The following is a 57,671-nucleotide window of genomic DNA, read 5'->3' as shown; positions in this document are numbered from 1 at the left end:
TACGTTTTATTAATCACGATGGCAATACAACTGAGCTTTTATTACATAGTGAAGCAGTGACTGTTTATAGCGCACTTGCATTGTGTTTAGCAGGCTCTCAATCGCGTTTATTTGCAATACAAATAGATGACTTAGATGAGCAGAAGTATCCGGTTAATATCCCCGGGACAGATAAAGAATATCCTAATTGGCGACGTGTATTAACGCATACCAGTGAAGAAATTTTTACCAAAAATGCCTCACTTTTAGCTGCTATCGATTCAATAAGGAAAGGTTAAATGAGCAGTACAACTAATGAAAATAGTTATGATGCACAAGTACACGCATTAAATATAGGGCGATTTAAAGACCCATTTAGCTTCTTAGGGGCACATAAAACGGATGCTGATGTTGAAATTCGTTTTTATCTACCTTGTGCAATAAGCGTAAGTGTTACATTAAATAATAAAAGTATTAAGGCGAAACGCTACCAGCAAAGTGACTTATTTATAGCCAAAGTTGATGCTTTGCCCACTGCGCCATATGAATGCATTGCTCAGTACACAGATAGCAGCGTTACCTTTTATGATGAATACAGCTTTGAAAGCACACTTGATGCAGAGGCAATGTATTTATTTAACGAAGGCAGTCTTGAACATGCTTACTCGCATTTTGGTGCACATTTTAGTACTCAACAAAACGTAGACGGTGTACGTTTTTGTGTATGGGCGCCTAATGCGGCAAGTGTCTCTATTATTGGTGAGTTTAACTTTTGGCAAGCGAATCGCCACTTTATGCGCTTTCATCCTGCAAGTGGTGTATGGGAGTTATTTGTACCAGGCCTTAAAGCTGACATGTGCTACAAATTTGCAATTACCGCGCAAAGTGGAGAGGTGCTCGAAAAAGCCGACCCTTTTGCATTTAAAATGCAACAAGCACCTGGCACTGCAAGTGTACTGCAGTATAAACCAGTACCTATAAAGCTTGGCGAGCAGGCTCTTCAAAACAGACAAAAGCGTAACCATATAGATGCACCAATTAGTATTTATGAAGTGCATTTAGGCTCATGGCAACGGGCTGAAAACAACCGCTATTTAAGTTACACAGAGCTTGCCGACAAACTCGTTAGCTATGCCCTTGAAATGAATTTTACTCACCTGCAACTTATGCCAATAAGTGAATACCCGTTTGATGGTTCGTGGGGGTATCAGCCTGTTGGATTATTTGCACCTACCAGCCGCTTTGGCGACTACAACAGCTTTAAATACTTTGTCGAGCAGTGCCACAAAGCTAATTTAGGTATTTTGCTTGATTGGGTACCAGGGCATTTTCCAAGCGATCCGCATGGCTTACATCGATTTGATGGCACCCATTTATATGAGCATGCTGATAAGCGCCAAGGGTTTCATCCTGATTGGAATACCTACATTTATAACTACGACCGTCCTGAAGTTAAAAGCTTTTTAATATCAAATGCTATGTATTGGCTACATCAATTTGGTTTAGATGGCCTGCGTGTAGATGCCGTAGCTTCTATGTTGTATTTAGATTACAGCCGAAAAGAAGGCGAGTGGGTTGCTAATTGTTACGGCGGGCGTGAAAACTTAGGTGCAATTGAGTGCCTAAAGCAAGTCAATATACGCAGCTATAAAAACAACCCAGGCATTATGATGGTGGCTGAGGAGTCGACAGCATGGCCGGGTGTCACCCAAAGTGTTGAGCACAACGGTTTAGGCTTTGGTTATAAGTGGAACATGGGTTGGATGAACGATAGTTTGCATTACATGCAACACGACCCACTTTATCGTCAGCATCATCATCACGAAATGACTTTTTCGATGGTATACGCGTTTAGCGAAAACTATATATTGCCATTAAGCCACGATGAGGTAGTACATGGTAAAGGCTCGTTAATTGAAAAAATGCCAGGCGATGATTGGCAAAAATTTGCAAATTTACGCGCTTATTACGCATTTATGTGGGCACACCCGGGTAAAAAACTCTTATTTATGGGCGGTGAAATCGCACAGCGAAAAGAGTGGGGGCACGATCATTCTATCGATTGGCATTTACTTGAGCACCAAAGCCACAGCGGTATAAAGCACACCGTAAAAGCGCTCAATACCGTTTATAAAACCCAACCCGCGTTGTATGAGCTTGATTCGAGCGCGGCTGGTTTTACCTGGATAGATAACAATAATAATCAGCAGAGCATTTTAAGCTTTGTTCGCTATGCTAAAAACGCAAAAAACTTTGTGGTTGTTATTGCTAATTTTACCCCTGCGTCCTATGAAAACTACGTTATTGGCGTACCGAGTAAAGGGCGTTACAAGGTCATTGTAAATACAGATGATACTCAGTTTTTTGGCTCTGGCGTTGAGGTAACTAAAGATTCAGCGCAGATAGTTCACGCTACAAATGAATCAAATCATGGCTTTAAACACAGTATTTCAATTGCCATTGGTGGCTTAACAACTATTTACTTACAAAAGGTTGATGATGAGTAACCGATTTGATGTAGCCCCCGGTAATGTAGAACCGCTAGGCTCTAGTGTTATCAATAATGGAGTTAACTTCGCGCTTTATGCGCCAGGTGCAAGCCAAGCTTATGTGTGTTTGTTTGATAAAAGTGGCCATTCAGAAATTCTAAAAATGGCGATGAATATTAACGAAGGTGGCATTTGGAGTATTCATATTTCGCCATTAAACGCCGGCGCACTTTATGGTTTTAGAGTCGAGGGTGAATATAACCCTAAAAATGGCCAACTGTTTAACGAAAATAAGCTACTTATAGATCCATATGCAAAGGACTTGTTTGGTGAGTTCACATGGAGCGAACGCCATTATGGGCAAATGCCAATTGGTACTAAAAGCACCGTAAATAATGCGATTGATATACCTAAATCAAAAGTAGCTGCTCCTACGTTGTACGCGCATAAAAAGCCAAACCACCTTTGGTCAAACACGGTTATTTACGAGTGCCATGTTAAGGGCACAACGTGTCGTCATCCTAAAATACCTAAATCTCTACAAGGGAAGTTTTTAGGGTTAAGCCACCCAAGCTTTATTGAGCACTTACAAAGCTTTGGAGTTACAGCCGTTGAGCTTTTACCTGTTCATTCTTTTATTAGTGAGCAATTTTTAACAGGAAAAGGGCTGCAAAACTATTGGGGTTATAACACGCTTAACTTTTTTACCCCCCATAAAGACTATTTGGTAAACGACGATATAAACGAGTTTAAGCAAATGGTGCGCGAGCTTCATGCTGCCGACATAGAAGTTATTTTAGACGTTGTTTATAACCATACAGCAGAGGCAGGGGCGGATGGCCCAATATTATCGCTAAGAGGCTTTGATAACTTAGCGTATTACCGCACAGTAGAGGGTCAGCCTAATGTATATATAAACGATACCGGCTGTGGAAATACTATAAATATTGATCACCCTAAAACACTGCAACTTGTACTTGATAGCCTTCGTTATTGGGTTGAAGTAATGGGAGTTGATGGTTTTAGGTTTGATTTAGCGACCATTTTAGGCCGCTCAAAAGCAGGCTTTAGCTCCGCACATACTTTTTTACAAGTAGTTGCCCAAGACCCTGTGCTTAACAAAGTTAAGTTAATAAGTGAGCCTTGGGATATAGGCCCAGGTGGTTATCAGCTTGGTGCATTTCCGCCGCCATGGCGAGAATGGAACGATCAATATCGCGATGTAATTAGACGTTTTTGGCAAAGTGAAACAGGCATTATTGCAAGCGTTGCAAAACGTTTGCACGGATCGTTTGATATTTTTGAGCACAGCCAACGTGGACCACTTAATAGCATTAACTTTATAACGAGTCATGATGGTTTTACCCTTGCTGATTTAGTGAGTTATGAGCATAAACATAACGAAGCTAATGGCGAGCAAAGCAGAGATGGACACAGCGCAAATCATTCGTTCAACTGTGGAGTAGAAGGCTTTACTAGTGACTCAAAAATAAACGCACTGCGTTTGCAACAACAAAAGAACTTTTTACTTACTTTAATACTCTCAAAAGGTGTTCCCATGATTGCCGCTGGCAGCGAAATGGCGCACTCTCAAGGGGGTAATAACAATGCTTATTGCCAAAATAATCGCACTAGCTGGCTTGCCTGGAAAGATTCTCAACTTAATCATTCGCTAACACGATTTATTGATGATGCTTTAAAAATTAGACGCGCGCACAGTGCGTTCAAACACAGTGTATTTTTAGATGATATAGACGAGCGTTTTACCGTTAAGTGGTTTACCGAACAAGGTAAAACCATGACCGACGCTCATTGGCATGAAGATACCAGACAGTTTTTAATGTATAGCTTACTTGATAAGCAAAACAATCATGCATTGCTGATGGTATTTAATGCCAGTAAAAAAACAGTTTTTTGCCAAATGCCGCCTTCGCCTATTAATGCGCCGTGGCAAATGGTTTTATCAAGTGTAAATAATGCATCTGTGAGTAGTAATGAAGATGCGATGGTTGAAATTTCAGCACAAAGTAGTTGGGTTTTTAGTGCTAATTTAGAGGATGTAAGTCATGGCTAAACAAAGTGAACAAGTGTGTGTAGTAAAGAGCTGGCAAGAAGGGCCCGTTATTGATGAAAGTACGCTTAAAGATGACTTAACACGGCATTTTTATTATACCCTAGGTCGCGATAAGGTCGGCGAATCAAGACTGTATTTATACCATGCTTTAGCGCTGACTATTCGCGACAGACTTGTTGCCCGCTGCAGAGAAACGAATCAACAAATTAAGCAAGAGAAACGCCGCAAAACGGCTTACCTTTCTCTTGAGTTTTTGATGGGACGTGCGCTGGGTAATGCAATACTAAACCTAGATTTAGACGACCAAGTTGCTGCTGCATTACAAGAATACTGCACAACAGTAGAAACGCTTGAAGATGCCGAGCACGACGCAGGCCTAGGAAATGGTGGGCTAGGGCGCCTTGCAGCCTGCTTTTTAGATAGCTGTGCTAGTTTAGCGTTGCCTGTTATTGGCTATGGCCTACGATACGAATACGGCATGTTTAATCAATCGATTAAAGATGGTAACCAAATTGAGCAACCAGATAACTGGCTACGTGAAGGACATCCATGGGAGCTAAGCGCACCAGAGCATGCAAAACGTGTGAAGTTTGGTGGCTATGTGCAAAGTTACACAGATAAATTTGGCAGAGAGCACCGTCAATGGATGAGTTCACAAGATGTATTAGCTGTACCTTACGATGTCCCTGTCCCTGGGTATAAAAACAATATCGTAAATACACTTCGTCTGTGGAAATCAGAGGCAACAGATGAATTTAATTTAACCGAATTTAATGCGGGCAGTTATTCAGAAGCCGTCGCACAAAAAAATCTAGCCGAACAGATCACCATGGTGCTGTATCCAAATGACAGCAGCGAAAATGGTAAGGAGCTTAGGTTACGCCAACAATACTTTTTATCATCGGCGAGTATTCAAGACGTAGTCGACCAATGGGTTTCCCAACATGGCGAGAGCTTTAGTGACTTTGCTGATTTTCATGTTTTTCAGTTAAATGACACGCATCCAAGTATTGCTGTTGCGGAGCTAATGCGTATTTTAATTGATGATTACGAATTAAATTGGAACGACGCTTGGGAAATTACAACTAAAACAATGGCTTACACAAATCATACGCTACTTCCTGAAGCGCTTGAAAAATGGTCTGTTTCGTTGTTTTCAAAATTATTGCCACGCATTTTAGAAATAGTTTACGAGATAAATGCACGCTTTTTAGCACAAGTTTCACAGCAATGGCCGGGAGATGTTGAAAAGCAACGTGCATTGTCACTGATTGAAGAGGGTGATGAGCCGCAAATTCGTATGGCTTATTTAGCTATTGTAGGTAGTTACTCTGTAAATGGCGTAGCAGCACTTCATACTGAACTGTTAAAAGCGGGATTATTTAAAGAATTTTATGCACTGTGGCCAGATAAGTTTAATAACAAAACAAATGGTGTAACGCCTCGTCGATGGCTTGCGCACTGTAATCCAGTATTAAGTGAATTAATTGGTGAAAAAATTGGCCATGATTGGGTTAAAAACTTTTCAAAAATTAGTGACCTACGTCGTTTTTATGACGACAAGGCATTTCATGAGCAGTGGCAAAATGCTAAACGTGAAAACAAACAACGTTTAGTTGATTTAGTTAAGGCGCGCTGCGATATCGATTTTGATGTATCAATGATGTTTGACGTACAAGTAAAACGTATCCACGAATACAAACGTCAGCTATTAAACATACTTCATGTGATTCATTTATATGACCGTATTCGCCGTGGGGATACCCAAGGGCTTGTTCCTCGTTGTGTTCTATTAGGTGGTAAAGCAGCGCCGGGTTATTACATGGCTAAAAAAATTATTAAGCTTATTAATAACGTGGCAGAGGTTATAAATAAAGACCCTCAAGCTGCGCCATATTTACGCGTCGCCTTTTTGCCTAATTACAACGTAACCGCAATGGAAGTTATTTGTCCTGCAACTGATCTCTCAGAGCAAGTATCTACCGCAGGCAAAGAAGCGTCTGGTACTGGCAACATGAAATTTATGATGAATGGTGCATTGACAATAGGCACGCTGGATGGCGCAAACATTGAAATTAGAGATGCTGTTGGTGCTGATAACTTCTTTTTGTTTGGCGCACAAGCGCACGAAATTGACGATATTAAATCACGTTATAATCCAGAGCATTTAATATCGCAAAATAGCGATTTAAAGAATGTGATGCAATTACTCGAGAGCGGGCATTTTAATTTATTTGAACCATGCTTATTTGACGACATAACAAATGCAATTAAGAGCCCGCACGATCCATGGCTTGTTGCTCACGATTTTGAAAGTTATGTAGCAGCTCAAAAAGAAGTTGATAAAGCTTACGCAGATCAGACCTACTGGACACAAATGAGTATTTTAAATACAGCAGCCAGTGGTATGTTTTCAAGTGACAGAACCATAAGCCAATACAGTGAAGATATTTGGCATTTAGAACCCCTCAATATTAGTGAAACAGACTTAACGACAACTAAAAGCCATGCCACTAACAGCCTAGACTAAATGGAGAGAGTATTATGCCTAATTATGCAAATCGCTACATAAGTAGCCTAACCAGAGAAACTTACGCGTTAATACTGGCAGGCGGTCGCGGTTCTCGCCTGCATGAGTTAACCGATTGGCGAGCAAAGCCAGCAGTTTACTTTGGTGGTAAACATCGAATTATCGATTTTCCACTATCAAACTGCATTAACTCGGGTGTGAGACGTGTTGGTATTGCTACACAATATAAATCACATTCATTAATACGCCATGTAAACCGCGCATGGGGGCACTTTAAAAAAGAGCTAGGAGAGTCGGTTGAAATACTACCTGCATCTCAGCGCCAAGGTGATGATTGGTATTGTGGAACCGCAGATGCTGTTTTTCAAAACATAGATATTATTCGTCACGAGCTTCCTAAATATGTGATGATTTTGTCTGGAGATCATGTGTACCGTATGGACTATGGTGCTTTATTAGCTGAACATGTGCAAAAAGGCGCAGATATGACTGTGTGTTGTATTGAAGTTCCAGTAGAGGAAGCCGCAGACACGTTTGGTGTAATGACCGTTGATGAAGAAAATAGAGTGTGTCGTTTTGATGAAAAACCAGCAATGCCGAGCTCCGTACCCGGCAAGCCAGGTACATGTTTAGCATCAATGGGGAACTACATCTTTAATACTGAATTTTTGTTTGAGCAACTTAAAAAAGATTCTGAGAATGAAGGCTCTGGACGCGATTTTGGTCACGATATTATTCCAGCGATTATAGAAGAGCATAATGTATTTGCCTTCCCATTTAGAGATCCAAACCAAGAAGGGCAACCTTATTGGCGAGATGTAGGTACGCTTGATTCGTTCTGGGAAGCTAATATGGAACTGGTAATGCCAGAACCACAACTTGATTTATACGATCCAACGTGGCCAATATGGACTTATCAAGAGCAACTACCACCTGCTAAGTTTATTTTTGATGATGAAGATAGACGTGGTATGGCTTTAGACTCAACAGTCTCGGGTGGGTGTATTATTTCGGGCTCTGCGGTTAGAAAATCCCTGTTGTTTTCTAACGTTCACGTTCGCTCATTTTGTACCATTGAGCAGTCGGTTATTTTACCCGGTGCGGTTATAAACCGAGGTTGTAAAATTAAACGCGCAATAATAGATAGAAGCTGTGAAATACCGGCAGGTCTTGAAATAGGTTTTGACAAAAAAACAGATGAAGAAAACGGCTTTAGGGTATCTAAAAAAGGTATCGTTCTTGTTACACGTGATATGCTCACTGAGCTTGCAAAAAAGTTAGAACGCCAAGCGCGAGAAAATAAAAAGCTAGCGTAACAACAAGTTAGATAAGCACGACAACATAGCTTGCTCATTTGTGAGCAAGCTCACACAGGTTTAAAGGAAATAATAAATTAATGCATGTATTAATGGTTGCAGCAGAAAATGACGCGTTACCAGGCGCAAAAGTAGGCGGTGTGGCAGATGTAGTACGCGATGCACCTAGGGCACTCGCAAAGCAAGGTATAACGGTTGATGTTGTTATTCCTGATTACGGGTTTGTGCCGCTTGAGCGTATTTATGTAGGTGAAGTAACCGTTGCATTTAATGCTCAACCTCATGTGTTAACCGTTTTTAATGTACAACAAGCCGAAAATAATGTAAGCCAAATTGTTATTAGCCACCCGCTATTTAGTGAATCAGGCAGTGTATATTGTAACGATGCACCCGGGAGGCCTTTTGCAACTGATGCGACTAAATTTGCTCTATTTAACGCAGCCGTCTGCGAAGCGTTATTACAAGGTGTATTAAAGCGCCCTACAGCGCTGCATTTACATGATTGGCACAGTGCCTGCGTTGCAGTTTTACTTAAGTTTGAGCCACGTTATAGCTCACTTAATACCTTACCTATTGCCTTCACTGTGCATAATATTGCACTGCAAGGTATTAGACCTTTCAAACATGATGATTCAAGCTTAGAGGCGTGGTTTCCATCACTTAGTTATAATGGCCAGCAATTATGCGACCCGCGTTACCCTCATTGTTTTAATCCTATGCGCAGTGCAATAAATCTATGCGATAAAATACATGTTGTATCGCCAACATATAGCCAAGAGGTTCTCGAACCTAGTAATTACGAACATGGTTTTTTTGGTGGCGAAGGGCTTGAGCAAGATCTGCAAAATGCAGCAAGCCAAGGCAAGCTTGTTGGTATTTTAAATGGCTGCGAATATCCAAGCAATGCACTTGAAGGAGCAACTCTCGCTGATTTTTATAGCCAAGCTGAGAGTACTTTATTTACTTGGATGGCAATTAGCGAGCAGTTACAAAGTGGCTACTATATTGCCCACCAACGACTACAGCAATTTAAAGCAACGGTTAATAACGGTCCATTAGTTACAAGCGTTGGCCGTCTTACTGAGCAAAAAGTGTTGTTATTGTGCCAGCAGGTTAATGGGGTTTTAGCTATTGATAAAGTGTGCCAATTAATTAATGAGCATAACGGCAGACTTATTATTCTCGGCTCGGGTGACAAAGAGCTCGAAAGTATATTTACCAAAGCAATGGCGCGTAATTCCAATCTTTTATTTTTAAAGGGGTATGGGCAAGGTGTTGGCGATTTAATGTATCAATTAGGTGACTTATTTTTAATGCCAAGCTCGTTTGAACCGTGTGGTATTAGCCAAATGCTAGCAATGCGAGCGGGGCAACCGTGTTTAGTACACAGTGTTGGCGGATTAAAAGATACTGTTAAACACCACGAAAATGGTTTTAGCTTTAATGGAGACACGTTGGCAACGCAAACGCGTAATTTAATTAGCTGTTTAGACGAAACTCTCTTAATTAAAAAGCAAAATCCTAAAAGATGGCATAAAATTAAGCACAGCGCAGAGCAAATGCGTTTTTCGTGGCCACAAGTGGCAACTGATTATATAACAACCTTATACCGGTAAATCGTTTCTGTACTTTAAAGTTTAGTGACAAATCTACCTGCTTAGGGTTTAATTACTTAGTATTATATAAAAGCTAAGAAGTAGGTAATGTGTCTGTATTTGTTGCAAGGCAAGCAATATTCAATCGAAGTAAAAAAGTAGTAGCCTATGAGCTACTTTTTCGTGATAGTCCAAAAAATTATTTTCCAGATATTGCAGAAGGCCAAGCAACAGCAAGGCTTATTATGGAAAATCAATTAAATTTAGGTACACGCCATATTACATCAGGCAAAAAAGCGCTTATTAATATAGGACCAGAATCACTAAAACTCGATTTATGTGCTTTCTTACCATGTCAAGACGTTGTGATTGAGCTGCTCGAAACCATAGAACCTACCGACGATAACTATGAGCTATGCCGAGGTTTATTTCATAGTAACTACAAACTCGCGCTCGATGATTTTGTATATAAACCACAATGGGATCGTTTTTTAAAGCTTGTGAAACTCATTAAATTTGATATTGCAATTACACCTCTTAGCGAAATACAGCCCATAGTTACTAAGTTACAAGCGCATAAAAAAATAAAAATACTAGCCGAAAAAATAGAAACACAAGAAGACTACAAGCTCGCCTTTGATATGGGGTTTGATTATTTTCAAGGCTATTTTTTTGCAAAGCCTACAATGATCAAGCAAAACGACATTGATTATAATTATGGTTTAGTCGTCGCTATTTACGCAGAAATAATGAAGCAAAGCCCTGATATTAAAACCATCGCAAGCCTGTTTGAGCTAGATGCTGCACTCGCATATAAGTTACTAAGATTAATAAACAGCGGTGTGTTTCCTATACAAAGCCAAATATCGTCATTAAAGCAAGCGCTTGTGTATTTAGGACACGAACGCCTGAAAAAGTTTGTGAGCCTTATTGTTACTGCTCATACAGCGGGTAAAAAGCCAGCAGAGCTAATGCAAGTATGTGTTGTACGTGCTCGCTTTTGTGAGCTTGTGGCAAAAAATGTTGATAAAAGTCAGTCAGGCGAAGCATTTTTAACAGGGTTATTCTCGTTACTGGATGCAATCCTTGATCAACCAATGAGCTTGCTTGTTGAAAAGCTACCTTTCCCTGATGAAATAAAAACGGCATTATTAGGGGACAAAAACACACTTTATTATATTTTAAACGTTGTTAAAGCATATGAAACAGGAAGCTGGTGGGCACTTGAACAAGCCGTACTTTTGCTAAATATAGACAGTGCTATACTACCTCCACTTTACCAACAGTCAGTCGATTGGGCTGACAGTTATAAGAATAATATTTAACGGATAATAGCTTTAATGCGCAATTATAATATGGACTTTGTTCGCGGCGTTGCCGTGCTTGGACTTGTTTACATGAATGCTTACGCCTTCGGCATTTTTGAATATGGGTATAGCTCCTTAACTAATCCTCCTGTTAGCGACTCAATTATTCACACCTTTAGCAGCGTGTTTGTAGACGGGCGTTTTAGAACACTGTTTAGTTTGCTTTTTGGTGCTGGGCTTTACATTCAGTGGCAACGTTACAAGTCTGAAGTGCAGATAAAAAGCAGGCTCTATTGGTTAATCCTCTTTGGTTTAGCGCATGGTTTTTTACTTTGGGCCGGTGATATTTTATTTGTTTACGGTGTATCTGGCTGGTTTGTTATTAAATATTTAGAAAGTGATAGCAACGTACTTTTAAAAAGAGGGTTTGCATTTACCTTGTTGTCGGCTGTGGTTACCTTACTTGTTATATCTAGCGTACCCGATGAAATAATTTACCGCGATACAGCACAGTTTATTGAATTATATAACCCACACTATATTGATTACTTTATTAGTAACCTTGCTATGAACACGTTAATGCTTGTTATGGTGCCAATAATGACAATGTGGATGTGCGTGGGCCTTATGCTCATTGGCATTTATTTATATAAACAAGACGTTTTTAGTAAAGGCTTAACGACTCAGCAATTAATAGTTTGCGGTGCAATGACCCTTGTTTTTTGTGGAATCAGGCTTTATGCATCACAGCTTAATGGCAGCTTAGGATATGGGGTGCAAGAATTTATAAATATTTTTGCGGCGTTAGGTATGGCTACGCTGTATATTCATTTAATTGTTAAATTTTGCAATAACAGCGCACACGTTGGCACGCTTATTCAACAAGCGGGGCGCTTAGCATTTACTTTATATATTAGCCAAACACTCATACAATTATTGTTATATAAAGTGCTATTTACGCACTGGGTGCTCAATTTTGATCGTATTGACTACTGGTTAGTTGCAACGGCATTAGTTGCACTGCAGCTCATATTTACCTTTATATACAGCCGTTATTTTAACCAAGGCCCGCTTGAATTTGTATGGCGTAAATTAACGAAAGCAAAAATTAATGCTTAAACACCTATAAATTTTAAATTAGGGGCGAAAAAATAGTGTGGGTGGTTTACACTACTCGCCTTAAAAATTACTACGCTATAAGTGCCATGACCGAATTAAAACGTTTAAATAAATTTATTAGTGAAACAGGGTTTTGTTCACGCCGCGAAGCCGATAAATATATTGAGCAAGGTCGTGTCAGCGTTAATGGCTACTCGCCTGAAATGGGCGTAAAAGTTGCTGCTACCGATGTTGTATTGGTTGATGGCAAGCCACTTAAAGCCACACCAAAGCGCGTTTATATCGCTTACAATAAACCCGTTGGTATTACGTGTACTACCGAAAGTAAAATTCAAAGTAATATTATTCGCGCGGTAAATTATCCTACGCGTATATTTCCAATAGGGCGTTTAGATAGACCTTCTGAAGGGCTTATATTTTTAACTAACGAAGGCGACATCGTTAATAAAATTTTGCGTGCGGGTAATAACCACGAAAAAGAATATGTTGTTACGGTTGATAAACCGCTTAATCGTCAGTTTGTTACAAAAATGGCCAATGGCGTGCCTATTTTAGATACCGTGACTAAAAAGTGTAAAGTGACACAAACTGCCCCTAAAGAATTTAAAATAGTACTTACACAAGGTTTAAACCGCCAAATACGCCGTATGTGTGAATATTTAGGTTACGAAGTGGTGACGTTAAAGCGCACTCGTATAATGAACGTAACACTAAAAGGTTTAAAGGTAGGGCAGTGGCGTCATTTATCTGATACTGAAATGGCGCAAATAAACGACTCGATTTCTGACTCAGGTAAAACTCAAGAACATTCGCTTGATGCTAATAAACAATCAGAAAATAATACGCCGTCGATTCCTAAAAAGCGTGATTTTCAGGGTGAAAATCCTCGCCGTTTTAATAAAGGCGAACAAAGTGGCGAGCGTAGTACTGAGCGAAATTCAAGTCGCAACTCTGATCGCAGTAATGCTAATGGCGAGCGCAAAAATGAGCGCAGTAAAGCACCTTATCAAAAGCGTTCTACCACGTATGTTGGTAAGCCAAAAAGTATTAAAGAGAACAAGTCGTCACAGTCAAAACCTAGCTCGGGGCGTACCCTTAGCTTAAAAAAATAATCTGCACCTAAGTGGTATTCTACTACCACTGTATTTCTTGTACTATATTGCCAAGTGGGCTTGTAACGCCCACTAAATTTATATTGTTATTTTGCAAAGTCACCAATTTATTCTTATCTAAATACCATCTAAAAGTGTATTTTCTGTAGTTCTGTAAACTAAGCACAGTTAGCGTTGCACAACTGTACTCATAATCAGTTGGGCAACTACCTACTTCAAGTAATTGATGCTCTTGCTGCCATATATTATTGCTGTGTTTATTGGCCCATAATTTCACAGAAATACAAACTGACGTCCATAACCATAAGTAAATTAAAATAGGCAAAAACAGTGGTATAAATGCGCTGCGGAACTTCCCATGCTCAGTAATATAATTTTTAACTGTATGTTTAAATTCAAAGTTATTATTGTATTTTTTATATAGGTGCCTTAATAAAACAACCGACAACACTATCGCCGTTATTGGAAATAACGTAAATGTTAAGGTGTTATATATACTGTTGGGGATAAAAGCGGGGTCGGCTTGTTCATCCCATGCAAGTAAAGCCAGCGGAGGTGCTGTTACTAAGAGTAATATGGCGCTGTTGAAGAGTTGTTTAAAGGTCAAAGGGTATTCACTTATAAAATGTTGCTTGTATAAAGCCCAAATTAGCGCTTAATGTTTCGCTATTAAATGCTAAAGCCAATATAAAATAAGAGTATACCTAAATAAACAGCAATCGCCGATAACGAGTTTTTAGAGCGCAGGCGATTAATTAGGGCGTGTTGACCTTTCGTGATTGATTTTGCAGCAGCGTGTTTGATTTTTAGGCAAGGCGGAGCCTATGTAGTGTGGTTATTCCCCATAAATTGGCGATAACGCAGCATAAAGACCAAACATGCGCTGCCCTTTGGGTTCTTTCTAGGGACGATTAACTCTTTGTTGCTCAGTTTTTACTTAGCCCACTAGGTTACAAACCTCGCGCCGCGATTAAATCGCCCCTAGATTGAACAAATTTCAATCCACAAAGATCAACACGCCCTAGATCGCGTGTGCCATCAAACATACCGGAAATAACCAGTAGTATGCCCCCTGTAAAACGGTAGTTGTTTAAGTTCACGTTACCATTCTCGTCAGTTATAAAGCGTAAATAACCAAAAAGTATAAAAACGCTGCCCGCTATTAGTATCGCGGTTTTAAAGTTTTCCAAGGCTTTTCCATAATATTGAGTTAGATATTAAAACGCCACTGAGTCTAGCTAGTATAATTTTACTATATTTCGAATTCAAATTTTGCCTAAATCCATTAAATGTCCTCATTATGTCGCTATATTAGGCGTATATACGCTAAAGCTTGATTTATATTGTGCATTAGCAAGTACACCTTAGTTATATGTTGGGTAAGCTGTTAAGATGCGCCGTCTTAATAATGTAGAAAGGTTATAGAAGTAACATGTCAAAATTTTTCTTTATGGGTAAGCCCGACATAATGGGTAAAAATAACAGTAATGGATTTGCGCCAAATCGTACCGCAAAGGTAGGCACAGAGTTACACCCGTTAACGCTAATTGTAAACTCAGCTGAACGACAATCAGAAATAGAAGCCATATTAGAAGAGCATTCGCTGTTTGCTTCAATTGAAGTTAAAGCAGACGTACCAGAAGATATTCGCGAACTAGACTTTGCGCTTAGTAAATCAACACCACAAGTATTTGATAAAGTACCAGAGCGTAACGCACCTTGTGTATGTGGTAGTGGCAAAAAATATAAAAAGTGTTGCGGTTAGTTTCTTAACAACTAAATATGTAGCCTTTCTTTTTTTATCGGTATTAAATAAAAATGCCACAGGATTTTGAGCCTGTGGCATTTTTTAATGTTAACCAATTATATGTTTAACTACTTACGTGGCTCGTAATCAATTCTAAATATCACGGTGTACAGTACCGGCACTACAATTAGAGTCAAAATTGTAGCAAAGCCCAAACCAAACATAATTGTTACCGCCATTGATTGAAAAAACACGTCAAATAACAGCGGGATCATACCCAAAATAGTAGTTATAGCTGCCATTGCAACTGGTCGTACACGGCTCACACCAGAGTCAAACACGGCTTCATAGGGCGATTTACCTTCCCTTAATTCAAGGTTTATTTGATCAACTAATACAATACCGTTTTTAATTAGCATACCGCTTAAGCTTAACAAACCAAGTAGCCCCATAAAGCTAAACGGAGCATTCATCGCTAACAATCCCGCACTTACACCAATAATAGCCAAAGGCACAGTTGCCCAAATAACAAGTGGCTGTTTGAGCGAGTTGAAAAGTAGTACGGTTACTGCAAACATAGCTAAATAGCCCAGTGGTAATGAGCCAAATATTGCTTTTTGCGCTTTGCTTGATGACTCAAACTCACCGCCCCATTCTAGTTGGTAACCACGTGGTAGTTCCATGTTCTCTATTGGGCCGCGAATACGTGCAAATAATTTAGCGGGTGTTTCGTCCCCTAATACATTGTGATCGGCCATTACTGTAATAGTTCGTTTGCGATCGCGGCGCATTATTAGGCTGTCTTCCCACTGCACATCAAATTCGTCTACAACTTGAGTCACTGGTATAAATACACCAAGAACTGGGCTGTATATTTGAAGGTCGTGTACGCTTTCTACGTTTAAGCGCTCGTTAGCAGGAGAGCGAGCAATAATAGGCAGCAACTGCGTGCCATCGCGATATACGCCCACTTGTTTACCCGATAAGCTCGTTAGCAACACATTATCTAAGTCTGATTTACTAATACCTAATCGACGTGCTTTTTGCTCGTTAAACTGCGGGCGAATCATTTTGGTACGTGCGCGCCAGTCATCACGAATATTATATGCACCTTCGTCTTCACCAATCAGCTCTTCGGCTTTAGCGGCTAGTTGTCTTAAAACAACAGGATCAGGGCCCGAAAAACGCGCTTCTATTTTTGCATCAGTAGAAGGGCCAATTTCCATCGGTTTAATTTTAAGCTGTGCAGAGAGTGCATGATTGCTTGAGTAATCACGGACTGTTTGCATTACAGTTGCTACAGCTTCTCTGTCGGCAACACGAATAATTAATTGCCCGTACGCGGGATATGATTTTTCAGGCGCGTAGGTAAGCATAAAGCGCGGTGCACCTTGGCCTGTAGTACTTGTTACTTCTTCAACAAGGTCTTCTTTTTGCAAAAACTCTTCAAGCTTTTTAACGCCCTCAAGGGTTGAGCGAATATCAGAGCCTTGCTCTTGCCAATAATCTACATAAAACATAGGTGTATTAGAGGCAGGAAAAAACGACTGTTTTACAGAGCCAAAACCAACAACCGCAGTACACAGCAAAACAACCATTAATATAAGCGTGGTTTTTCTAAAGTGCAGCGCTAAATCTAAAGTCGCTTTATAGCCATTAAAAATAAAACCTTTATACGGGTCTTCATCTTCTTGGCCTTCTTCGTTTTTAAATTCGTTTTCTTTAAACATTAAATTGGCAAAAAATGGGGTTAATGTTATGGCCGTTATCCAGCTTAATAAAAGCGAAATAAACAACACCCAAAACAAGCTGCCGGCAAATTCACCACTGGCATCAGAGCTTAAACCAATTGGCGCAAAGGCAGTGACTGCAATGACTGTTGCACCTAGTAAAGGCCATTTTGTTTGCTCAACAATATTAACCGCTGCTTTGAGTTTTGTTTGCCCACGTTTAAGGTTTATTAGTATCCCTTCGGTTACAACTATTGCGTTATCAACCAGCATCCCTAGGGCAATAATAAGTGCTCCAAGTGATATGCGTTGCAAGTCGATGGCAAACAACTTCATAAATATAAACGTACCCAGTACAGTAAGCAGTAAAATACCACCAATTAAAATACCGCTTTTTAAACCCATAAATAACAGCAGTACTACAATAACAATCGCAATAGCTTCAAGTAAGCTGATAATAAAACCATCAACCGATTTTTGAACCTCTTGTGGTTGGTTGTATACCGAATTTATGTCAATACCATGAGGGCGTTGATACTCAAGTGAAGCTAAGTGATCGTCAATGTGTTTACCCACATCAACTACGTTAACTCCTGACATAAACGACACGCCAATAAGCAAAGCTTGCTGAGAATTATAACGAATAACATTGTTAGGTACTTCTGCGTACTCTCTGTAAACCTTTGCTACGTCGCCTAAATAAATAAGCTCATTGGCACCAGGTTTTGAAATTAATAGCGTTTCGAGCTCTTTTACATCTTTAAATTCGCCAGTAGGGTGCAAGCGAATTGACTCATCGCCTACGCGAATTTTACCCGCATTAGAAACCGTATTTTGCGATTGCAGTAACTGAAATATATGACTTGGTGCAATACCTAATTGAGCTAATTTACGCGTTGAGACTTCAACCATTACTTGCGGTTGTTGCTCACCTGCAACCGTTACTTTACTTACGCCTTTAACCAAGACTAGCTCACGTTTTAAAAAGTCTACGTAGTCTTTAAGCTCGTCATATGAGTAGCCATCACCGGTTACCGAATACATAACACCGTAAACATCGGCAAAGTCATCTAAAATAGTACTTGGGTAAACGCCGCTGGGAAGCGAAGGGGAGAGGTCGTTAATTTTACGACGCATTTCATCCCAAATTTGGCGAAGTTGCTCTTTTCGATAAGTGCTTTTCATCTCTACCGAAATTTGCGACTTGCCGTTAGATGAAATAGAAGTAACGTAATCAACATAAGGTAATTGCTGAATCGCGTTTTCCAGAGGAAAAGTTACTTCTTCTTCTACTTGTTGCGGCGATGCGCCAGGGTACATGGTAATAACCATGGCTTTTTTAAGCGTAAACTCAGGGTCTTCTAATTGCCCTAAGTCAAAATACGACACGGTACCGCCAATTAATAGCAGCAGCGTAAACATCCAACTGATTACTTTTTTCTCTATGGAGAGTTGTGCAAAGCTCATAATTATAAGCCTCGCTCTTTATTCCATGCTCTTACTTTCATGCCTTCTTTTAGTGAATGCACACCGGCAGAAACAACAATTTGGCCTTCTTTAATACCACTTAACACCTCAATACCATCGCGGTGTAGCTGGCCAATTTTTACTGCTTGTTTATGTACTTGGCTAGTTTCTGAATCAAAAAGCCACACGTAGGCATTATCTTTAATAGACTCTTGAGGTTCAGAAAACACTGATTCGATTGGCAGTATTGTGTAAGACACTTGCGAGCGCGTTACTTTACTTAAATCAATAAATACACTGCCCGTCATACCCGCTAGTAAATTAAAGTCCTCAGGTACTGGTAGCGAAAACACAACTTTATAGGTAAGTGTTGCAGGGTCTGCTTGGGTATCCCACTCTTTAATATCAAGTGTGTATTCTTTATCGTCAAAGCCATCGAATTTTACAGTAGGGTGGTAATCAGTGCCTTTTTGAAAACGAGCGACTATTTTTTCAGGAACTTGGATTTCTACATCCATTAAATCGCGTGTTTCTAAACGCAATATATTTTGTTTGGCTTGAATGTTTTCAAAGTTTTTAACAAATACTTTTGCAACTGTGCCTGAAAATGGCGCGCGTAGCTCGCTGTACTCAAGGTTTGTTTGTGCAATTTTAAATGCAGATTCGGCAATTTGCATATTAGCAGTGGCTTCATCTAATTCTGATTGGCTGGTGATTTTTTTCTCAAACAATTGCTCAATACGGCCAAGTTGTGATTTTGCCAATTCAAAGCGCGCTTTACGTTCGTCAAACTGTAACTGAAAATCTTCAGGGTCCAGTTTTGCTAATAAATCACCTTTTTCAACGTGTTCACCAGCAAGCACAGGAAACTTAATAAGTTCTCCGTTTACCCTAAAAGCAAGGTAAGAGCCTTGGTTTGCAACAACCTCAGCAGGAAAGCTGCGAATGTTAGTTTGAGAATCATGACCTATGTTGAATAATTTAACAGGGCGAATGGGCTCTTCTTTAACTTGTTGTTCTGGCTCAGAACAGGCTATTAAGCTAAGTAAGGTCGTTGTTAATAAACATAGACGAAAGAGTTTCATGTCTTCTCCGTTGCAATGATGGCAAAATAATTAAGTGCAGCATACGCTGCAAACATATAAAATAAAAATCATTAAATTTTAGAAACTCAATAAGTTTTACTTATGATGTTGCAGGGCGGTATATGAAGCTGAATCAATTAATAATTTTAGATGCCATAGTACAAAGCGCAAGCTTAAGCGGAGCAGCACTAAAGCTACATAAAACGCAGCCAGCGCTTACACTCGCCATTAAAAACTTAGAAGCCAAAATAGGATTTGAGTTACTAGACAGAAGTAAGTACCGATTACAGCTTACTGAAAAAGGGCGAATTTTTCACCGCGAAGCGAAGCAACTCCTGCATGCCAACGACGAGCTGGCACAACTTGCTGAAGAATTAGCATTAGGCAATGAGCCTCAATTTAGAATTTGTTACGAACAACTGTGCCATATGCAAAGTTACAACGAGATCATAAGTAATACTTTTAGGTTGTTTACTAGCACCGAATTTAGCTTAACAAGCGGAAAACGCTTTATCTCATTAGAGCAAGTAAACAGTGGGCAAGCCGAATTAGGCATTGGCCCGTGGTTTGACTTATTTCATGCAACAGGCGATTTAGAAAGCGTACCAATTGGCAAGCTTGCTATTGGCATTGTGAGCGCTAAAGGCGTACTCCCTCAAAAGCTCACCTATAACGAACTACAAACGTATCCGTGTTTAGCCATGTTTGAAAGTGATTTGAGTATCGACAGTGACAGACTATCTTACTCAAAAGGCTCCGCCATGATGAAAATTGATGATGTATCGACCTTAAAATCGTTTTTACTCTCAGGTGCAGGTTGGGCAATGATGAGCCTAGAACACTGCGCTCCTGAAATAAAAGCAGGCTTACTTCAAGAAATACACATAACTGACCGAGAGCATAAATTTAGCGCACAAATTAGAGCCTTTAGACAACATGCAGTGCACCACGGACCTGTAGCGCGTACTATTTGGGAGCAATTTAAAGTACTTAGTGAGGCGTATTTAAATGAACGCTGATATTGATAAAGAAACACTTATTTATACTGTTATCGCAGGTATACCAATAGGCAAAGTAGCAAGTTACGGGCAAGTTGCAGCTCTTGCGGGCTATCCGCAAAACTCACGATTGGTGGGGCGCTTATTAAAAATGATGCCAAACGACTCAGTTATACCATGGCACAGGGTAGTGAATAGCCAAGGTAAAATATCATTCCTTGAAGGTAGCGAAAAATATCAAGAACAGCGCGAAAAGCTATTATCAGAAGGCGTACTGTTTAAAAACGACAAAGTGAATATGCGCGAGTGCCGGTGGCAGTAGAAGACAAGGAATGGCTTAATAATAGTATTTAAGCACTATTACCAAGCCAAGCATGTTGACCACTCTTTTATTTATGAAGTTTAGCAATACATATAAATAACTTGATATTTGAGCATTTAGTTTTATCTTCAATACAAGCCCCTTACTAACCGAGATTATCGATAAATGAAAAAGTTACAAAAAAGGGGCATATTTTCTACTTTCTAGCCATCAAAAATACAACGAGGTGAGCCTAAAACTCTTCCAAACATACTTATACCTGCGTTTTCATGCAATCCACTAAAAATAAAGGTTTGGCATGCCACTTGAACTAACAATCTGTCGTAGAAAATAATGAGCATACCCGTGGTGGTTCAAGAGTTCGCTTTAATAGGTATCTCATATACAGCTAAGTAAAAACTCTTAAAGCTATAATAAAGGTGGCTGAGAACGTGTTTGAAGAACACGATTTATGCTCATCTGTACGTTATTAATTATCGAAATGACCAAGCGTATATCTTTAGTTTTGAGTGTGACAATTTTTAAAAACTTGATTTTAAGGACTAACCAAATATGACTGACCCTACTTTAGTTATTTTAATGTACTTTGTGATCCCTATTTGGCTTGTAGCTGGCATTGCGGATTGGTTTTGTCATCGACGTAGTAATATTTCTACAACAAGTGGTGCAAAAGAGTCGTTTATTCATCTATTAATGTTTGCCGAAGTGGGTATACCGTTAATTCTTGTTTTAATTTTTGAAGTTAATAGTTTGATTATTGCTATTAGTATCTTGTTGTTTTTTATTCATGAACTTACAGCAATGTGGGATGTAACTTACGCGGTAAGTAAACGTAGAGTGGGGCCAATAGAGCAGCATATACATAGCTTTTTAGAAATGATACCGCTGTTGGCTTTAGTATTAATTATTGCGCGGCACTGGGAGCAATTTACAGCATTATTTACCCCTGGGGGCTTTCCTCCTGAATTTACGCTCCAATTAAAAGAGTCACCAATACCAATAACTTACTTGATAACAGTGCTATTCATATCACTCGTGCTAGAGTTTATGCCTTATTTAGAAGAGTTCATTCGCGGTATACGTGCTAAAAAAGACAACGCATAAAACCAGTTCGATAAATAGGTATAAAGCCTAAGTTGACTGCTTAAGCAGCTCTAGTTGTTTAAGCAGTTTGTTTATGCGTGCTTAAATAGGCTCACTCAACCTCGTACTAAGTCAAATAGTGCAGTGGCTAGCTCAGGCTTTTAGGGTGTTTATAACCACAGTTTCACGAATACTTAGTGGATTTTGTTTAGATGTGATGCAAAAAGAGTAGGTAATAAAAGCGGCGTATTCTCGCCGCTATTATGTTGTTTAACAATCATCTGTTGATAATTAAGGTAGATGTTGCCCACCTGTCACGCCCATTATTTCAGCGGTAATGTAACTTGACTCTTGCGAAGCTAAGTATACATATGTTGGGGCTAGCTCGGCAGGTTGGCCTGGTCTACCTAGTGGCACGTTATCACCAAATTCGGGAAGTTTTTTCGCCGGTTGGCCGCCACTTTGTTGTAGCGGAGTCCAAATTGGCCCTGGAGCAACACCATTAACCCGAATGCCTTTATCTATTACCATTTTTGCTAAACTTTTAGTAAAGCTAGTAATTGCGCCTTTAGTTGATGCGTAATCAAGAAGTCCAGCAGAAGGCTGGTAACATTGGATAGAGGTTGTGTTAATAATACTTGCCCCGGGTGGCATATGCTTTACTGCGGCCTTTGTTATCCAAAACATAGCAAATACGTTTGTTGCATATGTTTGGCAAAATTGCTCGGTAGATAAATCTTCTAACTCGGCGACAAATTGTTGCTTACCAGCATTATTAACTAGTATGTCAATTGACCCCAAGTATTCAACGCTTTGAGCGACAAGGCTGTTACAGAAATCTTCATCAGATATGTCACCTGCAATACCCCAAGCCTTGTTACCACTGGCTTTTAGTATATCGAGTGTTTCTTTCGCATCGGTTTCTTCGCTGGGTAAGTAATTAATAACAACTTCCGCACCTTCTCTTGCAAATGCGATGGCTACGGCTCTTCCAATCCCAGAGTCGCCGCCTGTGATCAGAGCTTTACGGCCTTTTAACCTGTCGTGGCCCTCATAGGTGTCTTCGCCATGATCTGCTTTAGGTTTTAAAATTTCATCTAGCCCTGGGTCCGGTTGATTACTGTCTTTTTCGGTACGTCCCATCTGATATTGGCTTCTAGGATCTTGCATAGTAAATTGATTAGTTGGCATATCAAAGTCTCCTCAACGTAAAGTTTAAGTTAGATTAATTGTATGTAATCACAAAGAGCTTAATCTCAGACAGCACAGCAATGCTGTTACTTCTCTTTGCTTAGCGTGAATTGGGTGATGTAAAAAATATAAGAGGCGTGTGTGGTTGTAAAATGTCGAAGCTAAAGAGCGACTAACTGATTTAGCACGAATAGCAATATTATAGTTAGCTTGTAATGCTCCCACTTTGTCTCTCCTTTAAAATTGACATTTTTAGCCGTTTACGTACACCGCCTTCTTTATAAAAAGCAATAGATATGCCACAGAGGTGCTTTTTAAATATTAAGCTATGTTACTTATTTTAAAGTGTTTATATTTAAACTGTTGAAAATATAAGTGCGGATGACGGGTAAAAAGTGGATATTAGTACCGAAAATATTACACACCGTTCATTAAGCCAATCAAGTTGGGAAGGTGCGTTTATGGCTACACTGATGGGCTTATAATTAAGCCAGAAAATAGCAGCACGTTAAAATGTATCATTAAGTGATATGCTAATCCCCCCGAAAAATTATAGAAGCCAAATATAAAATTTTCACCTATCGCAAGTATGCGTGGCACTCGAACTCAATTTTGTACTTTTCGACGTTAGCTTTTCTTTAGTGTAAAAATAAGCTGGGGTTTCATGGTAATTACAATAAAACGTCAAGTAAGTTTGTTTAATACAAAATATTATTATCTTTTATCACTGTGCGTGCTGCGTGCTTTTTTTATGAGGCGATGGGCACTTTACAGGTAAGTCTTACGAACACCGCAGAGGCTAGGTTGAAGATAAATCAATTAAAAAAGGAAGAATCTTGATTTCTTACATTACAGTTTTGAGTGGCTACTCATGGCTCTGTGCCAAAGTTCGGCTCAGTGCCAGTGTAGGTCGGATAAGCGAAGCGCCATCCGACAAAGTAAAATACCTTATCAATTATTATCAATATTTTATGGTGTCGAGTGGCTGGAGAGTGCTGTGAGCAGACATTGGTAACGCCTCATTTAGAGGCAATAGAATAGTTATTAAAAATAGCGAGGCTGAGCAAAAACCAACTGTTTTTTGCCTAGCTGAAATGACTTGTTATATACCGATTGCGCAAATACACTCTTATTTATTAGTATATTGGCTAGTATGTTTTCTCAAGTTATTTAATTGAAAAGAATGTTCCGTTTCAACTTGAATAACGATAGTTCGCTCAGTTCCAACAAACATAGGGTGATCATATGGAACTGGATTCATTAAAACAGCCATATTCGGGTTATGAAGATGAACATGAGCAATTAAGCCATTCATATAAAATCGATAGACTTCTCTGCCGTCAGCAGCGACTCTTTGCTTAATTGGAGTCAGGTTGTGTGCAGGGCCTGCCTCAGTTAATTGAATTAAAGTAGTAGGAAAAAGGCTTAAATCATCTTCCATTTCTCCTACGATTATTTTTCTTAACTGCTCTATTTGGTTTTTAGATAAAATAATATCTTTAAACTCAGGTAAAGATGAAACGGCAGCACGCCACAACAAGCTTAAAAAGTACTTTCTTATTTTGATCGGTTCTTTAAAGCTTACAACTGTTAGCTCGTTTACTGAATCAGTTGCCGGCTCTCTAATTTTATCACTTGACCAAAGTAAACCTTGAGCTCTTAATTCATCTATCGCATAGGAGTCAATATCTGATAAATAGTCTTCGCCTTCTCTAATTACAATAGATTTATCATACCAGCTGTCGGCTCTTTTAATATAAAGTTTCTTAGTTGGATTTTGAGCAGGTTGAATAAATTTTTTTCCTGATTTAGAAGGCCTCGTTAATGATTTTGGAATTATGTGGGATTTAACATATTTCCCCTCTTTTCCTGTTAATAAACATATACCCACCTAATTGCTCCTACTGGTAAATTCTTCAATTTCTAATTGTATAAATTGTGTCACCAACCTGACGGGGATAACACCAACTCTAGAAAGGTATATAGCGCCACGTTAAGCGGTTAAAATTGTGAACGAAGTGAAACAGCCGACTGTTTTTGTCCGTTTGAACGTATTGTTGTTATGCATTAATTCTTGGGACCTTTTGCCTTGTTAACTTTTTTGGCTAAAGCTTTAAATTTAGTAGATTTACTTTCGTATATTTCAGAGAGTATATGTTCCATTATTTCATATGCATCCATAACATCATCAGCAGTTAACTCTTTGCCTGAGTGACTTCCGGCATTACCTAGCCATTTAACCGCTATGAGTAAATCTTTAAGTTCAGCATATTTTGCGGGTAAAAGGTCTATTCTTTGATGTAAATTAATTAAACGTCGTCTACCATTTGAAACTCGGTATCTATTAACATTTAAATTATTGAGCAAAGACTCAATAGCAGCTCTTACATGATTAGAAGCGGCAGAAGGCGAACTAAAAAATAATTGGAATGAGTCGTTTAATTTTTTCTTAACTTCATTAGGGGTTTTTTCAGGTACAGATATCAACTTTAAATGAGGGTGAAAAAATAATGGTTTGAAAAAATCACCGTAAACTTGCTCAGGATAGCCATGCTCGTCGTGCTCTATACCCCAATCAACAAATCCTTTTCCTGTATTTGATACTGTCTCTTTGCATGAATTATTTGAACATTCTAATAAACATGAATATACAGATGAGATCCAATCAGGATCCCAAGCTTCATGATCATGTACTTTTTTTGATAACGATGTTTCTTCACTAAAAAATGTACCTTCTTTTATTCTCAAAAGTCCTTTTTGGCAGCTAGGACATTGCCAGTCTTGTATAGCAACTCTTGTAAAAGGCAATTTAAATATTTTTCTGTCCACGTTAACCTCCATATTCTGAATTTAATGCATAATAACTTTATCAGAGGACACTTTCCCTATTTTAGCGCGAAAACGCCCTTACTTTATGAACTTATACTAGTAGCAAATAGTGTAAGTTATTGCCATTTATAAATATTATGCTTACTGTAGCTTATTTAAACATGTGAAAAAGGGAAAAATTTCCTCTTAGTATAGCTCCGCCAGTACCAATCCCCTCAATGACCGGTTATCGCTCAAACCAGACCATTTTAAAATGCTATACAAGCTCAATAAACGTAATTGCTAATTGAAATATAATGGCAAACACACCCAGCAATAACAAATAAGTGCCAGATAGCGTGGCTAAATTGGGTGCTTTTAGCGCTGTAGAATAATGTACCTAAACTATAAAAAATGCCGCCGGCAAGTAGCCAGTAAAGTGCCTTCACATCAACACTTGAATAAAGCGGATATACAATAGCCAGTGCAAACCAACCCATGAGCAAGTAGGTGGCGAGTGATATTTTTTTATTACCGTTTTTTACACATACTTTGTACGCTACGCCCGCCAGTGCCACCGCCCAAATAAATGTAAGTGTGGCCCATGACCAAGCACCGGTTAACGAGATTAATAAAAAGGGAGTGTAGGTGCCGGCAATTAATAAGTATATGGCGCAGTGATCGCACTTTTTATAAAAGGCTCTTAAGCGCGGTTGAATACTGGCGTGGTACAAAGTGGATGACAAAAACAGCACAAATAGACTGCTGCCATAAATTGCAGTACTAACATACGCTTTAGTACTGGTGGCTTGGCTAAATAAATCCCACATAACAAATGCGGCAAATATAATACCGAGTGCATGGCTGATTACGTTTAATTTCTCTTCTTTACGGGAATAAGGCGCTTCTAACGACATAACTGTTCCTACCACTATTGGAATTAATTTCAATGTACAACTGTACGCTGAAAGTTTCAATCTTAGCTGTGAGTAATTCTAAATAACTTTATTTGATACGCTACTTTAGCTTTTACTTGATTTTAAAGAGAATTAATTCACTATGTTGGTGTCTAGTGTAATACATATTACGAGCTGAAATAACCATGAAACAAGATCTAAAAGCTGCTTTACTTACCGCCATTGTTTATCCTGGAGCGGGGCATTTTTCTTTAAAAAAACACCTAATAGGCGCTATTTTTGCGGGTGTATTTACTGTTTTTTTAATTTTAACCTTTCAAGATATATTTGCGATTGCACAGTGTACTGCAAATGAAATTGTACACGGTAAAATCCCCATGTCGGTTACGGCCATTTTAAAAGCCGCGCAACAACCTTCCGAAGCCTGCGCTAAACTCGCTGAATATAAGTATGTACCTTTAATGATTATAATTTGGGTGCTGAGCATGATGGATGCATACCGTTTGGGCAGAAAAGTACTTCCCACAAAAAATAAGCCAATTAATTAGAGCTAGGTTTGGTTGGCTTATTAATTGCCTCCCTAATATTTATTCCTGATATTTAGCTATTATTAATGGCGGTAATAATTATTATTACCGCCTTTTCATTTTTATATATATTTTTTGTAACCGAGATTTTTTGCCTGCATCATTTAAGCATCGTGTAAATGCCTGTATATACCTAGTAAAATCCTCAAACCTCGTTAAATTGCTCATTTGTTGATATTTAGTTAATTAAATCCCTTCTCCTTGTTCCTTTTTATTCATTTAATGTTAGTAAATGATACTTTTTGCTCGCCAAATTAACTTTGTTTAACTGTTAAGTATTGGTTTTGTGTCAATTTATTACATCAAGCAATGACGACTGATAATTTCAATTTAAGGAAATACGATGAATAACAGTTCAAATAATCATAAAAGAAAGGATTTTAAAGTGGCGAGCTTATCGTTAGCTTTATTATTAGGATGCTCAACCATGGCCAATGCCGCTGTTGAGAAGTTAACGGTGAGTGGGAATCAAATTCTTGCAGGTGGAGATAACACAAGCTTTGCAGGACCTAGCCTATTTTGGAGTAATACGGGGTGGGGCGCTGAAAAGTTTTATACAGCACAAACAGTAGCAAAGGCAAAAACTGAATTTAATTCAACATTAATTCGTGCAGCTATTGGCCATGGTACGAGTACCGGTGGTAGTTTGAACTTTGATTGGGAGGGCAATATGAGCCGTCTTGATACTGTTGTAAACGCAGCTATTAGCGAAGATATGTACGTTATTATTGATTTTCATAGCCATGAAGCACATACCGATCAAGCAACTGCAATTCGCTTTTTTGAAGACGTAGCTACTAAATATGGGCAGTACGACAATGTTATTTATGAAATTTATAATGAGCCGTTACAAATCTCGTGGGCTAACGATATTAAGCCTTACGCAGAAACAGTTATTGATAAAATTAGAGCAATCGACCCTGATAACTTAATTGTGGTTGGTACGCCTACGTGGTCGCAAGATGTGGATGTGGCATCACAAAATCCGATAGATCGCGCCAATATTGCTTACACTCTGCATTTTTATGCTGGCACGCATGGTCAATCGTATCGAAATAAAGCACAAACTGCACTCGATAACGGTATTGCACTATTCGCCACAGAGTGGGGAACAGTTAATGCTGATGGCAATGGTGGTGTTAATATTAATGAAACCGATGCATGGATGGCATTTTTTAAAACAAACAATATTAGCCACGCTAACTGGGCTTTAAACGATAAAAACGAAGGTGCTTCGTTATTTACTCCAGGCGGTAGTTGGAATTCACTAACCGCATCAGGCACTAAAGTTAAAGAGATCATTCAAGGTTGGGGTGGTAGTACGGTTGCTTTAGACTCTGATTGCGATGGTATAAGTGATAGTAACGATCAGTGCGATAACACTCCCGCAGGTACAACGGTTGATAGTATTGGTTGTGCAGTAACTGACAGCGATGGTGATGGTATTAGCGATAGTGTTGATCAATGCCCTAATACACCTGCAGATGAAACTGTTAATAATGTAGGCTGTGTTGTTGAAGTAGTTGAACCACAAAGCGATGTGGATAACGATGGTGTGAATGATGATATTGATCAGTGCCCAGATACACCCGTTGGTACAAGTGTAGATACAAATGGATGCAGTGTTGTAAGTTCAACCGATTGTAATGGCATTAATACATACCCTAATTGGGTGAACAAAGATTACTCAGGTGGTCCGTTTACTCACAATAACACCGACGATAAAATGCAATATCAAGGCAATGCATACAGCGCAAATTGGTATACAAATAGCCTTCCAGGAAGTGATGCTTCGTGGACGCTTCTTTATACTTGTAATTAAGCACGTTTTATAAAATATACAAAGAAGGTAAATAATACATTTACCTTCTTTTTAAAAGTATTAGCCTTTATAAACACTTTGATGCTGGTTAACTATGTTATAGCTTGGGGAGTTTATGTTATCTATATAGCGCCAATCGGTTGTGATTTGCTCTTTAGTAATCGTCAGTAACATATATCCACGGTGTGATAAGTCACAATAGTTTAAGTCGTTTATTAGCAATGAAAGCGAGTCAGCCATTTGCTTTGCTTGTGCTGTATTAAGCGCTAAATAATGCTCCATACCCGGGGATGTAACACCTGGTGTTGCAAACTCTACTCCTACGCTTTCGCCTTTTGCATTTTTTAATGTGCCATGCCACGCATTGTGCGTATCACCTGCAACTACAACTAGCTTTTTATTTAATGCAGTAACGCTTTTGTATAATGCTTCGCGCTCGCTTGGGTAACCATCCCACGCATCTAAATTGTAAGGCATTAAAGTATTTACGCGTGCGAGTTGCTCGGGTGTTACCGCTTTATTAGCTAAAACGGCTTTTTTAATGGCAACAAGCTCTTTTAACACCTGCGGTATTTTAGTGCGATCGGATTGCGAGAATATTTCAGTAGGTAGCCACATTTTAGTCATCAATACTTGCTGGCCCAATACTTGCCATTTTGCATTTGATTTAGTTATTGCACTCGTAAGCCAGTTAAGTTGTGTGTTACCTAGTAACTGCCTACTTGGATTATTTAAATCACTGGCAAAGCGCGCAACATCCACTTGTTTGGTCTCTAGGTTTTTATAGTCGCTGTAAGCGAGTTGTTTATCGCGTGCTATTACGCGAGTATCTAGCATGTGTAAGCTTATTAAATTACCAAAATCAAAGGTGCGGTATATTTGCGGGCTTTGTTCGCCCATTGGCGGCCTAATTGGCAGCCATTCGTAATAGGCTTGAATAGCTGCTGCACGGCGCTTAAAAAAGTCACCTTCATCAGGGGTATGATTTTCAGCACCACTTTTATAGGTATCGTTGGTAACTTCGTGATCATCCCATATTGCAATAAAAGGCGCTGCAGCGTGAAGAGCTTGAAGGCCTTGGTCTGTTCTGTAAATAGCATAGCGCTTACGATAGTCGCTAAGGGTAATAATTTCACCACTGTTATCGGCTGCTAATTGGCGGCCAATTTTTTCAGCATTTTCGGTAGCGTATCCGCCCATTGGGTATTCGTAAATGTAATCTCCCAAATGCAGTACCACATCTAAATCTTTTTGTTTAGCGGCATCGGTGTAGGCATTAAAGTACCCAGCAGGATAGTTTGAGCACGACACAACAGCCATTTTTACTTGTTCAATGTTATTTATTGGTAGTGTTTTAGCACGGCCAATTGGGCTTTGTGTATTTAAACCCATAAACCGATAAAAGTACTCTGTGTTTGGAGCAAGTTCTTGCACATCTATTTTTATTGTAAAGTCTCTGCTTTTATCTGTTTGTTCGCGCCCGCTGCGGATGATGTTTTTAAATTGAGAGTCACTTGCCAGTTCCCAAGCAGCAGTAACTTCAAAATTTGATTGAGAAGTAGTTGCACGTGTCCAAATTATTAAAGCATTACTGAGCGGATCGCCACTGGCTACACCGTGTTTAAATTCAATAGCCGATAGTGGTTTGTTTGTTAATGTTTGAGCACAACCTGTAATGGCACTCGATACTGCGACGGTAAATATGCTTGCTGCTGAGGTTTTTAAGAAATTTCGACGTGATGAAAGGGTCATACTGCACTTTTTGAATTATTTATAGTGGTGTGCACTTTAGCGGGTAGATATGACGTTTTTATAAACGCTAAATGTATTTAGTGTGACGGTATTAATACATTTAAACCCTTTTATTTATTAACTAAAAAGTAGTCAAAAAATTAAATTAAATGGTTAAATTAACAAGGTATGAATTTTTTAAATTAAAGAGATGCATGTAAAATTGTTTAATTACAGTTGCTTACGATTTATTTTTATGTTGGCACAACCCTTGAGTATGTAACTACGTCTAAACAATACACAAACAAGGAATACCATTATGAAACATTCAATTAAAATCGCTATGGCAAGTTTATTAGTATTAGGTTCTGCGCAAGTACATGCAACAGAAGTGGACCTAGATGTAACTGATATATTAACTCAAAGTGTAGCAAGCTACGTAAAGCAAACCACAATCGAGCTTGAAAAATCACTAAAGGAAACGCTTTATTTTGATGCTAAAACTGTTTTAGAGGGTTTATTAGATGAGCCCGTTTTAACACATAGCACAACGCTTAAAAATACTGACACTAGTATAAAAAACGTAAAATAAATTATTTAAAGGATTAAAACGATGAGCAGTGAACTTGGATTGTTTGCATTAATGTTAGCACCCGTAGTCAGTATGATTAGCGCTTATTACTCGGTTCAAGTGTTTAAAGCTATGGGAGGTTGGTTTAATCTTTAGCCAATTATATAGCTGGTAATTAATTCGATTCATACAAAGCTGATCGACTTAGCAAAAGCGCACGTAAATAAAGGCAGAGTGTTTGAAAGAAGTAGACTTTATGAAACGTGCGATTTTTCCATTACCCATTTTTATGTTACCTGAAGGCTATACGCGATTACGCATATTTGAGCCTCGCTATTTAAATATGGTTAAAACCGCATTAAAAAACAATACAGGGTTTGTGCTTTGTACATTTGAGCACGACACGCCATTTAATATAAGCGCGCAAGGTTGCCTTGTTGATATTATTGATTTTGACCAAGACGACAACGATGTATTATTAATCGATGTGTTTGCTTCTCAAAGCGTTCAAATAAATGACGTTTATCAAGACGAGGACGAACTGCGACATGGTTTGGTGTCTTCTTGTAATACGCCATATTGGTATAAGGATTCTAACAACTCAGTTGGCGAACATGACTTATTGCATGATGCGCTTTTAAACGTGTTTAAAAGTAATCCGGAACTTAATTTACTGTACAAAAAAACTCACTTTGACAAACTGCCTTGGATTGCAGCCCGTTGGCTTGAGCTCCTACCTATTTCTATTGAGAAAAAACAGCAACTTGCGTTTGAAACGAACTTTGATAACTTACTGAATTTCCTCCATACTGTGATTAATAACGAATTTGCCTAAATTTTATGATCCTAAATTAATTATTGCCCGTATTACTTAATACAAAAGCAATAACGGGATAAATTATTATGGTAAGTCAACAACAATCACCACGTTGTGAACCTAATACAGGTAAGTACACTGCCATGCCAGAAACGCCGAGTAAAGAACTCATGCAAGCGCTTATAGATGTTGCACAGTCACGCGATAAAAAAGCATTTTCCTATTTATTTGAATACTTTGCGCCAAAAATTAAACGCTTTGGAATTAAGCAATTTGGTGTTGAAGCTCAAGCAATGGAGCTTGTGCAAGAGACGTTAACATCTGTTTGGCGTAAAGCACATTTGTATCACAGTGATAAAGGTGCGGCTACTACTTGGGTTTATACCGTTATGCGTAACGCTTCATTCGATATGCTTCGTAAAATGAAAAGTAATAAAGAAGAAAACATAAGCGAAGATATTTGGCCGTTATTAAACGAATCACAAGATACACATCACGAATACAGTGATCATTTAGAAGATAAACAAATTAAACGTTATTTAGACAAATTACCTATTGCTCAACGCGAAGTGGTAAGAGGCGTTTATTTTCAAGACATGTCGCAAGAGCAACTTGCACATCAACTTAATATTCCAGTAGGCACGGTAAAATCACGATTACGTTTGGCCTTGCAAAAATTACGTAATGAAATGGGAGATCAGCATGATTAAACATCACCCGAGTGAAACTTTACTGACACAGTATTGCGATGCATCACTTGCTACATCATTGAGTTTAGCCGTTTCTATACATGTAGATATGTGCCCTGTGTGCCAAGCTAAAGTAGCTAAAATTGAGGCAAGCAATGCAAACGCATTATTTAGCGAAGAGCCAGCGCAATATGAGAAACCTCAAGCTGAGCAACCTGAGTTACTTGAAGAATTTGAATTGAATGTGCTTGATATGATCACGTCTGATGATTCTATTGACGAAGTTTATGAAGTAGAGCCTGTTTCTATTAAAGTTAATGAGCATAACTATCAGCTTCCACGTGCGCTAACGCGTATTTCTCACAGTAAATTTACCCAAGTGGGTAAGCTTGCGAGATCGCGTATTGCACTTGATGATGGCCCGTTACGCTCTAGTTTGTTACATATTGATGCTGGTGGTGAAATACCAGAACACACGCACACTGGCTTTGAAGTTACTTTACTCCTAGATGGCGAGTTTAGTGATGAAGAAGGAAAATATGTACCAGGTGACTTTATATGGCAAGATGGTAGCCACCAACATACTCCTTTAACAAAAGATGGTTGTTTGTGCTTTACAGTTGTCAGTAGTGCGCTACATTTTAATAAGGGCTTCAGCAAGTTACTAAATCCAATAGGTAATTTGATTTACTAAGAGAATTTATGCACACAGATATAATAAAAATAGGTATAAGCGCCTGCTTAGCAGGCGAAAAAGTTAGATTTGACACAGGTCATAAAAAGTCAAATTTCTGTATGGATGAGTTAGGTAAACACGTTGAATATACACGGTTTTGTCCGGAGGTAGCGGTAGGTTTACCAATACCTCGACCAACTATTCGCCAAGTTAAAGTGGGAGATACTATTAAAGTATGTCGCCCAGATGGTACTGGAGACGTAGGCCAACAACTTACCGAGTATGGTAAAAAAGTTGCAACAGAACAAGCTAAAGAGTTGAGCGGGTTTGTATTTTGCGCAAAAAGTCCAAGCTGCGGCATGGAACGCATTAAAATATACAACGAAGCAGGCACGGGTAATACTTCTGAAGGCGTTGGTTTTTTTGCTGAGCAAATAATGAAGCACAACCCATTATTGCCATGTGAAGAAAACGGTCGCTTAAATGACATGCATTTACGTGAAAACTTTGTAATGAGAATTTACGTATTTAAAAATTGGCAAAAGTTGGTACAAGAACCACTAACGGTTCACAAGCTTACTCAATTTCATTCTCAGTATAAGTACTTGTTGATGGCTCACAATTACCAAGCTTATCGAGATTTGGGTAATCTGCTTGGAACGTTCGTAGGTGATGATATAAATGCAGTTGCGGATGAATATATTTTAGGTTTGATGACGGGTCTGAAAAAGCCTGCTTCTCGAAGAAATAATTGCAACACCCTAATGCATTTACAAGGCTACTTTAAAAATGATTTATCGAAGGTTGAAAAACAAGAACTTCGTGATGCGATAGACGAATACCGCGAAGGATTGGTGCCATTGTATGTACCACTTACCTTGTTAAAACATCATTTGAAAGTTCATCCGAATGAGTACCTTGAAAAACAAGTGTTTTTTAACCCATACCCTCACGATTTAAAACTACGATTTGGTATTTAATGGATACATTATTTTGGTTTAGGCGCGATTTGCGCCTTTTTTCTAATGAAGCGTTAATTCAAGCGCTAAATAATGGCGCTAAACACGCCATTTTTTTTGTGTCTGAAAAGCAGTGGCAACAACACCAAGCTGCGCCTATTCAGATTGACTTACTCAAGCGCCGAGTTACTTATCTTCAATCACAACTTGCTGATTACGGTATTACTTTACATATTATTGAAGCGCCTAGCTTTTGTGATTGTACGCGCGAGCTTATTAACTTTTGTAAAGCAAACGATGTAAAACACGTAATTGCTAATACAGAATATGAGCTTAATGAAGTAAACCGCGATAAAGCAATTTTGCATGAATGCGATGAGCTTTCTATTACTTTTACTTTGTACGAAGGTGATTTAATTGCACCTGTTGGAACGGTCAAAAATCAAAGTAATGAAATGTATAAAGTGTTTACTCCCTTTAAACGTGCATGGTTAAAGCAGTATCAAGATACACACTTTAGTTTGCCACAATGGCCTTTAACTTCTGAGCTTATTGAGTTTGACGAGAGTGACTTACTAAAAAGTGATGGGTGCTCAGATAAGTGGCCGGTTGACGACGAAACACTCTCTACGGTAGTTGATAATTTTATATGCGACAAACTTACAAGTTACGACGACCAGCGTGATATTCCCAGTGTAAAAGGCACATCGGGTTTAAGCCCGTATTTAGCACTAGGTATTGTAAGCACAAAGCAACTGCTTATTAATATTCAGCAGCGTTATCCTGATATTTTAACTACATCAAAAAGTAAAACGTTTACGTGGATTAACGAGCTTGTTTGGCGCGAATTTTACAGACATTTAATTGCTGAATTTCCGAAGCTTTCGCGCGGCGATAACTTCAACGAAAAGTATAATGCTGTAGTGTGGCGTAAAAGTGAAAGCGATTTTAAAGCATGGTGCGAAGGGCGTACAGGTTACCCATTAGTGGATGCAGCAATGCTACAACTTAAGCAAACCGGTTGGATGCATAATCGTTTACGAATGGTTGTTGCAAGCTTTCTAACTAAACATTTATTAATAGACTGGCGTGAAGGTGAACGCTTTTTTATGCAGCACTTAATTGATGGCGATTTAGCCTCAAATAATGGTGGTTGGCAGTGGGCTGCAAGTACGGGCTGTGATGCTCAGCCTTATTTTAGAGTTTTTAATCCTATCAGACAAAGCGAGCGCTTTGATCCAACGGGCAAGTTTATCCGTAAGTATTTGCCAGAGCTTGAAAACGTGCCAGATAAACACATTCATTTTCCACACACTTATTTAGCCGCAACCGGCAAAGATAAGGAATGTTACTGGCCAGCAATAGTTGATCATAAAGCGGCACGAGAACGTGCACTTGCTGCATTTAAGGTGTGATATGGATAACCAGTTACCAGTAGATAAATTTGTTGAAATATACCAACAGCTTGATAGCACTAATCTTGATTTATTGAGTGATATTTACTGTGACAACATACAGTTTATAGACCCGATGCATGAAATTAACGGCATTGTAGAATTGCGCAGGTACTTTGCTAACTTATACAGCAATGTTAAGCATTGCCAGTTTGATATTACTGATTCGTTTAATAGCGGTAACAATGCTTTTATTTATTGGACTATGCATTATGCACATCCAAAGCTGTCATCAGGTAAAACTATCTCGGTAGACGGTCATAGCAAGCTTATTTTTAAAGATGGCAAAATTATTAAGCACAGAGACTACTTTAATGTGGGCGAGTTGTTATATAAACACATTCCTTTACTTGGTAGCGTTATAAAGCTAATTGATAAAAGGGCAGGTTAATTATGATCACACTTATAACGGGTGCTACATCAGGTATTGGCGAGCAGCTAGCAATTAAATATGCACAGCTAGGAGACACTGTCATAGCTTGCGGCCGTAATAGTGATAAGCTTGCCGAGCTTGCTAAATACGACAATATCCAAGCATGTAAATTTGATGCAACTAACCTGCAAGATATAAAAGAGTCTACTATTGGCTTTCCTCAATTTGACCGTGTTATTTTAAACGCTGGTAATTGTGAATATATAGATGATGCGCGCAACTTTGATAGCGCGTTGTTTGAGCGTGTAATAAACGTTAACTTACTTTCTATGGGGTATTGCCTTGAGGCGTTACTTCCTAAAATAAATCCAGGCGGCCAACTTGTTTTGGTCAGCTCAAGTGTTACTTATCTTGCGCTACCTCGTTCAGAAGCTTATGGTGCATCAAAAGCGGGTGTAAGTTACTTAGCAAAAAGCTTAGCGGTTGATTTAAATGATGTTGATGTGACTTTAGTTCATCCCGGGTTTGTAAAAACGCCACTTACTAATAAAAATGATTTCCCGATGCCTATGGCCGTTACTGCTGAAAAAGCAGCTGACTACATGATTAAGGGTATTCAAAAACGCCGCAAAGACGTTCATTTCCCTTATCGTTTTACACTTATATTAAAAGCTTTACGCATTTTACCACTGCCGATTTGGCTTAAAATCGCAAAAGGATTAGCCCGTTGAAAAAAATAGCAATAATAGGAACTGGTGTATCTGGTTTAACATGTGGGCATTTGCTTCACAAACATTACGATGTAACCGTATTTGAAAAAAATGATTACATAGGTGGCCACACAGCAACGGTTGATGTTGATGTGTGTGGCATCAAATACGCAATAGATACAGGCTTTATTGTATTTAATGACCGAACTTACCCATATTTTGAAAAGCTACTTTCGCGCATTGGTATTGATAAACAAACAACCCAGATGAGCTTTAGTGTGCATAACGAAGCCACTGGTTTTGAATACAATGGACATACGTTTACAAGCTTATTTGCACAGCGTCGTAATATTTTTAGACCTAAGTTTTGGCGATTATTGTACGACATTGTTAGGTTTAACAAACTGTGCAAAGCAATGCATGAAAAAGGTGATTACCAGTCTGATCAATCATTAGGGCAATTGCTTAACGATAACCAGTTTAATGACTTTTTTAAATACCATTATATTCTTCCTATGGGCGCGGCTATTTGGTCTACCAGTATTAAAGAAATGGAAAACGTAGGCGTTGAGTTTTTTGTTAAGTTTTTCTTTAATCATGGGCTTTTAGATGTAACCAATAGACCACAGTGGTATGTAGTACCAGGAGGCTCTCGTCAGTATATAAAGCCGCTGATCAGAGGTTTTGCCGACAAAATTAACCTCAATACAAATATTAAATCAGTTACGCGGCAAAATGATGAAGTAACAATAGAGTTTGCCAATGGTGAGCAAAGTAAATTTGATAAAGTAATATTTGCTTGTCATTCAGATCAGGCGCTTGCACTACTGGGTGATGCTACTGAGCAAGAAAAGTCTGTATTGGGTGCAATAGCTTACACTGAGAACTCAGTGGTGTTGCACACCGATACAAACCTTTTACCAGATAGAAAAGCGGCATGGGCAAGCTGGAACTACCTACTTAACAACAACACTGATAAAGCCGCTGTTGTAACTTACCAAATGAATATTTTGCAAGGTATACAATCAGATACACAGTTCTGTGTAACGCTTAACCATCTTGAAGGAATAAGCCAAAGTAAAATTTTGCGCGAGTTTACTTATCACCACCCTGTATTTAACCAAGAGTCTATTGCGGCTCAAAAACTTAAACACAGTATTGACGGACACAATAATAGTTATTTTTGTGGCGCTTATTGGTACAATGGTTTTCATGAAGATGGCGTACACAGTGGTGTAGATGTAGCCAAGCAACTTGGGGTCGAATTTGACTAGTGCAGTGTATTTAGGCGATGTTAAACATCGCCGTTTTGCTGTTAAAGAACATCGCTTTAGTTACCCTCTGTATATGATGTGGGTAGATTTAAATAATCCTCAACAACTAAATGGTGTGCATAAACACATAGGTACGTCAGGCTTAAAGGCGTTAAAGTTTAATGAAGCTGATTATCTTAAAGGCACCTCACAGCTTGCTAAACGTCCTCTTATTGATCGTGCACACGAACAACTTGCCAATTTAGGTATTACTGAAACCTTTACTCATATTTACATGCTTGGGCAACTTCGTTGTTTTGGTGTGTATTTTAGTCCTGTTAATTTTTACTTTTTTGGTCATAACGACACCCGTTTTAAATACATGATTGCTGAAGTAAGTAATACACCATGGAACGAACGTCATTATTATTTAGTACCTTTAGAAAAAAAAGTGAACTTTAAAAAGGTTTTTTCCGTATCACCTTTTATGAATCTAGATATGAACTATCATTGGCATGTTAAGCAATCGCCTGATAAAACATTGATACACATTGAAAATAAGCGAAATGAAGAGCTATTATTTGATGCTACACTTCGCTTAAAACGTAAAGAACTTACTAAAGAAGAAGTTAATAAGTTATTTAAACGTTTTCCGGCCATGACATGGTCTATTTTCAAAGGTATTTATTATCAAGCGTTAAAGTTGTTTATTAAACGAGTTCCTTTTTTAGGCCACTCAGGCAAGCCATAAAGCACATAGATAGTCAGGACAATTAATAGGTATTTCAATGGATAAAGTGTCGAGCTTAAATTGCGAACAAAGCACAAACTGGTTAACTAACATATATAAAAAATTAGTGACTAAAGCCTTCTCGTCAATTGAAACAGGTCAAGTTGTTTTAATTGAAGGGAATGAGCGTACAGTTTTTGGCGACCCATCTTCAGTGCTAAAAGCAACAATTATTGTAAACGATAAAGCTATGTATAAGGCATTTGCATTATCTGGGAGCGTTGGCGCTGGTGAAGCGTATATTTTGGGGCATTGGTCTTGTGACAACTTAACCTCTTTCATTGAGATATTTGCTATAAATGAGAAGCAACTTGATGAGTTTGAGAAGAAATTCGCATTTTTTAGCAATATTGCACACCGGTTTAATCACATAAAAAATAAAAATTCTGAATCGGGTTCTAAGAAAAACATCGTTGCTCATTACGACTTAGGTAATGATTTGTACGAATCATTTTTGAGTAAAGAAATGCTTTACTCAAGTGCTGTATATCCTTCAAAAGAAGCGACGCTTGAAGAGGCTCAACAATACAAGCTGAAACGCATTTGTGAGCAAGTTGAGCTTCAAAAAAATGATTCAGTAATTGAAATTGGTACAGGGTGGGGGGCTTTTGCTATATATGCAGCCACACATTACGATTGCCATGTAACAACAACAACCATATCTGATGAACAACATGATTATGTCGCTAATAAAATTTCAGAGCTTGGTCTTGAAAGTAAAATTACATTACTTAAGCTTGATTACAGGCAATTGAGAGGAAAATACGACAAGCTTGTTTCTATCGAAATGATAGAAGCGGTAGGTCATGAGTACTTACCTAGCTTTTTTACCCAATGTGGTGAACTGTTAAAAGACGACGGTGCAATGCTCATACAAGCTATAACTATTGGCGACCAGCGTTATAAGCACTACTTAAAAAACTCTGACTTTATCCAGCAGTATATTTTTCCGGGCGGGTGCTTGCCATCACTTAACGAAATGAGTGAGCAGATTAAAAATAATACCGATATGGTTATTCACACTGTTAATGATATTGGCGCTCACTACGCACGAACATTAGCAGATTGGCGAACCCGTTTTATAAAAAGCTGGCCTGATTTGGACCGCTCAAAATTTGATGAACGTTTTTATCGTTTATGGTTATTTTATTTTGCTTATTGCGAAGGCGCGTTTAGAGCCAGAGCAACAAGTACGGTGCATTTAATGGCGCGTAAACCACGTTTTGTTAGCGATAACGATGATATTGCGCTCAGTTACTAATTTTGTTTTATTTCAAGCAGTGTGGTTTTTATCATTGCTGCTTGAAGCTGATTCGCTACTTTTTAGCGGATTGATTATTGTTTTAATGTTTTGGTTGTCAAAACAAAAAAAACAAGACACCTTACTTCTTATTAAAGCCCTACCTTTAGCACTATTATTAGAATTTATAGCAGTAAAGTTAGGCTTGTTAGAATTTAAAGTTTATCCCTTCCCTCTATGGCTCGTCTTTTTATGGGCTGCGTTATTACTTTCTTTAAATACTTCTATGGTTTTTTTGAGTAAATTAAAGCTTTGGCAGGCCTTTTTAGTATGCATGGCTTTTGCGCCAGCAAGTTATTGGGCTGGAGCACGTTTTGAAGTAATAAGTTTAGGTTTACCTTTATGGCAGTTTTGGCTCGTTTACGGTGCGCTTTGGTCCACAGTGTTTACTGTTATTCTTTTTATAAACCAAAAAATCAAGTTATTCATCAATCGCTGATCGCCCACAATTCCCATTTCGTAACATTACTCATTGACTCAAGGGAGCTTATTTTGAAATTTTTACTAAAGGCAGTTACTTTTTATTTGCTTACAACTTCAATTGTTTTAGCTAACACACAGTTTAACAAAGTAGGCGAAGCACGAATGGAGTATTTATTTTGGGATGTATATGACGCGGTTTTATTTACCTCTTCAGGTAATTACAGCGCAGGAACGCATCCTATTAAATTTAAACTTACCTATTTACGTGACTTTGAAGCTAAAGAAATCGTAAAAGCAACAAATGAGCAGTGGGAGCATATTGGAAAAAAAGAGCTAGCAGACAAATACGACAGTAAATTATTGTCTATTTGGCCTGATATTAGACAAGGTGATTCGCTAACGTTAGTCACAAATGAGCAGGGTATGAGTACTTTTTATCATAATGATGAAAAAATTGGCGAAATAAATGAACCTCAATTTTCGAGTGATTTTTTAGCCATTTGGCTGGATGAAAAAACCTCTGAGCCGAAACTACGAAAGCAACTATTAGGGAATTAATATGAATGTATTTAACGTGTTTAAAACAGCTCTTGTATGCTTATCTGCTTTGTTGCTGATAAGCTGTTCGGCACCAAATGTAGAGCATTATAAAAATACATCGCCAAACTTTGACTTTAAAACATTTTTTAGTGGAAATTTGAAAGCCTACGGTGTTGTACAAGACTTTAAGGGTGAATTGACCCGCAAGCTTGTCGTAGATATGAATGCGAGCTGGGATGGTAACCAGGGCGTTATTGAAGAAGACTTTGTTTATGACGATGGCGAAACTCAAAAGCGTATTTGGAAAATAACGTTAAACGAAGACAATAGTTTAACGGGGTTGGCAGATGATGTTATAGGTACAGCAAAAGGTAGAAGTGATGGCAGCGTATTTCATTGGAATTACGATGTAGAGCTTCCATACGATGGCAGTACTTTAAAAGTGAATTTTGATGATTGGATGTACCTGGTTACACAATCGCGCTTGATAAACCGCACATCTATTGTTAAGTTTGGAGTCGAGGTCGGGGAAGTGACCTTAGTGATCGAAAAAATATAGCTTATTTACCCAGTTGCTTAACTTGCGCCAAAATTGTACTCAAATTAAGTCTTTGTTAACCCAACACGCTGTATTTTACAGAGAATTATTTAAATTTTACTCATTTTTTAAGAATTTAAGCAAAAAATGCAATTTGCTGTTGCTAACTCTTTAAAAATGCATAAAGATAGGTTTTGCGAAGGCAAAATAATAACGAATAGGAATCTAACAATGAATAAAGCTCAATTAGTTGAAAAAATTGCTACTGATGCAGAAATCTCTAAAGCCGCTGCTACTCGTGCTCTTGACGCGTTTACAGGTGCTGTAACTTCTTCTTTAAAAGAAGGTGATTCAGTAGCATTAGTTGGTTTTGGTACTTTCTCAGTAAAAGAACGTGCAGCTCGCACTGGCCGTAACCCACAAACGGGTGCTGAGATCCAAATCGCAGCGGCAACTATCCCAAGCTTTAAAGCAGGTAAAGGTCTTAAAGACCAAGTAAACCCTTAATAGGTTTAACGAATTAAATTAAAAAAAGAGCTAATTAGCTCTTTTTTTTTATGTTTAATAAAGACATCAATTGATGCCTTTATATTATAAATTTATGCTTTTAAGGCTTTATCGCCTCGACCAATGCCAACAGCGCCAGAACGTACAACTTCAATAATATCGGTTTCATGACGAAGAGTGTCTAAAAACGATTCTATTTTGTCTGTACTGCTCACTAGTTGTAGACTATAGCTTTGTCGGCCCATATCTAAAATAGCACCTTGGAACACATCAACTACTCGCGTAACCGCTGCACGAGTCGTCTCGTCTTGAGCTAATACCTTGACAAGCAATAGCTCACGTTCAATGTGACTCATTTCTGTTAAATCGATAATTTTAAGCACGTCGACTAATTTGTTAACCTGCTTTGTAATTTGCTCTACAACTCTGTCATCACCCATAGTGGTAATGGTAATACGTGATAGTGATTGATCGTCAGTTGTGCCAACAGTTAGGCTGTCGATGTTATATGCACGTTGTGAAAAAAGCCCAACAATACGTGATAGGGCACCTGGTTCGTTTTCTAATAAAATAGATAAAATACGACGCATTATGCTTTTACTCCTTTACGTAACCACATCTCATCAATGCCGCCTAACTTAATTTGCATTGGGTATACATGTTCTTTTTCATCAACGTTTATATCTAAAAAGACTAATCGGTCGTTAATTGACATTGCTTTATCGATAGCAGGTTGTAACTCATCTAGTGTGTTTACTTGTATGCCTACATGGCCGTAGCTTTCAACTAACTTAACAAAATCAGGTAGTGAATCCATGTAAGATGATGAATGACGTCCACCGTAAACCATGTCTTGCCATTGGCGTACCATACCTAAAGAGCGGTTATTAAGTGATACAACTTTTACCGCTAGGTTGTACTGTAAACAGGTTGATAGTTCTTGAATATTCATTTGAATAGAGCCATCACCCGTAATACACACAGACTCTTTATCAGGAAAGGCTAGCTTTACACCCATTGCAGCAGGTAAACCAAAGCCCATGGTGCCTAAGCCGCCTGAGTTGATCCATTGACGAGGATGCTTAAATGGATAATATTGCGCTGCAAACATTTGATGCTGACCAACGTCAGAACTTACGTAAGCGTCGCCATTAGTAGCTTTATAAACCGCTTCAATTACAGCTTGTGGCTTAATTTTGTCGCCATCAGTGTTGTAGCTTAAGCACTTTTGTTCGCGCCAGCTGATGATTTGTCGCCACCAATCCTCTTGCGCGCTGCGGTCTATTTTAATTGGGCTTTTATCAATACCCGCTTGTAGTTGTTCAAGTACGGTTGCTAAACAACCTACAACTGGTATGTGTGCTTTAATTGTTTTAGAAATTGAAGTTGGGTCAACATCAACATGAACAATTGTGGCATTAGGGCAAAACTTTTGAACATTATTAGTTACCCTGTCATCAAATCGGGCACCAAGCGCTAAAATCACATCGGCGTTAGCCATTGCTTTGTTTGCCTCAAGCGTGCCGTGCATGCCTAACATACCTACAAAGTTTGGATGCACACCTGAAATACCACCCAATCCCATTAGTGTATTTGTAATGGGGGCATTTAATGATTCAACTAAATGCGTTAATTGCTCTGATGTATTTGAAATGACAATACCACCACCAGAGTAGATAACCAGTTTTTTGGCCTCTAAAATAGCTGTTACGGCTTTGCGAATTTGTTTTGAGTGCCCTTTAGTATTAGGGCTGTAAGTTCTCAGCTCGGTGGTTTTAGGAAATTCGTATTCAAACTTAATAGCAGGGTTAAGCATATCTTTTGGAAGCTCAACAACGACAGGACCTGGGCGGCCAGTGCTAGCAATATAAAAAGCTTTAGCTAAGATTGTAGGGATGTCTTTAGCACTTCTACAGTTAAAACTGTGTTTAACTACAGGGCGAGAACAACCCACAATATCGGTTTCTTGGAATGCATCGTCGCCAATCAAATTTGTAGGCACTTGGCCTGATAACACAACCATAGGAATTGAATCCATGTAGGCCGTTGCAATACCTGTAATACAGTTTGTAGCGCCAGGGCCTGAGGTTGCAAGTACAACACCAACGTCTCCAGTAGCGCGGGCATAGCCGTCAGCCATATGTGTTGCAGCTTGTTCGTGACGTACTAATATATGTTCAATGTCATCTTGCTGAAAAAGTGCATCATATAAGTCTAAAACCGAACCACCGGGATAGCCAAATATGTATTTTACCTTTAACTCTTTTAATGCCTGAACTACTAGTTCAGAACCATTATATTCTTGTTTGCTCATCCTCATTCCTCTGTGCGCTTTTTTATGCATAAAAAAACCCCCGCGTAGTGCGAGGGTTTTTAAAAAGCAGTATCACCTTTTAATACATCCCCGCTGGGCTTATAACTAAGACCAGTACGAGTACGACTAAAAGATTAATGTGTGTGTTCATAGTTTTTACTCTACTTAGCAAAACACTGCTTTTAAATTAAAGATTTTGTATAGGTTTATTTTTAAGGGTTTTAAGCCTTCATGTCAACCTTGAAAGCTGTTTTTTGCATTTTAAATTCGTTTTGTGGCTTTTTTTAATTTAAACCTGCAGAAAGCCTATGTTTAATTGAGTTTACTGGCAGAAATTATGCATTTTAGGTTGTAAGTTCGATTTTAGATATAAAAGAGTGTGAGAGACCATTAGCTTTAATTGCATATGTTAACTATATGTTTTTATCGCATGTTTAAATTTCTATTATTAGGTATGATTGCTACATAATTATGTTTGAGGAAAACACAGTGAAAAAAGTGACGTTAATTGCGCTTTTAACTACGCTATTAAGCCCTATGGTGGCGGCTAATAACTTAAGTCCGCATGATGTTGGTATAACTAACGAAGAGCGTATTTCATATTGGCTTAAAAAAAGAGACCAAATATCTTCAAGTGAGTTAGATAGTTCATTTAAGTCATATATGAGTAACAAAGACGTTGCCAATCACTCAATTAAAAATGGCTTTAGGCAATTTAAATCCTCTTCCAACTTTTTTTCAAACACAAATAAGCAACAGGTCGCTTTTTCAACGTCGCTAGTGCCAGATCAAAGCGTTAATGATGTAAAAGTGTTAGGTATCTTAATTGATTTTCCTGATCTTAAACATGACGACAATCAACTTGTAGAGCAAGACACCGACATGTTTTACGCTGATTATTCAACTGAGCACTATCAGCAAATGCTTTTTAATACTCAAGGTTATACAGGCCCTGATGGACAAAGCTTAAAAACGGCTGCTGATTATTATAAAGCGGCTTCGGGAAATAGCTTAAACTTTAGCGGGCAGGTATATGGTTGGGTAACCGCTAATAGCAATGCAAAAATATATGGTGAGCGCCAAGGCAGTACACGGGATATAAATGCGCCCGCTTTAATTAAAGAGGCTGTGGAGAAAGCAGTTGCAAAGTTTAATATTAATTTAGCGGATTATGACTTAACTGATTTAGATGATATTGATGGTGACGGTATCCTTAATGAACCTAATGGCATTATTGACCATGTAATGGTATTTCATTCAAGTATTGGCGAAGAAGCGGGTGGCGGTTACCTAAGCACCGATGCTATTTGGTCGCACCGCTACTATGTATTTGATGAAAATAGCGGGCCGAGCGAGATTGCAGGCAGCAACATTAAGCTCTTTGGTTATACCATTAACCCTATTGATGCCGGGATTGGTGTGGTTGTGCATGAGTTTGGGCATGATTTAGGATTATTAGATGAATACGACTTACAATCTAACACGGTAGGTGAGCCTGTCGCATCTTGGTCAGTTATGTCGACAGGAAGTTGGGCTGGTTCGCCAAGAGGCTCAGAGCCAGTTATGTTTAGCCCTTATGCGCTTGAATATTTACAAAAGCGGTACCAGGGTAACTGGGTTAACCAGCTTACGCTTGATATGGATGAGATAGAGGCTAACTCACAGCAAACATTAATTAATACTGCGAGTACTTCACAACAGCAAAATCAAATAAAAATAACACTACCACCAAGGCTCGAAAAATTTAGGGATCCAGTTGAAGGTGATTTTCAATACTATTCAAATACGGGCGACAATATTAGCAATAGCTTAGTTAATACAATAGCGCTACCAAGCACAACTGAGACACTTACTTTAAGCTTTATTGCATATTACAGTATTGAGCGCGATTACGATTTAGTTCAAGTAAAAGTAAATGGCGAGCCAATCGCGAGTAATTATACGCAAGCGCTTAATCCATACTACGGTGATATTGGTCCGTATATCTCAGGTGATTCATTTCTTAATAGTGATGCTAAGCAACCTAACGGCTATTTGACCCATAAGTTTGATTTATCAGCTTATGCTGGGCAAACAATTGATTTAAAAATTGAATACATAACAGATGCGAACACACATTATTATGGTTTTGTTGTTGATGATATGCGCATTGAGCAAAGTGATACTTTAATTTGGGAAAATAATGCACAAGATCAAGTTAACACTGAGTTTAATGGCTTTGAAAAAGTAGGTAGTTACACATATGCATCGCCATCTCATTACTATCTACAACTGCGTTCATACACAGGCGTTGACAGTAGTTTGCAAGCAGAGCAGTACTCACCGGGGTTATTATTGTGGTACAGCAATGAATCTCAAGCAGATAATAACACTACCGAGCATCCAGGCAGTGGTTTTGCATTAGTGGTAGATGCTGATCAGCGCTCGATAAATAAAGGCAGTACGCAAACTCCGGCTGCTTCAGCAATTCAAATTCGTGATGCTGCTTTTAGCCTATATCAACAAAGGGCAGGGTTAGGTGATGATGATTTATCAGCTATCACCGGGTTTACTGATAAAACCGATTATAGCTTTGCAGCGCAAAAACCATCGGGTGTTGTGCTTCCACAGGTTGGTTTTGGGTTTAGTATTATAAGCCAGTCAGTAGACAGTGAAGATATAGAAGTAGAGCTTACTTACGATGTTACTAAGGGTATTAATTTTACTAAAAACGGCTTAACCGTTAATTTTAATGTAGAAGGCTTTGCACTTACTCCTGCGGACAAATTTACGTGGAGTTTTGACGATGGAAGCTCCAGCACAGAGTTAACGCCTACTCATGAATACCAAGACTATGGCACTTATAACGTTGAGTTTATGGCAGTTAATGGCACTTCACAGCAAGTCGCTGTAGCACAAGTTACATTGGTTGAACCATTAACTGTAAATGAAATTGAATATGTAATAAACCAAGGAGCTTTAACAGCTGAGGCATCGCTTACAGGTGGAGTCGCACCGTATACTTATAATTGGCGGCTAGGAGATGGAAGTACTTTAGCGACTCAATCGCTCACGTATAATTATTTGTACTCTGGCGATTACCAAGTAACGCTTACAGTGACAGATGACGACGGCACTGAACAATCAAAAGCGATTGATGTAACTGCTAATGTTCCGCTTAGCATAAACGCAAACGCTACAGTTAGTGATTTAAGCGCACAATTTAATGCCCAAGTAACCGGCGGCTTTAATAGTTACACTTACAGTTGGGATTTTGGTGATGGCAGTGCGTTATCAAATTTACAAAACCCAAGGCATACTTATCAAGCTGACGGGACTTATAACGTAACGTTGAATGTTACTGATACTCAAACCAATGATACTTTTACTCAAGAGTTATCTGCTACTGTACAAAAACAACAAAGTAGTTCGGGTTCAAGTGGCGGATCACTGGCGGGTTTATTAGGATTACTACTGTTAAGTTTATTTAGGTTTAATACTAACTTGCATAAATACATTAGGTAGTAAACGCAGTTAGCAAACATAAAAAAGCCCGCTAAATTAGCGGGCTATTTAAATTAATAACAAATATTAATTATAAACGGTCAATTACTGATTGAGTGAAATCAGTTGTACCGTGGCTGCCACCTAAATCGCGAGTTGTACGGTCGCCTGATTTAATTACATCAGCAACAGCACTACGAATACGCTCTGCAGTATCGCCCATATTTAAATGCTCAAGCATTTGAATAGATGCTAAAATTACAGATGTTGGGTTAGCTAGGTTTTTGCCAGCAATATCTGGTGCACTACCATGTACAGCTTCAAAAATTGCTGCATCTTCACCAATGTTAGCACCAGGTGCCATACCTAAACCGCCAACTAAACCAGCACAAAGGTCAGATAAAATATCACCAAATAAGTTAGTCGTAACAATTACGTCAAACTCTTCAGGTGTCATTACCAGCTTCATACATGTTGCATCAACAATCATTTCATTTGATTCAATTTGTGGGTAACGCTCAGCTACTTCACGTGCTACTTTTAAAAACAAACCAGATGTTGATTTTAAAATGTTAGCTTTATGAACTGCAGTTATTTTTTTACGACCTTCGCGTACCGCTAGCTCGTATGCAAAAGTTACGATTTTTTCTGCGCCTTCACGCGTAATTATCGATTTTGCTTCTGCTTCATTACCGTCTTCACTTACTACTTGGCCAGCACCTGAGTACATACCTTGCGTGTTTTCACGAATAGTGATGATATCAATATCGTCGTAACGTGCTTTAGTACCAACAAATGATTTAACTGGACGTACGTTAGCGTATAAACCAAATTGCTTACGAAGTGTTACGTTAATAGATGTAAAACCTTCACCTACAGGCGTAGTTAATGGGCCTTTAAGAGTGATTTTGTTTTTAGCAATTGTATCAACTGTTTCTTGCGGTAATAACTCACCTGTTTTTTCAAGTGCAGCTAGGCCAGCATCAACAAATTCATAATCAAAGTCGCAACCTGCGGCTTTTAATATTTCAAGTGCTGAGTCGATAATGCTCGGACCGATGCCGTCGCCTTTGATCACTGTGATGGTTTGTTTGGCCATTGACTTTTCCTTTAAAGAGTTTGATTTGCACATAAATTATTACTCTGAGAGAGTAACCGCTTGTTAGAACATTTATGTGAACGTGCTTGAAAATTTAAGGGCGCATTTATACCAATTTATCACCCATTTTGCTAGTTTATACAAAAAATACTGGGTATACACGAAAGTTATAATGGGTATAAAGACATAAAATAGCGCCTAATAAACTAAATACTATTAAACAACTCAAGAGATTCTAATTGTTGATAAAAATCAGTTTGGTTATGCCACTTGAGTATTTTTAGCTGTTCATTTAACGTTTGCTGCTGCCACGGAGTTAGCGAAAGTTCTGGTTTAAACACATTTTGAGCAACAACCTTAAGTGTGATCCAAAGTTTATGGGCCTCAGTTAAGTGCTTTTTAGGTGTTTGCTGTGCTTCTAAGAGTGCTGCTGTCCATGGGTTATCACTCAATAAAAGAGTAAGCTGTTGTGTTAGTTGTTCGGTGTTAATTGCATTTACCCCAAAAAAGGAGCATATAGGGGCACTCAATGTTTTATTTGGTGTGTCGTCAATCAGCGTTTTACGAGAAAGCTGTGTACCGCACTGCGTTAATAAAAAATGGGCGTAAGCGTATAAAGGTAAAGTAATGTGCTCAAACTGGTCATTGTCATTTTTACTAACCAATAAAGCCATTATTTTTACTAATCCATTTAATCTGTTAGTCACGTAGGCTTGCAATGGATGTGGGGTAACATTAACTAATTGTTCAAAAACAACCCGTTGAATTATTGCAGGTGCATTATAATAACCGACCATAGATAAACTATGTTTTAAGTCTTTTGCGGGCTGATGTTCTTTATTATATGGTTTTACTGCCTCGCATAAATTAGCAATTACGAGAGGGTGAGGCGCCATCAGCAGGCTTAATCCTTTATAGCTGTATTCGTGCTGTAACTTAATATTACTTATTAGCTCAAGTAAAGATTGTGCCTTATCAATCTCAAGCTCACTTTGTGGTTTTACATGTTCACTGTTAAATACTTTAAAGCTAATGGTTTTATCAGTGCAATGCCATTGTTTTGGATTATCGTTAAGCGTTGCTTTTACTCTGTACCAGGTTAATTTATTTGGATTTGCTGTACTAATTAAAACATGCCGTTGTTGTGCATCAGTTGCTAAATAAATCATGGTTTGCTCAGCGTATAAAACGCGGCTTCCCGGTAATAATGGCCCTAAATGCGCTATTAGTGATTTAATTAATTGCAGTGCGAACAAGTTAGGTGTGCGAATGTACAAATCGGTAAGTGCTTTATATAAGCTAATATGTTTATTAGCCGTGTTGCTCGTAATGTTCATGCTAATAATATTTGCTAGAGCAATCAGCGTTATGCCCCCATCGTAAAGCATTATTTTAGGAGCACTTACCAATGCTTGTTTATACTTATTTAATTTAGCAAGTAACTGCGTAACAGGTTTTGCTGAATCGCCACTAGCTAACATTACTTTTGCTGCTAACTGATGACGCATTTTCCAAATTTTTTTATCAGAATCTTGAAAAGGTGTTTGCTCGCAAAGCTTGTTTAATTGCGCTCCAACACATAAATGTTCAATGAGTGTAGCGGCTATGTATAGCTCACTTAAGGCACTATTATAATTTTGAGATTTACACAGGGCAGCAGTTATGACGCTCTGACTAACAACTAAATTTGTTGCATAAGAATAACTTGGGTTATAAAGCGTCAATCGGGATTGTAATGCGAATGGCTGTTTGCTGTAGAGCACTCTATATTGCTCAGCTAGCTTACTTGCCATTGGATATAGAGCTGTCCATTTTTGTTTATTGTTATAATAGCTTAAAAACAGCTGCGTATTATTAAGCAGCTGCTCTAAGGTAGTTGAAACAGCTTCATCCATTAAACCTTCACCTAATTTTGTTCTTGGTATTTATTGTATGCACTCGGGCCCCACAAAAACAGCTGACCATTTTTAAATAATAGGCCAGTACATTCATCCATAGTGGTAATACCGTCAGATGTTTTATGTTGTGTACGATAAAAAACTATCTGAAATACTTGTTCACCATCTCGTTTGGCATAAGTAAGATCGGGGCTGCCTAAGTAATCAAGAACACTATTTAGTGTTGTTGGCTGCTCAAGTGATAGCTTTTCGATGTAACGTTTATTGAAAGCCTCTCGGTCTTGCCAAATCATAGCTTGAGGATCGTCTTTATAAAAGGTAATCACCAATGCAGCTATCAGTGCATATAGCCCTAAACCTAAAATTAAATATCGGATAAATTTTTTCAATATGGCTTACTCTGACTCCGGTAACTAATATCAGTATACGTTTTGTAATGTTTAGAGGCTATTAACTTGCGACTAATTAAGTCTTAACTGCTTTAAACTAAAACCTAAATTTATATCGGTGCGTAAACTAACCAAGTGCTTTGAAATTACGTACATATCCATATTAGCGGCTAACTTTGCTTTAATACTCGGGCTTAGAGACTCATCTTCGGCTGCTTGTTCAATTGAGTTATAGTTATTAACTATTTGCTGCGCAGATTTAGTACCTATTCCTTTAACTCCCGGAATATCATTTGTTTTATCGCCCGCTAATGCCCAAAAATCAACGAGTTTATTTTGCTCAACACCAAAACGCTCTTTTATACTTGTCTCATCTAGATAGAGCTTTTTAAAGTAATCGTAAACTGTAATGTAAGGGCCAATATAAGGTAAAAAGCCTTTATCAGTAGAAACAACAGTGCTCGTTATTTGATTATTTGATGCCTTAAAGGCAAGCGTTGCAATAATATCATCAGCTTCATCGTTAATAGGCTCAAATACTACAATACCTGTTTCTTCAATTGCGGCTTTAAAATGCAATAGAGCATCTTTTAATACTTGGGGCATTGGCGCGCGTGAATGTTTGTAGTCTTTATAAAAATGATAACGCCAGCTTTTGTCACCATCGAACACAGCAATGGCATGGGTTGCATTACTCGTATCTAAAAGCTTTTTACAGGCGTGGGCTACACGTGCACAGCACGTTTGTATCATTTGCTCGTCGCTATGATGTTTTTGATTCGCGTCAACGGCGTAAATGCGCCTAATTAAATTAAGCGCATCTATAAGAAGTAAATGGGGTTTCAAACTATAAAACTCATGCTTTTATTTTGTAACATGGAACATATTTACTACCAGGGAGCTTCATGCGACCTTGAAGAACAAATGCCTGTAATAATTTATCCATATTTGTCATAAGGGCAGGTTCGCCACTTAAAATGTATGGACCGTTTTGTTTAATGGCTCTAACGCCTTCGTCTTTTACATTACCAGCAACAATACCAGAGAAAGCTCTACGCAAATTAGCCGCGAGTAGCTGTTTAGGCTGATCAAGGTGTAAATCTAAACTTGCCATATTTTCATGTGTTGGTGCAAAAGGTTGTTGAAAGTCGTTATCTATTTTTAATGTCCAGTTAAAGTAATAAGCATCACCTTCACTTTTACGGTAATCACGAACATTAGCCATCGATGACTTTAGTTTTTGACCGACTAATTCAGGATTATCAATAATTACTTCAAACTTATCCAACGCTTCCTTACCAAGTGTCATTTCAACGAACTCGCATAGCTCTTTAAAGTACGCCTCGCTTTGTTTGGGGCCAGTTAAAATAACAGGTAAACATTGTTTAGTATTATCTGGGTGCAACAATATGCCTAATAAATATAACAACTCTTCAGCAGTACCTGCGCCACCAGGAAAAATGATAATTGCGTGAGCTGTTCTAATAAAAGCTTCAAGGCGTTTTTCAATATCAGGTAAAATAACGAGTTCGTTTACAATAGGATTTGGTGGCTCGGCAGCAATAATGCTTGGCTCTGTTAAACCTAAGTAGCGATTATCGGTGTTACGTTGCTTTGCGTGGCCAATAGTTGCGCCTTTCATTGGGCCTTTCATTGCACCAGGACCACAACCGGTACAAATATTTAATCCACGTAAACCAAGTTCGTAACCTACTTGTTTTGTGTACTTATATTCAACCTCGTTTATTGAATGTCCGCCCCAGCAAACAACCATGTTAGGCTCGCTTTTAACACGCAGTGCACCTGCATTTCTGAGCATATCGAACACCATATGGGTTATGGCTTTTTGCTCTTTTAAATCTTTTTCGTATTTTTGACAAATAAACAAAATATCACGAATAACAGAAAATATATGTTCGTGAATACCGGTAATTATTTCGCCATCAACAAATGCGGTTTCGGGTGGGTTTTCAAGTTCAATTTTAATACCTCGTTCGCGGCTTACTAAACGAATATCAAAATCTTTGTATTTGTTGTATATATCGTTACTGTCGTCGGTATGACTACCTACATTGAGGACTGCAAGTACGCAGTTTCTAAATAATTTATAACGCTCACTAGCAGACGATTGCTCTAATAAATCAACTTCTAATTGCGACAGTAAATCTAAAACCCCAGTTGGGTTTAACTGTATTAACATAGACGTGCTCCTACTACTAAATCGTAAAACTACTTGTCATAAAAGTTATAATAGCTATGACATTATTTACTGGTACAAAGTCTATCTCGCCCTGAATTTTTGGCTTCGTAAAGTGCATCATCAGCTCTATCAAATGCCTTTAATAGGGTATCGCCTTTTTTAAATTGAGTTGCACCTACCGAAATAGTGATCTCAATTTGTTTTTCTCTAAATTTAAAAGGTATATTTTTAATTACCTTTCTTACTTTATCCAGGGGTAATGTTGCGTTTTCTAGCGACACACCTGGCATTAATAGTACAAATTCTTCACCGCCATAACGCGCTATAAAATCAGACTTTCTTACCGATTTTTGCAACGCTTTTGATATAACTTGTAAGGTAATATCACCTGCGGTGTGGCCAAATCTATCATTGATAGATTTAAAGTGGTCAACATCAATAACTGCAAGCGTAACATCTGATGGCTGCACATTAAACAAATGCATTTCGTGATTGTAACGTTCGTCAAATGCAGCCCGGTTAGGCAGTTTTGTAAGCCCATCTAGTAAGCTTTTAAAGCGCTGTTCGTTTAAGCGTTTTTTATACGTTGTTAACTTATCTTCTAAAGTAACAATTCGAGTATTTATTTCATTAAAGCTAGCGCTAAGCATTTCTCTGTCTTTTCGTTCTAACTTTTCTTTTGCTATAAAATCTTCGCTTATTGATTTTAATTCGTTATCTACGAGTTCTTTTAAAGATGAGATTGATGTAGCTTTTTGCGTTTGCTCATTAAGATTTTTTATTTTTAGTTCAATGCTTTTATTAAGTGAGTCAAACTCAACTTCCATAGACTCAGAGTGCTTGCTAGTTGAGACGATAGAGTTATGAAGATCTTCGAGGGTTTGATTTAATGAAACTAAAAAGCTTTGCGCGGATTTACGCTCTTTACTTATATTTTTTACCACTACATCAATAATACTAATTGCAACATCAAGTAATGTATCGATTGAGTCACTTTCTGTAATATTATTTTTTATATTATTAATTTGTAGCGTAGCTTCTTCTTCAAGTATAAGTTCATTTGCGAGCTCAAGTAGTTTTTTTGCACGCGCCTGTTTTACTGGGCGCTGCTGATCAACTTGAGGGTTTTGCTTGGTAAGCAACGCTTCATGATAAAAGCTAATAAGTTGATCAAGTAGCGGAATGTAACCATGAGTTGAATGAACGTTATTAATCTCGTGATCGAGTAAATTTCTTAGAGTCCTACGAGTATCGTCAGGTAAACCTTTGGTTTTTTGTAATTGTTTACCGGCACTTTGCACACTGTTGTATAAATTACGTTGCTGAGCTTGTTGAATCGATTCTTGGTTTTTAAGTAGGATTAAAGTTTCACTAATAAGGGGAGCAAGGTTTTCAAAACTCATGCCTTTATTAAGCGCACTTCTAAATTTGGCGAGGCGATTATCTAACTCGATATCTAGTCCTTTACAGCTCAACGATAGTTTAGCTGTAAAGTCACATAGAACATCTACTTGATGTTTACGAGCGCTCTCAACAGCCATACGCGCATCAATTGCTTGTTTTAGCTTTTTATCTGTTGCGTTAGATCTTTGTGACACCTAAGCATACCGCCATCAAATTAATTTCATTATCTTCAGTTTACAACAAATTTTTATTATGTGTAGTTATCTAGTAAAAAACTTAGAAATTTTAATAAGCTACTACTTATAAACTCGTATATAGGGTCATTTATCGTATTTAATTCACTTTTAAATAGGGGCTTGTTAGTCTTGTAAGCAATTAAGTTTCCACTAAGAGTCTCTATGAAAAAGTTATTAGCCCTTTCAATTTTAGCTGCATGTTCAGCGCCTGTATTTGCCGATGTAAATTATTCTTTAGAAATCTCGCAACCACAGCATCATTTAGGTGATGTAAGTGTTGAGTTTCCAAAAACAGCGCAAGCACACCTTGATATAAAACTTCCTGCGTGGCGCACGGGTCGCTACGAAATGTTAAATCTTGCAAATGGCATTCGCTACTTCAAAGCCAAAGATGAAGATGGCAAAGAACTAAAATGGGAAAAAATAGATCACAGTACATGGCGTGTACATCTTAATGAACCTACAGAAGTAAATGTTGACTACCAGGTGTATGCAAATGAGCTTGGTAAACGTGCTCGCCACATTGACGACAGCCATGCATTTATAGATGCGTCAGGCTTTTTTATGTTTAGTGAATCATTTCGCCAAGAGCCTGTAACCGTTAATTTAGACGTGCCTAAAAAGTGGCGTTCTGTATCGGGTATGGATAATTTAAAAGGCAAAAATTCATTTAAAGCAGCCGATTACGATGTACTTGTTGATTCACCAATCGAAACGGGTATTAACCAACTACACACATTTGAAGTAGAAGGGCGTGAATATGATTTAGTTATATGGGGCGATGGTAACTACGATGTAGAGCTAATGCTTACCGATCTTAAAAAATTAGTTGCCACGGGTAATGTAATTTGGGATGGCTATCCGTATGAGCGTTATGTATTTATGGTGCATGCAACATCAGGAGCTGGTGGTGCAACAGAGCATTTAAACTCAACAATTATTCAACGACCACGTGACCGATTTGGTAGCCGCGAAGATTACTTAGGTTTTATTAGCACCGCTGCGCATGAGTTTGTTCATACATGGAATGTTAAAGCATATCGCCCTCAAGGTTTAGTGCCATACGATTACACTAATATGAACTATTCAAAACTGCTGTGGATTGCAGAAGGTTCAACAAGTTACTTTGAAGATCATTTATTAGTGCGCTCAGGCATTCAAACAACAGATGAATTTTTTAAAGTGATGAGTAAAACAATTAACCGTCATTTGCAAACACCGGGCCGTGAAGTGCAAAGCGTAAGCGAAACAAGCTTTGATAAATGGATTAATCAAGGTGGCGATCACGCACGTAACTACAGCACCAATATTTATTCAGAAGGTTCGTTACTTTCACTTGCTTTAGATATCGACTTACTTGAAAAAAGCCAAGGTAAAATAAGCTACCGAGACGTACACAAAGCACTTTATAACAATCATAAAATGCCCGCTGGATTTACAGATACAGATGTACTTAATATCTTAAAAGATTTAACAGGACGTGATTATTCAAGCTGGTGGCAAGAAAATGTAGAGTCGCCTGCAAGTATTAACTTTGACGATTTACTTACTAAAGTAGGTTTAAAGTTTGAGCGTCCTGAAAAAGCAAAAGCACTTGCAAGTATTGATGCTACCGCTAAAAACACGGGTGAATTACTGACGTTAAGTTATGTACGCCGTGGTGGCAGTGCGTGGAAAGCGGGTTTAACTACCGATGATAAAATTGTCGCTATAAACAAACATCACGTAGGTAAAGATTTAAAAACCAGCTTAGAAACGTTTAAGGCAGGCGACAAAGTAACCGTTGACTATCTTCGTCGCGATGCTCTTGAAAGCTTAACATTAGTATTATCAGAAGATTTCGATAAGCCTAAAAAAGTAGTTGCTGATAAAGAGGCAACGCCACAGCAAAAAGCGCTTTTCAAAGCATGGATTGGCGTGGAACATCCAAATGATGTGACAAAAAAATAAATTCAGTTTTTATAGCGCTTAAATACAGTTAACAAGTATTAAAAAAGAGCTTCGGCTCTTTTTTTGTTTTGTATAATGGCGTATATAAT

The 57,671-nt window shown here is 38.4% G+C and carries 49 protein-coding genes (1 of these 49 running past the window's edge); 32 read left to right on the top strand and 17 right to left on the bottom strand.

Translation table 11 applies throughout. From position 1 onward, the window contains the following. The 9 genes from malQ to rluF form a co-directional block, all read left to right on the top strand. On the top strand, positions 1-278 hold the 3' end of the coding sequence (gene malQ, locus H5118_RS15500; protein WP_182749377.1) for a 4-alpha-glucanotransferase. The gene continues 1,717 nt to the left of window position 1, outside the view; 278 of the gene's 1,995 nt are visible here — the last part of the coding sequence; its start codon lies beyond the left edge, outside the window; the stop codon is at positions 276-278. After that, a complete protein-coding gene (glgB, locus tag H5118_RS15495) occupies positions 279-2,486 on the top strand; it encodes a 1,4-alpha-glucan branching protein GlgB (RefSeq protein WP_182749375.1) in 2,208 nt (735 codons plus the stop codon). Further along, entirely contained in the window at positions 2,479-4,542 is a 2,064-nt protein-coding gene (gene glgX / locus H5118_RS15490; protein ID WP_182749373.1) for a glycogen debranching protein GlgX, read from the top strand. The genes glgB and glgX overlap by 8 nt, the downstream gene beginning before the upstream one ends. Next, positions 4,535-7,072 carry a glycogen/starch/alpha-glucan phosphorylase gene (locus H5118_RS15485; protein ID WP_182749371.1) on the top strand — a complete coding sequence of 846 codons (2,538 nt, stop codon included), beginning with the start codon at positions 4,535-4,537 and terminating at the stop codon, positions 7,070-7,072. Before glgX ends, H5118_RS15485 begins: the two co-directional genes overlap by 8 nt. A 14-nt stretch (positions 7,073-7,086) precedes the next feature. Then, positions 7,087-8,388 carry a glucose-1-phosphate adenylyltransferase gene (gene glgC / locus H5118_RS15480; RefSeq protein WP_002958601.1) on the top strand — a complete coding sequence of 434 codons (1,302 nt, stop codon included), beginning with the start codon at positions 7,087-7,089 and terminating at the stop codon, positions 8,386-8,388. Positions 8,389-8,468: 80 nt separating this feature from the next. After that, positions 8,469-10,004: a glycogen synthase gene (locus tag H5118_RS15475; protein ID WP_182749369.1), complete on the top strand. Its 1,536-nt coding sequence runs from the start codon at positions 8,469-8,471 to the stop codon at positions 10,002-10,004. Positions 10,005-10,093: 89 nt separating this feature from the next. Then, positions 10,094-11,308, top strand: coding sequence for an EAL and HDOD domain-containing protein (locus tag H5118_RS15470; RefSeq protein ID WP_182712436.1), 1,215 nt, complete (start codon positions 10,094-10,096; stop codon positions 11,306-11,308). A gap of 30 nt (positions 11,309-11,338) precedes the next feature. Further along, entirely contained in the window at positions 11,339-12,409 is a 1,071-nt protein-coding gene (locus H5118_RS15465; protein WP_182749406.1) for a DUF418 domain-containing protein, read from the top strand. Between the two features lie 86 nt (positions 12,410-12,495). Then, on the top strand, positions 12,496-13,521 hold the full coding sequence (gene rluF, locus H5118_RS15460) for a 23S rRNA pseudouridine(2604) synthase RluF (RefSeq protein WP_165724052.1): 1,026 nt from the start codon (positions 12,496-12,498) through the stop codon (positions 13,519-13,521). Between the two features lie 22 nt (positions 13,522-13,543). Here rluF and H5118_RS15455 read toward each other — a convergent pair whose 3' ends face one another. Together H5118_RS15455 and H5118_RS15450 are read right to left on the bottom strand one after the other, a co-directional pair. Then, positions 13,544-14,128: a hypothetical protein gene (locus H5118_RS15455; protein WP_182749368.1), complete on the bottom strand. Its 585-nt coding sequence runs from the start codon at positions 14,126-14,128 to the stop codon at positions 13,544-13,546. A 343-nt stretch (positions 14,129-14,471) separates the two neighbouring features. Next, complete coding sequence (locus tag H5118_RS15450; RefSeq protein WP_259397992.1) at positions 14,472-14,711, bottom strand: MetJ regulator of methionine regulon; 240 nt, start codon at positions 14,709-14,711, stop codon at positions 14,472-14,474. A 242-nt stretch (positions 14,712-14,953) separates the two neighbouring features. Between H5118_RS15450 and H5118_RS15445 the strand changes: the two genes are divergently transcribed. After that, on the top strand, positions 14,954-15,286 hold the full coding sequence (locus H5118_RS15445; protein WP_010552992.1) for a PBPRA1643 family SWIM/SEC-C metal-binding motif protein: 333 nt from the start codon (positions 14,954-14,956) through the stop codon (positions 15,284-15,286). A gap of 110 nt (positions 15,287-15,396) precedes the next feature. On the opposite strand, the gene H5118_RS15440 is transcribed toward H5118_RS15445, so the two are convergent. Together H5118_RS15440 and H5118_RS15435 are read right to left on the bottom strand one after the other, a co-directional pair. Further along, entirely contained in the window at positions 15,397-18,465 is a 3,069-nt protein-coding gene (locus H5118_RS15440; protein ID WP_182749366.1) for an efflux RND transporter permease subunit, read from the bottom strand. 2 nt (positions 18,466-18,467) lie between these two features. Then, on the bottom strand, positions 18,468-19,550 hold the full coding sequence (locus H5118_RS15435; RefSeq protein WP_182749364.1) for an efflux RND transporter periplasmic adaptor subunit: 1,083 nt from the start codon (positions 19,548-19,550) through the stop codon (positions 18,468-18,470). Between the two features lie 122 nt (positions 19,551-19,672). Between H5118_RS15435 and H5118_RS15430 the strand changes: the two genes are divergently transcribed. The 3 genes from H5118_RS15430 to H5118_RS15420 all read left to right on the top strand — a co-directional run bounded on the left by H5118_RS15430 (position 19,673) and on the right by H5118_RS15420 (position 21,974). After that, complete coding sequence (locus H5118_RS15430; protein ID WP_182749363.1) at positions 19,673-20,569, top strand: LysR family transcriptional regulator; 897 nt, start codon at positions 19,673-19,675, stop codon at positions 20,567-20,569. Further along, a complete protein-coding gene (locus H5118_RS15425; protein ID WP_165724065.1) occupies positions 20,559-20,870 on the top strand; it encodes an MGMT family protein in 312 nt (103 codons plus the stop codon). Before H5118_RS15430 ends, H5118_RS15425 begins: the two co-directional genes overlap by 11 nt. 552 nt (positions 20,871-21,422) lie before the next feature. Then, positions 21,423-21,974 (top strand): hypothetical protein, encoded by a 552-nt coding sequence (locus H5118_RS15420; RefSeq protein ID WP_029753163.1) that lies wholly within the window; start codon positions 21,423-21,425, stop codon positions 21,972-21,974. Between the two features lie 270 nt (positions 21,975-22,244). Here the strand turns inward: H5118_RS15420 and H5118_RS15415 are convergent, their stop codons facing one another. The 4 genes from H5118_RS15415 to trhA all read right to left on the bottom strand — a co-directional run bounded on the left by H5118_RS15415 (position 22,245) and on the right by trhA (position 26,869). Further along, on the bottom strand, positions 22,245-23,144 hold the full coding sequence (locus tag H5118_RS15415; RefSeq protein WP_076924741.1) for an SDR family oxidoreductase: 900 nt from the start codon (positions 23,142-23,144) through the stop codon (positions 22,245-22,247). Between the two features lie 1,129 nt (positions 23,145-24,273). Beyond that, positions 24,274-25,035, bottom strand: a complete 762-nt coding sequence (locus H5118_RS15410; protein ID WP_182749362.1) for a hypothetical protein — start codon at positions 25,033-25,035, stop codon at positions 24,274-24,276. A 176-nt stretch (positions 25,036-25,211) separates the two neighbouring features. Beyond that, positions 25,212-25,973, bottom strand: coding sequence for a DUF4145 domain-containing protein (locus tag H5118_RS15405; protein ID WP_182749360.1), 762 nt, complete (start codon positions 25,971-25,973; stop codon positions 25,212-25,214). Between the two features lie 266 nt (positions 25,974-26,239). Next, the gene (gene trhA / locus H5118_RS15400; RefSeq protein ID WP_182749358.1) at positions 26,240-26,869 is read right to left on the bottom strand and encodes a PAQR family membrane homeostasis protein TrhA; all 630 of its coding nucleotides are present in this window, start codon (positions 26,867-26,869) and stop codon (positions 26,240-26,242) included. A 185-nt stretch (positions 26,870-27,054) separates the two neighbouring features. Between trhA and H5118_RS15395 the strand changes: the two genes are divergently transcribed. After that, positions 27,055-27,417, top strand: coding sequence for a hypothetical protein (locus H5118_RS15395; RefSeq protein ID WP_182694909.1), 363 nt, complete (start codon positions 27,055-27,057; stop codon positions 27,415-27,417). 382 nt (positions 27,418-27,799) lie between these two features. Continuing rightward, positions 27,800-29,278: a cellulase family glycosylhydrolase gene (locus H5118_RS15390; protein WP_182749356.1), complete on the top strand. Its 1,479-nt coding sequence runs from the start codon at positions 27,800-27,802 to the stop codon at positions 29,276-29,278. A gap of 60 nt (positions 29,279-29,338) precedes the next feature. Here the strand turns inward: H5118_RS15390 and H5118_RS15385 are convergent, their stop codons facing one another. After that, positions 29,339-31,030, bottom strand: coding sequence for an alkaline phosphatase (locus tag H5118_RS15385; RefSeq protein WP_182749354.1), 1,692 nt, complete (start codon positions 31,028-31,030; stop codon positions 29,339-29,341). A 298-nt stretch (positions 31,031-31,328) separates the two neighbouring features. Between H5118_RS15385 and H5118_RS15380 the strand changes: the two genes are divergently transcribed. The 15 genes from H5118_RS15380 (at position 31,329) to H5118_RS15310 (ending at position 42,609) form a co-directional block, all read left to right on the top strand. Next, a complete protein-coding gene (locus H5118_RS15380) occupies positions 31,329-31,601 on the top strand; it encodes a hypothetical protein (RefSeq protein ID WP_024596914.1) in 273 nt (90 codons plus the stop codon). Positions 31,602-31,836: 235 nt separating this feature from the next. Beyond that, entirely contained in the window at positions 31,837-32,415 is a 579-nt protein-coding gene (locus H5118_RS15375) for an LON peptidase substrate-binding domain-containing protein (RefSeq protein ID WP_024596915.1), read from the top strand. 68 nt (positions 32,416-32,483) lie between these two features. Continuing rightward, positions 32,484-33,107 carry a sigma-70 family RNA polymerase sigma factor gene (locus H5118_RS15370; protein WP_002962457.1) on the top strand — a complete coding sequence of 208 codons (624 nt, stop codon included), beginning with the start codon at positions 32,484-32,486 and terminating at the stop codon, positions 33,105-33,107. After that, positions 33,100-33,780: a ChrR family anti-sigma-E factor gene (locus H5118_RS15365; RefSeq protein ID WP_002962459.1), complete on the top strand. Its 681-nt coding sequence runs from the start codon at positions 33,100-33,102 to the stop codon at positions 33,778-33,780. Before H5118_RS15370 ends, H5118_RS15365 begins: the two co-directional genes overlap by 8 nt. 8 nt (positions 33,781-33,788) lie before the next feature. Beyond that, positions 33,789-34,742: a DUF523 and DUF1722 domain-containing protein gene (locus tag H5118_RS15360; RefSeq protein WP_138490055.1), complete on the top strand. Its 954-nt coding sequence runs from the start codon at positions 33,789-33,791 to the stop codon at positions 34,740-34,742. Next, positions 34,742-36,136, top strand: coding sequence for a deoxyribodipyrimidine photo-lyase (gene phrB, locus H5118_RS15355; RefSeq protein WP_182749352.1), 1,395 nt, complete (start codon positions 34,742-34,744; stop codon positions 36,134-36,136). Before H5118_RS15360 ends, phrB begins: the two co-directional genes overlap by 1 nt. 1 nt (position 36,137) lies before the next feature. After that, the gene (locus tag H5118_RS15350; protein WP_024606010.1) at positions 36,138-36,566 is read left to right on the top strand and encodes a nuclear transport factor 2 family protein; all 429 of its coding nucleotides are present in this window, start codon (positions 36,138-36,140) and stop codon (positions 36,564-36,566) included. Positions 36,567-36,568: 2 nt separating this feature from the next. Continuing rightward, entirely contained in the window at positions 36,569-37,279 is a 711-nt protein-coding gene (locus tag H5118_RS15345; protein ID WP_182692603.1) for an SDR family NAD(P)-dependent oxidoreductase, read from the top strand. Then, the gene (locus tag H5118_RS15340; RefSeq protein WP_002962467.1) at positions 37,276-38,532 is read left to right on the top strand and encodes an NAD(P)/FAD-dependent oxidoreductase; all 1,257 of its coding nucleotides are present in this window, start codon (positions 37,276-37,278) and stop codon (positions 38,530-38,532) included. Before H5118_RS15345 ends, H5118_RS15340 begins: the two co-directional genes overlap by 4 nt. Further along, the gene (locus tag H5118_RS15335; RefSeq protein ID WP_182749350.1) at positions 38,525-39,262 is read left to right on the top strand and encodes a DUF1365 domain-containing protein; all 738 of its coding nucleotides are present in this window, start codon (positions 38,525-38,527) and stop codon (positions 39,260-39,262) included. The genes H5118_RS15340 and H5118_RS15335 overlap by 8 nt, the downstream gene beginning before the upstream one ends. Before the next feature lie 37 nt (positions 39,263-39,299). Beyond that, positions 39,300-40,562, top strand: a complete 1,263-nt coding sequence (locus H5118_RS15330; RefSeq protein ID WP_182749348.1) for a cyclopropane-fatty-acyl-phospholipid synthase family protein — start codon at positions 39,300-39,302, stop codon at positions 40,560-40,562. Next, positions 40,540-41,040, top strand: a complete 501-nt coding sequence (locus H5118_RS15325) for a DUF2878 domain-containing protein (protein WP_149603678.1) — start codon at positions 40,540-40,542, stop codon at positions 41,038-41,040. The genes H5118_RS15330 and H5118_RS15325 overlap by 23 nt, the downstream gene beginning before the upstream one ends. Before the next feature lie 53 nt (positions 41,041-41,093). Further along, positions 41,094-41,582, top strand: a complete 489-nt coding sequence (locus H5118_RS15320) for a chalcone isomerase family protein (protein ID WP_165724281.1) — start codon at positions 41,094-41,096, stop codon at positions 41,580-41,582. Position 41,583: 1 nt separating this feature from the next. Continuing rightward, a complete protein-coding gene (locus H5118_RS15315) occupies positions 41,584-42,123 on the top strand; it encodes a DUF3833 domain-containing protein (RefSeq protein WP_182749346.1) in 540 nt (179 codons plus the stop codon). A 210-nt stretch (positions 42,124-42,333) separates the two neighbouring features. Further along, positions 42,334-42,609 carry an HU family DNA-binding protein gene (locus tag H5118_RS15310; RefSeq protein ID WP_002962474.1) on the top strand — a complete coding sequence of 92 codons (276 nt, stop codon included), beginning with the start codon at positions 42,334-42,336 and terminating at the stop codon, positions 42,607-42,609. A 92-nt stretch (positions 42,610-42,701) separates the two neighbouring features. On the opposite strand, the gene ilvN is transcribed toward H5118_RS15310, so the two are convergent. Both ilvN and H5118_RS15300 read right to left on the bottom strand, forming a co-directional pair. After that, positions 42,702-43,199 (bottom strand): acetolactate synthase small subunit, encoded by a 498-nt coding sequence (gene ilvN / locus H5118_RS15305; RefSeq protein WP_182712417.1) that lies wholly within the window; start codon positions 43,197-43,199, stop codon positions 42,702-42,704. Next, positions 43,199-44,923 carry an acetolactate synthase 3 large subunit gene (locus tag H5118_RS15300; RefSeq protein ID WP_024596926.1) on the bottom strand — a complete coding sequence of 575 codons (1,725 nt, stop codon included), beginning with the start codon at positions 44,921-44,923 and terminating at the stop codon, positions 43,199-43,201. The genes ilvN and H5118_RS15300 overlap by 1 nt, the downstream gene beginning before the upstream one ends. Positions 44,924-45,412: 489 nt before the next feature. Between H5118_RS15300 and H5118_RS15295 the strand changes: the two genes are divergently transcribed. Further along, a complete protein-coding gene (locus H5118_RS15295; RefSeq protein WP_182749344.1) occupies positions 45,413-48,427 on the top strand; it encodes an immune inhibitor A domain-containing protein in 3,015 nt (1,004 codons plus the stop codon). 70 nt (positions 48,428-48,497) lie between these two features. Here the strand turns inward: H5118_RS15295 and H5118_RS15290 are convergent, their stop codons facing one another. The 6 genes from H5118_RS15290 to H5118_RS15265 form a co-directional block, all read right to left on the bottom strand. Continuing rightward, positions 48,498-49,505, bottom strand: coding sequence for an isocitrate dehydrogenase (locus H5118_RS15290; protein WP_182749342.1), 1,008 nt, complete (start codon positions 49,503-49,505; stop codon positions 48,498-48,500). Positions 49,506-49,711: 206 nt separating this feature from the next. Next, positions 49,712-51,400 carry a hypothetical protein gene (locus tag H5118_RS15285; protein ID WP_182749340.1) on the bottom strand — a complete coding sequence of 563 codons (1,689 nt, stop codon included), beginning with the start codon at positions 51,398-51,400 and terminating at the stop codon, positions 49,712-49,714. A gap of 11 nt (positions 51,401-51,411) precedes the next feature. Continuing rightward, positions 51,412-51,795, bottom strand: a complete 384-nt coding sequence (locus H5118_RS15280; RefSeq protein ID WP_024596929.1) for a DUF3192 domain-containing protein — start codon at positions 51,793-51,795, stop codon at positions 51,412-51,414. A 69-nt stretch (positions 51,796-51,864) separates the two neighbouring features. After that, positions 51,865-52,638, bottom strand: coding sequence for a flap endonuclease Xni (gene xni, locus H5118_RS15275; RefSeq protein WP_024596930.1), 774 nt, complete (start codon positions 52,636-52,638; stop codon positions 51,865-51,867). A gap of 10 nt (positions 52,639-52,648) precedes the next feature. Beyond that, on the bottom strand, positions 52,649-53,992 hold the full coding sequence (gene ppnN, locus H5118_RS15270; RefSeq protein ID WP_024596931.1) for a nucleotide 5'-monophosphate nucleosidase PpnN: 1,344 nt from the start codon (positions 53,990-53,992) through the stop codon (positions 52,649-52,651). Between the two features lie 62 nt (positions 53,993-54,054). Beyond that, on the bottom strand, positions 54,055-55,590 hold the full coding sequence (locus H5118_RS15265; RefSeq protein ID WP_182712414.1) for a GGDEF domain-containing protein: 1,536 nt from the start codon (positions 55,588-55,590) through the stop codon (positions 54,055-54,057). Positions 55,591-55,794: 204 nt separating this feature from the next. On the opposite strand from H5118_RS15265, the gene H5118_RS15260 reads away from it, so the two are divergent. After that, positions 55,795-57,582, top strand: coding sequence for a M61 family metallopeptidase (locus H5118_RS15260; RefSeq protein WP_182749338.1), 1,788 nt, complete (start codon positions 55,795-55,797; stop codon positions 57,580-57,582). Positions 57,583-57,671: the final 89 nt, after the last annotated feature.

It is taken from the genome of Pseudoalteromonas sp. SR41-1 (assembly GCF_014164015.1).
Classification (GTDB): Bacteria; Pseudomonadota; Gammaproteobacteria; order Enterobacterales; family Alteromonadaceae; genus Pseudoalteromonas; species Pseudoalteromonas distincta.
The sequence above is the reverse complement of the archived record's forward strand: the minus strand, read 5'-3'. Positions and strand labels throughout refer to the sequence as shown.

Excerpts from the sequence above, each read along its gene's own strand:
- glgB (WP_182749375.1), top strand. The coding sequence starts at position 279 with ATGAGCAGTACAACTAATGAAAATAGTTATGATGCACAAGTACACGCA.
- glgX (WP_182749373.1), top strand. The coding sequence starts at position 2,479 with ATGAGTAACCGATTTGATGTAGCCCCCGGTAATGTAGAACCGCTAGGC.
- H5118_RS15485 (WP_182749371.1), top strand. The coding sequence starts at position 4,535 with ATGGCTAAACAAAGTGAACAAGTGTGTGTAGTAAAGAGCTGGCAAGAA.
- glgC (WP_002958601.1), top strand. The coding sequence starts at position 7,087 with ATGCCTAATTATGCAAATCGCTACATAAGTAGCCTAACCAGAGAAACT.
- H5118_RS15475 (WP_182749369.1), top strand. The coding sequence starts at position 8,469 with ATGCATGTATTAATGGTTGCAGCAGAAAATGACGCGTTACCAGGCGCA.
- H5118_RS15465 (WP_182749406.1), top strand. The coding sequence starts at position 11,339 with ATGGACTTTGTTCGCGGCGTTGCCGTGCTTGGACTTGTTTACATGAAT.
- rluF (WP_165724052.1), top strand. The coding sequence starts at position 12,496 with ATGACCGAATTAAAACGTTTAAATAAATTTATTAGTGAAACAGGGTTT.
- H5118_RS15445 (WP_010552992.1), top strand. The coding sequence starts at position 14,954 with ATGTCAAAATTTTTCTTTATGGGTAAGCCCGACATAATGGGTAAAAAT.
- H5118_RS15440 (WP_182749366.1), bottom strand. The coding sequence starts at position 18,465 with ATGAGCTTTGCACAACTCTCCATAGAGAAAAAAGTAATCAGTTGGATG.
- H5118_RS15435 (WP_182749364.1), bottom strand. The coding sequence starts at position 19,550 with ATGAAACTCTTTCGTCTATGTTTATTAACAACGACCTTACTTAGCTTA.
- H5118_RS15430 (WP_182749363.1), top strand. The coding sequence starts at position 19,673 with ATGAAGCTGAATCAATTAATAATTTTAGATGCCATAGTACAAAGCGCA.
- H5118_RS15425 (WP_165724065.1), top strand. The coding sequence starts at position 20,559 with ATGAACGCTGATATTGATAAAGAAACACTTATTTATACTGTTATCGCA.
- H5118_RS15420 (WP_029753163.1), top strand. The coding sequence starts at position 21,423 with ATGACTGACCCTACTTTAGTTATTTTAATGTACTTTGTGATCCCTATT.
- H5118_RS15415 (WP_076924741.1), bottom strand. The coding sequence starts at position 23,144 with ATGCCAACTAATCAATTTACTATGCAAGATCCTAGAAGCCAATATCAG.
- trhA (WP_182749358.1), bottom strand. The coding sequence starts at position 26,869 with ATGTCGTTAGAAGCGCCTTATTCCCGTAAAGAAGAGAAATTAAACGTA.
- H5118_RS15395 (WP_182694909.1), top strand. The coding sequence starts at position 27,055 with ATGAAACAAGATCTAAAAGCTGCTTTACTTACCGCCATTGTTTATCCT.
- H5118_RS15390 (WP_182749356.1), top strand. The coding sequence starts at position 27,800 with ATGAATAACAGTTCAAATAATCATAAAAGAAAGGATTTTAAAGTGGCG.
- H5118_RS15385 (WP_182749354.1), bottom strand. The coding sequence starts at position 31,030 with ATGACCCTTTCATCACGTCGAAATTTCTTAAAAACCTCAGCAGCAAGC.
- H5118_RS15380 (WP_024596914.1), top strand. The coding sequence starts at position 31,329 with ATGAAACATTCAATTAAAATCGCTATGGCAAGTTTATTAGTATTAGGT.
- H5118_RS15375 (WP_024596915.1), top strand. The coding sequence starts at position 31,837 with ATGAAACGTGCGATTTTTCCATTACCCATTTTTATGTTACCTGAAGGC.
- H5118_RS15370 (WP_002962457.1), top strand. The coding sequence starts at position 32,484 with ATGGTAAGTCAACAACAATCACCACGTTGTGAACCTAATACAGGTAAG.
- H5118_RS15365 (WP_002962459.1), top strand. The coding sequence starts at position 33,100 with ATGATTAAACATCACCCGAGTGAAACTTTACTGACACAGTATTGCGAT.
- H5118_RS15360 (WP_138490055.1), top strand. The coding sequence starts at position 33,789 with ATGCACACAGATATAATAAAAATAGGTATAAGCGCCTGCTTAGCAGGC.
- phrB (WP_182749352.1), top strand. The coding sequence starts at position 34,742 with ATGGATACATTATTTTGGTTTAGGCGCGATTTGCGCCTTTTTTCTAAT.
- H5118_RS15350 (WP_024606010.1), top strand. The coding sequence starts at position 36,138 with ATGGATAACCAGTTACCAGTAGATAAATTTGTTGAAATATACCAACAG.
- H5118_RS15345 (WP_182692603.1), top strand. The coding sequence starts at position 36,569 with ATGATCACACTTATAACGGGTGCTACATCAGGTATTGGCGAGCAGCTA.
- H5118_RS15330 (WP_182749348.1), top strand. The coding sequence starts at position 39,300 with ATGGATAAAGTGTCGAGCTTAAATTGCGAACAAAGCACAAACTGGTTA.
- H5118_RS15325 (WP_149603678.1), top strand. The coding sequence starts at position 40,540 with ATGATATTGCGCTCAGTTACTAATTTTGTTTTATTTCAAGCAGTGTGG.
- H5118_RS15315 (WP_182749346.1), top strand. The coding sequence starts at position 41,584 with ATGAATGTATTTAACGTGTTTAAAACAGCTCTTGTATGCTTATCTGCT.
- H5118_RS15310 (WP_002962474.1), top strand. The coding sequence starts at position 42,334 with ATGAATAAAGCTCAATTAGTTGAAAAAATTGCTACTGATGCAGAAATC.
- ilvN (WP_182712417.1), bottom strand. The coding sequence starts at position 43,199 with ATGCGTCGTATTTTATCTATTTTATTAGAAAACGAACCAGGTGCCCTA.
- H5118_RS15300 (WP_024596926.1), bottom strand. The coding sequence starts at position 44,923 with ATGAGCAAACAAGAATATAATGGTTCTGAACTAGTAGTTCAGGCATTA.
- H5118_RS15290 (WP_182749342.1), bottom strand. The coding sequence starts at position 49,505 with ATGGCCAAACAAACCATCACAGTGATCAAAGGCGACGGCATCGGTCCG.
- H5118_RS15285 (WP_182749340.1), bottom strand. The coding sequence starts at position 51,400 with ATGGATGAAGCTGTTTCAACTACCTTAGAGCAGCTGCTTAATAATACG.
- ppnN (WP_024596931.1), bottom strand. The coding sequence starts at position 53,992 with ATGTTAATACAGTTAAACCCAACTGGGGTTTTAGATTTACTGTCGCAA.
- H5118_RS15260 (WP_182749338.1), top strand. The coding sequence starts at position 55,795 with ATGAAAAAGTTATTAGCCCTTTCAATTTTAGCTGCATGTTCAGCGCCT.